We start from the raw sequence: 55,770 nt of genomic DNA, 5'->3' as shown, positions 1-55,770 counted from the left end.
CCCGACGTGGCCGAACAGGTCAAAGCCGTGGCGCAACTGCGGATGCAGATGATGCCGTACTGGTACACCGCGTTTGCCAACTACCATTTTGAAGGCACTCCGCCGTTCCGGGCGCTAAACCTGGAAGACGGTTTTGTGGAAAAAGTGGAAAAACAGCAAACCGTAACGAATTTGGGCGAAAACCCGTACCAGGAAGCCATCACGAAGGAAATCAAGGATCAGTACATGGCGGGGGACTACCTGCTCGTGGCACCATTGTTTACGGGGCAAACGTCGCGGAACGTGATTCTGCCGAAGGGGAGATGGTACGACTTTTACACGGGCCGGTTGGTGGGCGATGGTGAGGTGATAACCGTCACGCCGGGGCTTGACAAGATTCCGGTTTTTGTGAAAGACGGCGGGATTATTCCGATGATGCCCCCGCTGCTCCACGCGCCCAAACCGGGGCAGAAAGTGGACCTGGAAATCCGGCATTACGGCGAAAAACCGGCCCAATACCGGCTCTACGACGACGATGGCGAAACCTACGACTACGAGAAAGGTCAGTTTAGCTGGCGGCTCATCGAGGTAGAACGGCAAAAAAACGGGACGCTGAAAGGCCGGATGTCGGTGGCTGATAAGGGAAAACCGGATACCGTCGGGAAGGTGACGTGGCGGTTTATGACTCAAAATTGACGGAAAAACCGGCATTTCTCAAAAGTGTCAGCGATTGACCCATTTGTGACAGGGATTTCGGGTGTTTCGCGGGACCTTTGTTTCATCCAAACAGGACAACAACAAAGAACTCTTTTAAACACAAAACGCCATGAAAACGCTCGTAAATACCTTGTTCGTCGCTTTTGCATTGACTTTCGCCAGCTTCACGGTTTCACAGGCCGACATCAACTCACCGGCGGGTCGTCCCAAAAAAGTAGCCGCTTTTCAAACCGGCATGTATACCACGACCGAAGGAAAACTGCATGTTGCTTTGCAAAAAGAAGCCGGTGGATCGGTGGTGGTTCGGCTGACCAACCAGAAAGGGGATGCGCTGTTTGTTCAGGAGTACGGAAAACGCGAGCAAGCGGCCCGTCTCCGCCTGGATGTGAGCGACTTGCCCGATGGGGTCTACCAGTTATCGATTACCAATGGCGTCGAGACGACTACCAAAACCGTTACCTTGGCCAGTGAAAAATCCAACGCCCCGGCCCGGTTTATTACGCTGAAGTAACCGCTGACCAACGGACCGGTTTTTGAATACAACTGGAAAGGCCGACTCGCTCCGGGTCGGCCTTTTCGTGTCGGTTTGCCGGGGTCACGTAGGCGGATGCCCATCCTTTTTGTACCTTACGGTTTTTACGCCGTTGATGGAATGAAGACTAAAATACTGCTGGTAGACGACGAAGCCGATCTGGAAGACCTATTCCGACAACGCTTTCGCCGGGCCATTCAACAAGGAACCTACGAGTTTGTGTTTGCCCGCGACGGTCGGCAGGCGTTGGAGGTGCTGGAAGAACAACCCGACATCGACCTGGTGCTGACCGACAGCAACATGCCCGGCATGGACGGACTAACGCTGCTCGACCGGCTTTCGCAGGCCGAAGCCAGCGTTCCCACGGTGATGCTGACGGCCTACAGCGACATGACCACCATCCGGACCGCCATGAACCGGGGCGCTTTCGACTTTCTGACCAAACCGATTGACTTCGAGGATCTGGAAGCGACCATTGAGAAAAGTCGACGGTATGTGCAGCAGTTGCGCGAAAACCAGGAAACGAAGGCCATCGACGCAATGAAAACCCGGTTTTTTACCAACATCACGCACGAACTTCGGATTCCGCTGTCGCTGATCATGGGACCGGTAGACAAGTTGCTGGAAACTGATGAGGTGCCCGAGCCGCTCCAGCAGCCGCTGATGACCGTTCGCCGGAACGCCCGGCAGATTCTGCAATTGCTCAACCAGTTGATGGCAATCAACCAGCTTGAAACCCGGCAGGTCGAACTGGTCGAACAGGTGGGCGATCTAGCCGGTTTTGTGGGGCAAGTCGTGGACCTGTTCCGGCCGTCGACCGACCTGAAAAACCTTTCGCTGGTGTATGAAACCGATTTGACCGCCGAGAATTACCGGTTCGATGCGGGGAAATGGGAAACGATTCTTTTTCATTTGCTGACGAACGCCATCCGGTTTACACCATCGGGAGCGATCACGGTGTCGTTGCATCAGACGCCGACCGGGGTGCGGCTGGCCGTTCGGGATACCGGGATTGGCATCAGCGCCCACAAACTGCCGCACGTCTTCGACCGATTTTATCAGGGTGATAATCAGCGCATTCGAGCTAACGATACAACCGGAATCAGCCTGGCGCTGGTGCGTGAACTGACGCTTCGGCTGGGCGGAACCATCCGGGTCGAGAGCCGGATTGGTGACGACGGCGGAGAATCGGGCACCGTTTTTACGCTCGAACTGCCCCTCCAGTTTGCCAAAGGGGAGGAGATGGTGGCATCGGCTCCGACGCCGTCGGTGGAGGTGGACTTGCCGCTCCCGGCCGCCGACTCGTCGGGGAAAGCGTCGGCGAATGGTACTGAACAACCTCCGCTGATCGTGGTGGTGGAAGACAACCCCGAACTGCGGGAGTTTATGGTCGCTGAACTGGCGACGACTTACCGGGTTCGGTCGGCGGTCGATGGCTACGAAGGCTGGGTGCTGGCGAAGGAGGAGCTTCCTGCCATTATCGTGACGGATCTGATGATGCCGCGACTGGATGGCCACGGGCTGATTGAACGCCTGAAGAGTGATCCGGCCACCGATCACATTGCCATCATGTTATTGTCGGCCAGTGCGGGCGAGGATCACCGGCTGCGGGCACTGGCGCTGGGGGCCAACGACTACCTGACCAAACCGTTTCACCTGGGCGAACTGCGGCTGCGGCTGCGGAACCTGCTGCGGCACCAGCAACGGTTGCAGGAACATTACCGCCAGCAACTGGCCCAACCCGACAGCACCACACCCCTGCTGAGTGTCGGCGATCAGTTTCTGCGGAAGATCTACACGCTGATTGACCAACACCTGGATGATCCGACGCTGAGCGTGGAATGGCTAGCCGACGAATTGGCGATGAGTCGAAAGGCGCTGTACCTGAAAGTGCATAACCTGACCAATCTGTCGCCCGTCGAGTTGATTCGGCAATACCGGCTCCGCAAGGCCATCGATCTGCTGCGGTTGGGCCACAGTGCCGCCGAAACGGCCTATCTGGTCGGTTTTGAAAGCCCGTCGTACTTTACCAAAGTGTTTCGGGAGTTTTATAAGCAAACGCCCAGTGCGTATCGGAAGGGATAAAACCGGTTTTCCCAAAACTACCAGCGATTGACTCATTTGTGACAGGGATTTCGGGCGTTTCGTGAGACCTTTGTTTCATCCAAACAGGACAACAACAAAGAACTCTTTAAACACAAAATGCCATGAAAACGCTCGTAAATACCTTGTTCGTCGCTTTCGTTCTGACTTTCGCCAGCTTCACGGTTTCAAACGCCGACATCCACAAACCGGCGGGTCGCCCCAAAAAAGTAGCTGCTTTTCAAACCGGCATGTATCCCACCACCAGCGGGAAGTTGCAAATAATGGTCGAGAAGCAGGCCGGTGGCCCTGTCGAGGTTCGGCTGACCAACCCGGCGGGCGACGTGCTGTTTGTTCAAAAAGTGGGCAAACGCCAGCAGTCGGTGCGGTTGAGCCTGGATGTTCGTAACCTGCCCGACGGGGTTTATCAGGTGGCAATCACGAACGGTGATGAAACCAAAACGCAAAACGTGAGCTTGTCGACGCAACAGCCCAGCGCCCCGATTCGCTCGGTTGTTCTGAAGTAACCGGCCGGTTTTCGCCAAAAAAGGCTGCCTCGTGTGGGGCAGCCTTTTTGCTTAGAGGATGGTATCACGCACAACCTCGAAAAACCGTATGACCAGGACTTAATACACGGCCATCTCCGGCTGAACATCCCGCGCCCAGCTATTGATACCGCCCTGCAGGTTCATGATGTTCGTAAAACCGAATTCTTTCTGGAGGTAATCCACCACGTACTGGCTGCGGATACCGTGGTGGCAGTAGACGACCACCGGTCGGTCGGTCGGAATGCGTTTGACATTATTGGCGATGATGTTGACCGGAATCAGCACCGCGTTTTCGAGGTGGCAGATGTTGTATTCGGGCCGTTCGCGGACGTCGAGCAGGAAAATGTCTTCCTCCTGCGCCAGCCGATCAGCCAGTTCCAGCGCCGTAATGCTTTTGGGGACTTCAGTTTTGGCCGAAACGCGCTGGCCTTCTTCCCAGCCGTTCTGCGCGGCCGCTTCGGCATCGAGCCGCCGACGCACCCGAATTTTCTGGAACGACATCGCCAGCAGATCCACCATCAGCAATTCTTCGTTCAGCACGTGACCGATGCCGGTAATCAGTTTGATCACTTCCGTGGCCTGGTACGTCCCGATAACGCCCGGCAAAACGCCGATAACGCCGGTTTCGGCGCAGTTCGGAATTTCCATCTGGTTCGGAAACTCCGGGAACAGGCAGCGGTAGGTCGGTCCGCGCCGGATTTCTTCGGGTTGCAACTCTGAAGCCGCCAGCCGGGCGTTCAAAACCGCTACCTGGCCTTCAAACCGGTGAATGGCCCCGTAGACAAACGGTTTTTCCTGCATCACACACACATCGTTGACCAGATACCGAACCGTAAAGTTGTCGGTGCAGTCGACCACCAGATCGTATTCGTCAATCAGCGTGCGGGCATTCGACCGATCGAGGGCGTAGGCATAGGCGTTGAAGCTGATTTCAGGATTAATTTTTTTGAGTGAATTTACGGCCACCGTCGCCTTGGGCTTCCCAACTTGTTCGGTGGTGTATAATACCTGTCGTTGCAGGTTGCTGATGGCAACCGTATCCGGGTCGATCACGCCGATGGTTCCGACGCCCGCTGCCGTCAGGTAGAGCAAAACCGGGCATCCCAACCCGCCCGCACCCACCACCAGTACGCGGGCTTGCTTCAGTTTCAGTTGACCTTCCACGCCGATTTCGGGCAGGTTCAGGTGTTTTTCGTAACGGTTATATTCGGCAGGTCGCAGCATAACTAGGATTTGTTGTTGAGATACGGCACTACATTTTAAACGAAAAAGCGATTCAATTTACATTTCCATTTTGAATTTTATTTTGTGACACGACTTTGAGTAGAAATCCGGTTTTTGGGCTTGGAAAGCTGCCGGGGAGGTTTAACTTTGGTTCTCAAACCATTAGCTTTTCGTCATGAAACAGAAATCCGGATTTACGGTTTTAACCCTGCTGCTGTGGGTTGCCTTCAGCAACTTTTCGACCCGCCCGGCCACCGTGAGCCAAATGACCACGGAATGGCAACGCGCGAAAGAGTACACCAAAGAATACCTTGATGCGATGCCCGAAGAAGGGGTCAGCTTCAAGCCGACGCCCGACATCCGGAGCTTTGCCGAACAGATGCTGCACCTGGCCAACGCCAACTACAATTTTGCGTCGGCAGCCACCGGCAAGGCCAACCCCATGCAGGGTAAAAAGATGGAAACGATGGAGGAGTTCAAGACCAAAGCCGGTCTGAGCAAAGCCGTTCTGGACAGCTACGATTTTGTGCTGGAGGGCATCAAGGGAATGAGCGATGCGCAGCTGGGCGAAGAAGTGTCGATGGGGCCGCGCAAGCTCTCCCGCGAAATGGTGTTTGCCAAAGCCTTCGAGCACCAAACCCACCACCGGGGCCAGACCACGATTTACATTCGGATGAAGGGCATTAAACCGCCAAATGAGAAGTTGTTTTAAGAAGTTAAGAATTAAGAGTTAAGAATTATGAGTTGGCTGACGCATACTAATCCTGCGGAGCCAACTCATAATTCTTAACTCATAATTCTTAACTCTTTTTCACCGTTGCGATTTGTAGCTCATCGAGTTGCGCCTGGGCAATGGTGGAGGGGGAGTCAATCATGACGTCGCGGCCCGAGTTGTTTTTCGGGAAGGCGATGAAGTCGCGGATGGAGTCGGCCCCGCCGAAAATCGAGCAAAGCCGGTCGAAACCGAATGCAATCCCGCCGTGGGGCGGTGCGCCAAATTCGAAAGCTTCCAGCAAAAAACCGAACTGCGCCCGGGCTTCTTCGGGCGTAAAACCCAGTAAATCAAACATCTTCGATTGTAATTCGCGCTGGAAAATCCGGATGGAACCCCCGCCGACTTCGGTGCCGTTGATCACCATGTCGTAGGCATTGGCCCGCACCGTACCGGGGTCGGTTTCCAGCAGCGGAATGTCTTCCGGTTTGGGCGAGGTAAACGGGTGGTGCATGGCAAACCAGCGGTTTTCTTCTTCGCCCCATTCGAGCAGCGGGAAGTCGAGCACCCACAAGGCGCTGAACTGGTTCGGATCGCGCAGACCCAGGCGTGCGCCCATTTCGAGCCGCAACTCGCTCAGTTGCTTCCGGGCTTTATTGGTATCGCCCGCCATGATCAAAAGCAGGTCGCCGGGTTCGGCCTGGAACTGAATGACCCAGTGTTTCAGATCGTCTTCCGAATAGAACTTATCGACCGACGACTTAAGCGTACCGTCGGAATTGTACCGAACGTAAATCAGCCCTTTCGCGCCAATCTGTGGGCGTTTCACCCACTCGGTCAGTTCGTCAAGCTGTTTGCGGGTGTAGTCGGCACAACCTTTGGCGTTGATGCCGACAACCAGTTCGGCCGAATCAAACACCACAAAGTTTTTGCCCGAGGTCAGATCAACAGTATCGAACGCGCCCTTCAGTTCAACAAACGGCATGCCAAAACGGGTATCCGGTTTGTCGGAACCGTAGAGCCGCATGGCTTCGGCGTAGGTCATCCGGGGCACGGCGGCCAGGTCGATGCCTTTGACGGTTTTGAACAAATGCCGCACCAGCCCTTCGAACATTTGCAGAATGTCTTCCTGCTCGATAAACGACATTTCACAGTCGATCTGCGTAAACTCCGGCTGGCGGTCAGCGCGCAGGTCTTCGTCGCGGAAACACTTGACAATCTGGTAGTAGCGGTCAAAACCGGATACCATCAGCAATTGCTTGAACGTCTGGGGCGACTGCGGCAGGGCGTAAAACTCGCCGGGGTTCATGCGGCTCGGCACCACAAAATCGCGGGCCCCTTCCGGGGTCGATTTAATCAAAACCGGCGTTTCGACTTCGATAAACTGCTGACCGTCCATGTAAATCCGCGTCTGCTGGGCCATTTTGTGCCGCAGTTCGAGGTTTTTCCGGACCGGATTCCGGCGCAGGTCCAGGTAGCGGTATTTCATCCGCAGGTCGTCACCACCGTCGGTTTCGTCTTCGATCAAAAACGGGGGCAGCTTGGCCGGATTCAGAATGGTCAGCTTTTCGAGCCGAATTTCAATGTCGCCGGTGGGCAGGTTGGGGTTTTTGGATTTGCGCTCGACAACGGTTCCGGTAGCCTGCACCACAAACTCGCGGCCCAGCGAACGGGCTGTCGCCACAACGGCGGGGTCGGTTTGGCCTTCTTCGAGCAGCAACTGGGTCAGGCCGTAGCGGTCGCGCAGGTCGATCCAGACCAGACCACCCTTGTCGCGGATACGCTGCACCCATCCGCAGAGGATAACTTGTGTATTAACGTGTTCGATGCGGATTTCTCCGCAGCTATGAGTCCGAAGCATACGCCTGTTAGGTTCAATAAGGCGCAAAGGTAGCCAAAGTAAATCCGGCTTTCAAGCCGAAGCCGAATTCGGTGCAGGAGGAGGGCAATTTTTGGAGAGGTGGGGGCGTTTGGGAGCAATCAAATTAATAATGAATATCGAATGTTGAATAGCGAATAACGAAGTTATGGGGTTGCCAGGCTTTGGTACAACTCCCAATACTGCCGGGCGGCCTGCTCCCAGCTAAAGCGGGTGGCTTGCTGGCGGAGTCGGGTGGCCCGGAACGGATTGGCCCTGAAATCGTTAAGCCCATCGAACACGGTTTCGGCCATCGCTTCCGGTTCGAACGATTCGAAATAATAGGCATCTTTTCCGCCAATTTCGGGCAGGCTCGTCAGCCTTGACAGAAAAACCGGTTTGCCGCAACTCATCGCTTCGACCACCGGCAAGCCAAATCCCTCAGACAGCGACGGAAACAGAAAGGCATCGCAGTGCTGATACAGGCCGGTTTTGGTCGCTTCGTCGACGGCCCCGGGCAGGATCAGCCGGTCGCCGATGCCCAGGTTTTGCGCCTGTTGGCGGAGGTGACCGGCATACGGGTGAGCATCCGGCCCGGCCAGCACGAGTTGCCATTCGGGGAAGGCTTCGAGCAACGGCAACAGCGTGTGCAGGTTTTTTTTGGGATGAATTACCCCCACGAACAGGAAATACGGATTGGGAAGATTCGGCGATTGCGCGATGGCCTGATCGAGCGAATTGCCGTTGTAAATAACCGTTAGCGGTTTTTCAGAAATCGTCAGCCGGTCGCGGACGACGGAAGCCGTGTATTCCGAAATGGTCACCAGGGCCGAGGAACGATCAACTTTCCGCTGGAGAGCGGCCAATTTTCCGGCTTTTTTGGCATCATTGTAGTCCGACCGTTCCAGAAAGTTCAGGTCGTGAATGGTTAAAACCGTCCGGGTGCGGGTTGACGCGGGCCAGAAACGGGAATCTTGGTGGGTGCAATGCCAGACATCGTAGGCTCCCGGATTGAACCAGTTGCGCCACCAGGTCGCGGTTTGGTACGACACCTCGGGGCCAAAAATGCCCCGGTGTTTTTCCGGAACCAGAAAGGTGAGTTCGGCCGATGCCGGGCGTTGCTGCACCAGTTCGCGGCCAAGCCGGAAGCAAAACTGCCCCAAACCACTGTTCAGGTCCCGAAGCCGTTCGGTATCGATGAAAATCTTCATTTTTAAAACAGTTTACCCCAGCGCACCTTTCGGACAAAGCGGGCCAGTGAGTCGGTGCCACGAATGTCCAGCCGCTGGAGTTCGTACCGGTTTTGGATCGGGAAGCGGTTCAGGCGGTTTCCGATCCGAAACGCTACCCGAATTCCGGCTTCGGTCATGGCCTGTTGCATGGCCTGTTTGATGGCCGGATCGTTGGGCCGACCGCCGTACGGATAGGCAAACGCCCGGACGTAAGGAAGATTCAGGGCGTCGAACGCGTTCAGGTTCTGCTGAAGGTCGGTCCGGATTTCGTCGGCCGACCGGTTTTTGTAATTCAGGTGCTGGTGGGAGTGGAGGGCCAGTTCGAACGTGGGCAGCAGTTGGCGCAGTTGCTCCGGATTCATCAAAGGCTCGGTGCAGCCGTCCCATTGGTTACACTGGCCGACGAACGCCGTCGGCACAAACACCACGGCCTGCCTGCCGAAGCGCTGCAAAACCGGGAGGGCATAAGTCAGGTTGTTAACGTATCCGTCATCAAATGTCAGCAAAACCGAGCGTGGGGGCAGGGGGCGGTTTTGGTCGATGGCCGTCATGACATCCCGGAGCGTGACGATTTGGTAGCGATGTGTTTGTAGCCACGCCAGTTGTTGCTCCAGTTGTCTGACCGAAACCGTTAGCGAATCCTGCCGTTCGGGGTCGATTTTGTGGAACATTAACACAGCCAGTGCCTTGGAAGTGCGGAAGAAATACCACACTGCTCCGCCGACTAGTACCAGGACACTCAGTCCGATCATAAATATTTTACGGCTAATTCGGACCAAAAATGCGTACAAAAACCGTTATATAGCAAATTACTGCCCAATTGACAGTTTATTTTCGGTGTATCAGTCTTTGCCAGCCATTCTGTCGCTAAAAATGGCCTGTTTACGTTAGGTACGTAATTTGTTTAACAGTAACTATACAACCAACAAGTACGACTATGAAACCGATAGAAAATACGCTGCAAGGCATGGGTGGACAATTCGATTTGTTGAACACCTTATACGGCGGTTCGAGCATGACGCGAATGGAAACCGAACAGGAATTCGATCGCCTGATTATCAAATTATCCGCTCCGGGCGTCGAGCCGGAAGCATTCAACGTGTTGATCGACGGCAAGAAGCTGGTTTTATATACATTGCTGCAACAAAAAAACGCTCTGGAAGGGCAGTCCCTGGCCGTACCGATGTTTTTGCGGGTGCTCGACATTCCGGAATTTGTGGATGCCGAGCACATCGAAGCCGTTCAGGACCATGGGCAGGTATTGATCAATCTGCCGTTCAAGGATGGGCAGCACTTTCAGCGCCGGGTAGAAATTAAGAATTTGTTCTAATCCAAAAAACCTGCAAGACGATCGTTCTTACAGGTTTTTTTAGGCCGAATTGCGAATGAAATCTTCGAGGGCGTTCAAATGGTCGGTGAAAGCCTGACGCCCTTCCGGGGTAGCGGTGTAGGTCGTGTTGGGTTTTCGGCCGACGAACTGCTTTTTCACCAGGACATAGCCCTGCTCCTCCAGCGCCCGCAGGTGCGTCGCCAGATTCCCGTCGGTCAGGTCCAGCAGTTCTTTCAATGAATTGAAACTCAGGGTTTCGTTCACAATCAGAACGGACATGATGCCGAGCCGGGCTTTACTCTCAAACGCTTTATTAAATCCGATCAGGAATTCTCGCATCAGCGCTTTTGTTCGTCTCGTTCGTATTTGAGATACATGACGGTGCCGTACACAATGTGCAGCACCCCAAAGCCGACCGCCCAGGTCAGCAGCGAATACCCGGTCCAGAACAGGGCCAGCAAGCCCAGCATAATTTCCGATAAACCGAGGTATTCGACATCACGGACGGTGTATTTACTGCCGCTACAAAGCGCCAGGCCATAAAAAATCAGGGTGGTCGGAAAGGTCAGCCAGATCAGGTTAAACCGGATCAGGGCCAGACAGAAGATGCCGCCCGTCACCAGCGGAACCGCCAACGACCACAGCAAGCGTTTCGAGATGGTATTCCAGACGCTCAGGCCCTGTCGTCGGGCCTGCCGAATGGTGAAAAAAATGCCGAGAAGCAGGGCGGCTATCAGAACAAGAAATCCGTCGAGCAAAATAAAATCGACCATTTCCCGGCGTTCCGGACCATTCAGTTCGCTGACGCGCTCGTAGTTGAGGCTCAGGTTATTTTTCTGAAGCCGAATGTACGCGGCCGCAGCCCCCGCCAGTGCCACGAGTCCCGCCGATACGCCCGACAACCCACTCAACGAAAGAAACTTCGACGAGCGTTCCATCAGGCTCCGGATTTCGGTCAGAGTTTGTAAATGTTCGCGCGATTCGGACATGGAATGAAGGGTTAACGATCGTTTTAAGGGTTTAAACGGTTAAAGAGGGTTGGATGGTTGAAGGCTTGGATGGTTACACCGTTCCAAAAACCGTTACTTAGTTATCCATCAAGCCATGTCCAGCCATTCAATCAGTTTCGTGCCAAAAATTAAAATCCCGACCACAACCGCCAGGATGACGACCAGCAATACAGCGCCTGCCGATAAATCCTTGACGGCCTTGATCTGCGGATGCCGCTCGGGCGACACCACATCGGCAAGTTTCTCGATCGCCGTGTTGAACGCTTCGGCCGCCAGCACCAGTGCGACCTGCGTCAGCACCAGCGCCCATTCGATCCGGTCGAGTTGCAGCCAAAAACCGGCGGCAACGACGAAAATAGCCGCTAGTAAGTGAATTTTAGCGTTATTTTCAAACCGGAATAGCGCCCAAATTCCCTCCGTGGCAAACCGAAAACTGCGTAAACTCTTCCGAACGTCAATCCAGCGACTCATGCGTACGGCGTTGTACGAACTGGGTGAAACCCGTGTAGAGGGTCACCAGGGCAAAAGTATACGAAAGTGTGAGCTTTAAAGCAAACGGATTCAGCAGGCTCTGACCGATCAGATGGGCTAAATCCAGCGGATTCGTAAATAAATCCCAACTGTTGAGCCGAATGTAACGCCCGAGATAGACCCCGAAACTGGTCAGCAGCAGACAGCCCACCATGACGGCCCAGGTCGGCATCGCGCCCAGGCGCTGGCTGAGCATCCGGTGAACCAGCAACTGCGAATACAGCCCCGCCAGCAGGCCGGTGAGGGCGCACATGAAAATCATCATGGTGTCGAACCAGACGGTTTCTTCGCCCACGTGCCGGACGTGAAACAGGTCGGTGATAATGTACGGCGAATTCGGCAAAAACAGCAGCCAGAAAGCCAGCCCCGGCCAGAGAATCCAGCGGGGCAACTGGCGGTTTTCGAGTCCTTCGCGCAGGAACAGGACGGCCAGGAGCGGAATCCAGGCCAGAAACAGGTTCCAGGTCAGCATCTTAAAAAACCAGGGATTGAAGCGAACCACCACCATCGCAATACTCATGACCGACAGCAGCACCAGCATCCGCAGCCCTTCGCCGGAGCGGTAAACGGCAAGTAATTTGTTCAACATCGGATAAAAGAACTTTGGTTTACAAAGTAGCAGATTGAAATGCTTCGGAGCAAGGAAATGGGCGAAAAAAGTTAGGGATTGTTTCAGGCAGTCAATTTACTTTTCAGGGCTGACTTGATGAATTCGCTTTCCGGGCAGGCTGAAAACCGTAACTTTGTCAAAAACACCCCGATGAATACCGACCTGAAGCAACGACTGGAAACCATGCCCGCCCGGCGGCAGGAGCAACTGCTGGCCTTCGACCGGCTGCTGACCATCATGGACGAACTGCGCGAACAGTGCCCCTGGGACCGCAAGCAGACGATGGACAGCCTGCGCCACCTGACCATCGAGGAAACCTACGAACTGTCGGACGCCATTCTGGAGAAGGATTTGCCCGAAATTCGCAAAGAACTGGGCGATGTGATGCTGCACCTGGTTTTCTACGCCCGCATTGCGTCGGAACCGGCTTCGGGAGCCAACTTCGACATGGCCGATGTGCTGAACGGCGTGTGCGACAAGCTGATTGCCCGCCATCCGCACATTTACGGCGACGTGGTGGCCGACACCGAGGAAAAAGTCAAGCAGAACTGGGAGCAGTTGAAGCTGAAAGAAGGCAACAAATCGGTGCTGGCCGGAGTGCCAGGCTCATTACCGGCACTGGTGAAAGCGATGCGGATTCAGGAGAAAGCGCGGGGAGCCGGTTTCGACTGGGAGGAAAAACAGCAGGTTTGGGAGAAGGTGGAGGAAGAAATGCAGGAGTTCAAAGCCGAATTCAACGCCGAAACCGACGCTGTGATTGATCCGGAACGGGCCGAGAAGGAATTCGGCGATGTGCTGTTTTCGCTCGTCAATTACGCCCGGTTTATCGACATCAACCCCGAAACCGCCCTCGAACGGACCAATAAAAAGTTTATCAAACGTTTTCAATACCTGGAAGAACAGGCCCGTAAACACGGCCAGCAGTTGAAGGATATGACGCTGGACGAGATGGAAGTGTACTGGCAGGAAGCCAAGCAGTTTACGTGAAATCCGTGTAACCGAAACAAATAAATTGAAAATTTATAAAATTTTTCCAAGATAATGTGAGACTTTAATAAGGATTGCTCCGTCTAAGTAGAGAATATTGTATTGGTGTTCACCGCTAAACTTTCTGCTTGATGAAGTATCTTTATTTACTCTCTGCGGCACTAGTAGCATTAATCTGTCCGGAACCCGGTTTTGCGCAGGATCTGGATTTCAACACCACCGCTCCGCTGTATCCGGATGGTGCCCGTTCCCACTCCTACACCAGCATCGGAACCCCGGCGGTCAACGTCGATATTAGCGTCGACGGTCCCGGGCAGTTTTCAAATTTATCCCCAGGGCCAGCCAGTACCGGGCTTTACACACCCAGTGTAGATTTCAATACGTCGGGCGAAACGCAAAATTACAGTTTCACTTTTGGCGATCCTGTAACGGGCTTAGAATTTTCAATCATTGCGCTTCAGTACAAAACTGATTTCACCAATCCACAAAGTTATTATCAGGATAAGGTAATCATTGTGGCTACGGACGAATTCGGCAACGCCGTAATGCCTGTGATTCCGGCCGGAGCCGGATATACTGTCAATGGCAATGAAATTCTGGCAACTGATACTATTCGGACGACGGTCGACAAGGTTCGTTTCCTAACGAAAGTTAAAAACGTGACTATTCTTTTCGGAAATGGCCCTCTCGCGGGTTCAAACCCCAGACCGCAGGGCTTTACCATCGGCGACATGGACTGGTCGGGTGTGGTGCTGCCGGTCGAACTAGCTTTTTTCCGGGGAAAAGCCATCGGCAGTATCGTGCAGTTAACCTGGGAAACCGTTTCGGAGCAAAATGCCGACTATTTTGTGGTTGAACACGGGCTTGATCTCAGCCATTTTCGACCGATTGGCCGGGTGAAAGCCGCCGGGGAATCGACGCGCCGACAGTCCTATGCGTTTGCCGACGAACAGGCGCACCGGATCACCAATTATTACCGCCTGGTGCAGGTAGACAGAGACGGAACGAAGCGACATTCCAAAATTATCGGGGTTCGGCACGATCGGTTTTTGCGGGCCCTGACGGTCTACCCCAATCCGTCCGACGGACGAAGCATCCACCTGCAAGCCAACGACATTGAGTCTGCCTCGCTCCGGCTCTCGGACCTAAGCGGCCGAACCCTTCCCGCCCGGTTGAGTACGATAGCGTCGGGGCAAACCGTACTGGAACCGGAAACACCTTTACCCGCCGGGATTTACCTGCTGCGGGCGGATGGGATCGACGCCGTTCGGGTGCTGGTTCAGCCCAATTAATATCCCCAACACTTTCTTTTTCACTAAAAAACCGTATCCATGCACCATTTTCTACGATTCCTCAGCAGCGCGCTGTTGCTTATTTTGCTCAACCACGCGGCTGTGGCCCAAATCATTTATTCCGAAAACTTCTCGTCCGGGCTCAACGGCTGGACCGTCAGTAGCACGACGGCAATCGTGTCCAGTACGGTTTCGCCAAGTTCCGGTTACACGACACCCGTCGCGGCTTCGGGCGGAAATAATATGTCATTCGGAGAATGTGCTGGCCCAGCGGAGCAAACCGCCACCTCACCCGTCATCAATACCGTCGGGCAGACGAATGTTGCCATCAGTTTTGGCATCCGAAAAACGGCCGCGTTTGGCCCTCAAGTTGTTTTGCTGGAGTTTAGTACGGACGGAGGGAGTAGTTGGACGACAATCTCGGCGGATGTATCCAGTTCTGGTACGACTACCTGGGCTGTCTCGATGTTTACTCTACCGGGTTCCGCCGAAAACCAGGCCAGCCTCACATTTCGATTCCGTTATACCCCACCGAGTGGCTCGGGCTGTGCAACGTCCTTCCGGGTCGACGATTTTGTGGTGAGCGCCACCAACGCTTTGCCGGTCGAATTAGCTACCTTTCGGGCCACCGCCGAGCGGGACAGAAACCAACTCGTTTGGGAAACCGCCTGGGAGCGGAAAGCCAGCCATTTCGTTATCGAACGCAGCACCGACGCCGTTGCTTTTACCTCTATCGGGCAGGTGGAGGCCGTGGGAGAAACCGCCAACCGCCAACGCTACACGTTTACCGATGGCGAACCATTGCCCGGCATCAGTTATTACCGTCTTCGTCAGGTCGATCGGGATGGGGCCATGCAGGTCTCCAAATGGGTTTCAGTTAGTCGCGGGGAGGAGCCCGTGGTGCTGGTTGAAAACCCGGTTTTGGGGGGCGACATCCGTCTCCGGGCGCGTGAACTGGCTCCCAACCGTGTGCAGTTGCTCACAATGACCGGACAAATACTATTGTTCGGCCTGAGGCAGAAAACGGAAACCGAGTGGCTCCTTCAACCCTTATATCCTTTAAAACCGGGTTTGTATCTGATTCGAGTTGGGCTGTTCAACCAGTGGTATGTTCTGCGATTGTTGGTCCGGTAGCGAGTGGCTTGGCCCGAGCGGTAAATACAGACAGGATAGCGGAAGAAGGGCATTGGTCAGGCCGGTTTTTGTTTTTCATACTCGCTTTTCTTGTTACTTTGCAGTATGAGTGAAAAACGCTGGATATACCGGCCGATTCCGGAGTCACCCGGGGAGCTACTGGCGGTTGAACAGTTGACCCGAGATCTGAAAGTAAATCCGTTCATGGCTATGCTGCTCGTGCAACGGGGGGTGTACAACTTTGACCAGGCCCGAACCTATTTCCGCCCCGAACTCACTCATCTTCACGACCCTTATCTTATGAAAGACATGGATAAGGCCGTGTTGCGGCTGCAAATGGCGATGCTGCGGGGCGAAAAAGTCCTGGTTTACGGTGATTATGATGTAGACGGAACCACCTCGGTGGCGCTGTTCTACGGGTTTATGAAAACCCTCTACGACAACCTGGATTATTACATACCCGATCGGTATAAGGAAGGCTATGGCGTTTCCGCTCAGGGAATCGAATGGGCCGCCGAAAACGGCTTTACGCTGATCGTCAGTCTCGACTGTGGGATCAAATCCATCGACCGCGTGGCCGAAGCCTGGGAAAAAGGGATTGATTTTATCATTTGCGATCACCACCGCCCCGGCTCCGAACTCCCCAGGGCTGCGGCTGTGCTGGACCCCAAACGTTCGGACTGCGATTATCCCTGCAAGGATCTGACGGGCTGTGGGGTCGGTTTTAAGCTGTTGCACGCCCTTTGCCTCCTGCGCGACATTCCCCTTGAACAGTTATTTGAGTTTCTGGATTTACTGGCCATCAGCATTGCGTCGGACATTGTGCCTATTACGGGCGAAAACCGGGTCCTGGCGTATTACGGACTGAAAAAATTAAACTCCTCGCCCGGCTTTGGCGTACAGGCCCTGATCAAGGTGGCCGGTTTTAGTTCGGCGCTGGACATTACGAATGTTGTTTTCGGCCTGGGTCCCCGGATCAATGCCGCCGGGCGGATCAAGCACGCCAAAGCCGCTGTGCAATTGCTGCTGGCCCAAACCGAAGAAGAAGCGACTGAATTTGCCTTCGAGATCAATGAACACAACAACAGCCGCCGGCAATACGACACGAGCATTACCGAACAGGCCCTGGCCATGATTCAGGGTGATGAATGGCTGCTGAAGGCCAAAAGCACCGTGCTGTTCAATAATACCTGGCACAAAGGCGTGATTGGGATTGTGGCCTCTCGCTGCATCGAGAAATTTCACCGACCGACCATTATCCTGACCGAGTCGCACAACCGGGCGGCTGGCTCGGCGCGGTCGGTGCCGGGTTTCGATGTGTACGAAGCGATTGAAGAATGCGCCGATCTGCTCGAGCAATTTGGCGGGCACACCTTTGCGGCCGGGCTGACGCTTAAGCTGGAAAACATCAAGGCGTTTCAGCAGAAATTCGAAGAGGTCGTCACCCGGCGGATTCAGGAAGAGCAATTGATTCCGATGATCGAAATCGATCTGCCGCTCGATTTGGATGCGATCGACCAGAAATTCTACAACGTGCTGAAACAGATGGCCCCGTTCGGTCCGCACAACATGGCACCGGTTTTTTCAACGCACGAGGTCTACTTGGTCGGCGAACCGTACATCATGAAGGAAAAGCACCTGAAAATGACGGTTCAGCAGGCCGGATCATACCAGCGGTTTACGGCAATAGGGTTTAACATGGCGCATCATGCGTTGTTCCTCCGGCGCGACCAGCCATTTGCCATTTGTTACCAGATCGAAGAGAATAATTATAACGGGAATAGATCGTTGCAGTTATATTTGAAAGACATCAAAGTCGCTGCGGGCACTGAACAGTAACACGGCCGGTTGCCAGCGGCTCACGTACCATCCGAACCGGTTTAGCAACAACCGCCGGAGTGACCAACACCATGATTCTTCGAACCGAAAATTTAGTTAAGAAATACGGCTCCCGGCTGGTCAACGACAATGTGTCGTACCAGGTCGAACAGGGCGAAATTGTCGGTTTGCTCGGACCGAATGGCGCGGGTAAAACCACGTCCTTTTACATGGCGGTCGGGCTGATTAAACCCAATAGCGGCAAGGTTTACATTGATAACCAGGATATTACTGCTTTGCCGATGTATAAACGAGCCAGGTTGGGTGTCGGTTATCTGGCCCAGGAAGCCTCGGTTTTTCGGGATCTGACGGTCGAGGAAAACGTGCTGGCTGTGCTCGAACTGACCAGCCTGTCGCGGCAGGAGCAGAAGGCCAAAGTGGAGCAGTTGCTGGAGGAGTTCAGCCTGACGCACGTTCGGAAAAACAAAGGCAAGGTGTTGTCGGGTGGCGAGCGCCGTCGGACCGAAATAGCCCGTTGTCTGGCGGTCGACCCGAAATTCATCCTGCTGGACGAGCCGTTTGCCGGTGTCGATCCAATCGCCGTTGAGGATATTCAGAGCATTGTGGCTCAGCTCAAATTCCGGAACATCGGTATTCTGATCACCGACCACAATGTCAACGAAACGCTTTCCATCACCGACCGGGCGTACCTGCTGTTCGAAGGGAAAATTCTGAAACAGGGAACTGCCGAAGACCTGGCCAACGACGAACAGGTTCGTCGTGTGTACCTGGGGCAAAATTTCGAGCTGAAACGGAAAAAATTTGAACGCTGAAAACGGAAGGAATTGCGAATAAGCTCCCAAGCCAGACTAGGTTAGCTAATCTGGCTTTTGGGATCATTTATTCCTCAGTTAGCGGTTCTGGAGGTAAAGGCAATGGCTTGTCGGCGGGGTGTTTGGCTGCTCGTTATGCTTTTTCGGCCGCGAAACCACCAGATCAGAAAGCCGGTCACGGGCAAACTGGCTCCGATCAGACTGACAAAAAAAGCCAAAATTCGGGTCGGTAAGCCTAGAATCTGGCCGACATGAATATCGAAATTCATGCGATACAGTTTCTCACCCGCCGATAGCTCTTCATACCGACGCGATTCTTCGGACGGCAGTTCCTTTAGCGTGTACTGGTCAAAAAAGCGTTCATAGGTCTTGTAAATGGTTCCTTCTTCCGGATTGATGGCTACTTCGTACGGGTCTTTGGCTGCTTTGGGAAACGAAATACTTAGCCGCCCCGGCGCTCCCGGATGTTCCCGGCGAATGCGGTGCCAGAGCTGATCTTCCGGTTTATCATACAGTCGGGCCGTACGGGTCGTGTCGGAGAAGGGATGGTCGTCGTGATGACCGTTTGGGTGGGTCTGCGGTCTACCCGTCAGAAGCCAGTGGTAGGCACTATCGAACCACCGGAAACTGTATACGATGCCGGAAATCGTCAGGGCCAGCACGACCAGGAACGCGTAAAAACCCAGGACGTTGTGCAGGTCCAGGTTGACCCGCTTCCAGTTGGCCCGCCATTTGAGGGTAAAACTTTTGGCCCGGGTCGTTTTGGTCCATTTTTTCGGATACCACCAGATCAACCCGGTAATCAGGGTGATGACAAAAATCAGACAGCCTGTTCCCACGATAGGACTGCCAATTTTGGGCGGTAGCCAGAAAAACCGATGCCCGGCCCGGACGAATATAAAAAAAGATTCGGCGGTCGAAGGGCCTTTTTTGTGATGAATGATTGCGCCGGTGTAGGGATTGAGAAACACCTGATGGATCTTTTCTTTCGACGGTTTGTAGAGAACAAAGGCCGATTTGTGCGGACTCCCGTACGTAATACCCGTGAAGGTGACGGTTTTCCCCTCCGTTTGCCGAACGAATGCTCCGGCTTTTTGGAGCAAAACCGATGGGGCCAGAAAAGGGCGGTTTTGGGCCGGAACCCGTTGATAGGATTCGGTGAAATACCAGACTTCGTACCGAAATACCCAGAAACAGGCGGTCAGGCAGACCACAAAGACGACGATCCCCGAAAAAAGCCCCAGCCACAAGTGAAGCCATTCGTTGATTCGCCGGAAAAGAGAACGTTTGGAGGAATAGATCGGTTGCCGGGCCATTGTTTAAAAAAGAGGAAAGATTCCCGGGCATTGTTCAGTGCCCGGGAACCGGTTAAAATTTGAACGTTAGGGAGCCTGATAGCTGGCGGAGCGGTTGCGGCAGGCCCCAGTTGGAGTAATAGGTTTCGTTGGTCAGGTTGTTGCCTTTGAGCGTAACCCGCCACTTCGGCTGATCGAAGAAAACCGACGCATTGAGCAGCGTGTACTCCGGAATGGTAATCCGGTTGGCCGCATCGAAGTAACAATCCGACACATAGTTGCCACCAAAACCCAGCCCGAGGTTATGCAGGGCTTTTCCGGAGAATTTGTACGTCACCCAGAAATTGGCAAAATCCGTCGGGGTCTGGGCCACAAAATTGCCGACATAGTCGGCCGCTTTCACCACTTTATTCTCATTTTTGGCGTAACCCGCAACGATATTCAGCCCCGTGACCGGGTTGGCAATCAGTTCAACTTCGTAGCCCTTGCTTTTTTGGGAGCCGTCCTGAAGCGTAAAGTTATTCTCGACGCGGGTCGCATTCCGGATGGCAATGTCGTAGTAACTGAGGCTGCCACTCAGTTTCCGGTTGAAGGCGTCGGCTTTGACCCCCACTTCCCACTGGTTGGCATTCAGCGGTTTGAAAACCGAGGTGGTTCCGTCGGGCTGCACCACCGGAGCCACGTTCTGGAAGCCATTCATGTAATTACCGAAAACGGATACCTGATCCGGCAGAAGCTGATACACAAAGCCGAGTTTGGGCGAAACCGCCGTTTGCCGGTAATCGTTTTTCCCGGCAACGCCGTTGGTAACGGTCGGATTATTGACAAAGCGATCGATTCGCAAGCTCAGCATGACGATCAGTCGCGAACCGAGATTCAATACATCAGAAGCATAGGCGCTGTAGGTGCTTAGTTTTGTCTGGTTATTCGAGTTGGTTTTGGTCGCAATGATTGCATTTACTTTTTCCAGGTTAATCCCGGGAATAGGCCGCTTCGTGTTGACGACATCGTACGTGCCGACGTCGGTAAACCGGAGCTGACTCGTATAGGTATATAGGTCGATACCCACCAGCAGACGGTTTCGAAGGCGGCCGAACTGAAAATCACCCACGAAGTTTTGTTGGGCATTGATGGAATTGAAAATGCGGGGACCGTAGTTGGAAATGTTGCGGTTAAAGGTGGTATCGCTGGTCCAGTTGGGGTAAATCTGGTTGCTGTGTTCAATCCGGTTATTGCCAAAGGCGACGTTGGTTTGCGAGGTCCACTGCGGACTGAGCACGTAGCGCGCTCCGGCCGAATAATTCAGGGCGGTCAGATCGGCGTCGATATTTTCCCCGCCCAGCGAAGTCCGGATGTCGATAGGAATGTCCCGGAAACTGCGGAACGTGGTTCGGTTCAGGTTCTGGTGGTAGGCGACTGTCGAGCGGTTGGTCCTGTTCAGCTCGGCGTCGAACAGGAACGACAGCCGGTCGTCGACCTTGTAAGACAGGCTGGGCGTGACGGTATAGCGCCGGTTGTGACCGAAATTCTGAAATGACCCTTCCGAGTGGGCGGCCGCATTGACCCGCAGCAAAACCGTTTTGTCGGCCGTCACGGGGGTATTTACATCCACCGTAAACCGACTCAGTTCGTAGCTGCCCGCCGTGTAGGAAACCTCGCCTTTGAACGTTTCAAACGGTTTTTTAGTCACCTGGTTGATCAAACCGCCAAAACTGATCAGGCTGGAGCCGAACAGGGTACCCGAAGGGCCTTTGATCACCTCCACCCGCTCGAGATTGATTACGTCGGACTGGTAAATCTGGACGGCCATTCCGTTCCGGATGGTGGTGTTGGACGTAAAACCGCGCATGGTTGCACCGGTTCCGCCCGCCGGATTGTTCAGCGGAGCTACACCCGGCACATTTCGCAGGGCATCCTTGAAATCGGTAACGACCTGATCGCTGATGAGATCTTTTGTAACGGCGGAGTACACCTGCGGATTCTCCAGATTTTTGAGCGGCAGACGGGCTACAAAATCGGATTCTTTATTGGCAAATTTGTTCACATTGCCCCGCACCCAGACCTCCTGCAAAACCGTTGAACTCTCGTTGAGGTGGACGAGGGGAACCGTACTGGTTTCGTTCGCGGCAATCACGACGTTCAGTTCCACCGGAGCATACCCGATGAGCTGGATAACCACCGTCTGCGGTCCTTCCGGAATGTTTCGGATCTGGTACTCACCCCGTTCGTTCGTCAATGTTCCCTTGGCCAGACCTTTCAGGGCTACGTTTACAAATCCGGCGGGTTTGCCGTCGGCCGTTTGAACCAACCCTTTCAGGTTCCCTTTGCCTGCGGATCGGCTCTGTTGCTGAGCCAATAAGCTTGGTGAGAGCTGTGTAAGGAGTAAAAAAACACCCATCAAGAGAGTTCTGACCGGGTATCTAAAATGTTTCATACTTTTGCTCACTCTGTTAATTGTTCTGGTGAATGAATTGACGGAGGCCCGGTGTAACGTTTGGCGACAGCGCACCGGGTTTATTTATTTAGACTTAATAAAAATAATGAAACAAACATACAATGGAATAGAAGGGAACGCAACAGAAACGAGCAAATAGTTTACGGCCAATGCCCTAAAATAGCTTTCAGACAATATAATCCGGCCGAAATCCTGTAAACCAAAGGCTGGCTAATTGGACCTGAATTCCTCAAACGAAGCCTGACGGAAGCCCAATGCTGGAACTAACAGGGATTGAAAAGATCAACTGAGCACTTCCCGCAAAACCGCCAGCGATTTGATCTCGCCCAGGCTATCGATGTGAATCCGGTAGAAAGCGACCACGGCATCGAGTAGTTCGGCGCGGGTCTGGCGGGAAATTTTGACGGGGGTTCCCAGCCGTTGGCGAAGGAAGCTGTTGAGGGCTTTTTCAGCCGTTTCGTCGGGTAGGAACGGGTACTTTTGCTCCTGCAACTGGCTTTCAAATTCACGCGCATTGCTCGGGCCGAAGCCCAGAAAAAAGGCGAGTTTGAGTAAAAACGTAATGTGAAAGTTCTCGTAATCAGCTTCCGATTCTTCCAGAAACTGCACGCTTTCTTCCAAAAAGTGATACAACGATGGGTTGCTAGCTTCCTCTTTCAGGGTTTTCGTGAGCATTTCACTCACAAACAACGCCATGCTTGACTTGGCAATATCGAACGGAAGGTGTTGAAACGGGTAATTGATCTTGACTTCCGAAAGCCGGTGCAGGTCTTTGTCGGGCTTATAATACACCACCATGTCGAGCAGCGTCAGCGGTTGAAAAAAGGCAATCCGGTTGGTTTTGCTTTTGGCCGACCGCACGCCGTTGACGAGGTAACTCTGGAGGCCAAACTCCTCGGTGTAAACACGGACGATGATAGAAGTTTCGCGATACCGAAAATAACTTAAGACGATTCCCCGGGTTTTATGAAGCATTTTATCAAGTAACAAACTCCGGTTGGCGCAAACCGCCCGGAGAGAAAGAAGCACAGGTGGCCCGCGTTAGAAGCGGTTACGAGCCGTTCACGAATTTACCAATTTTGGCGCGGTTTTCCGATCAGAAGTGCGGTAAAGTTATCGTCGTCCGAGCTTCTGTATAGCCTGGCTACCCGGTGACTCGGCTCTGTGCGCCCTGTCTGTGGCCCCGGCCCGGGCGTTTGCTTACTCCTCCAACACCTTGGCAATGAGCGCCTGCAACGCGTGGTTTTCGTGCGAGTGTTCCAGCTTGCCCAGCCGGTTGTTGAAGTCTTTCAGCAGTTTTTTTGAGTCATCACTCCCAATTGCCGCAATTCGCTGCACGGTGTAGGGCAGATGCTTCGGCATTTTCGATTTCTGGGCCATTTCCAGCGCCCGCTTCATGTCGAGAGCGGCCAGCGGTTCGGAAGCGTACCACAACATGAGTGGCAGGTTATGGTCGTCTTTGTCTTCGGCTTTCTGCGTCAGAGCTTCCAGCACATCCCAGCGCTGGCCGGGTTCCAGTCGGGTCATGGCCGAGGCCAGGTACAGCCGGACCAGCGCCGAGTTGTCGGTTTGGGCCAGGGCCACCAGCCGCTTCAGCGTTTCCGGCTCCACGGTTTTATCCTCGGCCAGCAGTTGGATCGCCCAACTCCGGACGTATTCGCTTTCATTGGATAACAAATCGGCCAGTTCCTTTTCCGTGAGTCCTTTCGTCACGTGTAAGGCCCAGAGTGCCCGAAGTTTGCGCGTCGCGTCGGGGTTGGTCGCCAGCATTTCTTTCAATGCTTTATGAACCTTCTTGTTCGGCCCCCGCTCCTGAAGCAGCAACCGGGCCTGCCGGACGTACCAGTCGTTGGCATGAAGCTGGTAATTGACCAGTTCCTTGTCCGTCGCCTTCGACAGATCGACCTGCACCCACTTGTCGTTTTCGTGCGAAATCTTGAAAATCCGGCCCATCGTTTTGTCGTGTACGTCCGGATTCGAGCTGTGGCACTGGTTTTTGTCGTACCAGTCGATGGCCCAAACCGAGCCGCTGGCGTCGTACTTCATATTCAGCCACTGCGACCACGAATCGTTCATCGGCATGAAATCGGGGCGGTGCGCGACGTTGTACCCCGATCCGGCCCGCACCGGGTGATCGCGGTTTAGCCGTGCGCCGTTGATGTTGTTCATGAAAATATCGTTGCGGTAGTCCTGCGGCCAGGTATTGCCGAGGTAAATCATGGCTCCGGCGTGGGCGTGACCACCCCCGGCTGAGGCCGACCGGAAATTCCCGGCATGGGGGCCGCGCTCGCCCACCCAGTGGACGTGATCGGCGTGGGTTTTGATGTCATCGTACGTATACGGATTGAAGTGCTTTCCGGCCTGCCGCTGGTAGCGCCCGCCCTGAATCATGTGGTACATGTGCGGAATCACGCAGGCCGTGATGAAAGCATGGCCGTAGTCGTTAAAATCCAGGCCCCAGGGATTGCTGGTGCCTTCAGCAAACACCTCAAACTGCTGAGTGGTCGGGTGATAGCGCCAGACGCCCGCATTGATTTTCGTCCGCTCAGAATCCGGGGCACCCGGTTTTCCGACGTTCGAGTGCGTAAACACACCGTGCGTGCCATACAGCCAGCCGTCAGGGCCGAAGCGCAGGCTGTTCAGGGTTTCGTGTGTATCGTGCGTACCCCAGCCGTCGAGGAGTTTCTGAACCGGACCCGCCGGTTTGTCATTCTTGAAATCCGCCGGAATGAACAACAAATAAGGCGCAGCACCGAGCCAGACGCCCCCCATGCCAACCTCAATCCCGCTGACCAGATTTAGCCCTTCAGCAAAGACTTTTTTCTTGTCCAGGGTGCCGTCGCCGTTGGTATCTTCAAAGATGAAGATGCGGTCGCGCCCTTGCCCTTCTGGCGCCGGAACGGGATAGGTGTGTGATTCGACGACCCAAAGTCGGCCGCGCCAGTCGATGGTAAAGCAAATCGGTTTGACGATCTCCGGTTCGGAAGCGGCCAGCGTAATCTTAAAGCCTTTGGGCGGGGTCATGGCTTTGGCGGCTTCGATCCCGGAAAGCCCCGCGTTCAGGACAGGGTCGAGGGGCGGCAGAATAATGATGTCGCTCTGTTTCAGTTCGTTCGGGAACACCGGACGGGTCGGGTAGAACAGAAATTCATCGAAATTGATGTGCGCCCACTTGTCGTGCGGAATATAGGGAATCTGCGAAATCCCGGTTTCGTTGTCGATGATTCGAACGAAAATGTCTTGATTCAGATACGGTTGCAGGTCGACCACCACCGGCTGAAGCGTCGCGCGACCCTGTCCGGTGCTGTGAAAAATGACCTTGTTGGTGCTGGCCTGCACAAGTTCGACGCGGGTGTCCTGCAATGCCCCGCCCGAAATCCGGAAAGCTGCAAAAGGATGCGTGACCGGAAAGGGAACGGAGGTTAGCGTTCCGGTCAGTTTGGCGTTCACCGTGCCGCCACTGCTCAGAAAGTGCTTCCCGGCAAACCCGATGGTCATGTCTTTTTCGTGCAGGGGCGACGGCTCCTGGCCAACGAGCGGATTGGCGAAGGCTTCGCCGGTGGCTGTCCAGTCTTTCAAGGTGCCGGTTTCAAAGTTCAGGTTGAGCGGCTGCCCGTTTTTCATCGGGAGTTGCCCGGCCACGGTGGCGTTGGTGATCGTTCCTTCAACCACTTCAAAACTTCCCACCATGCCGGCATTGCGGTGTCCCGGAACGGTACAGTAATACGTATCACTTTTGTCGGCCCGGAACGTGATACTGGCCTTCGCTCCCTTGTCCTGGATGGTTTTGCTTTTAATTCCGAGCTTTTCCAGCGCAATGTCGTGCGTCATGACCTCGCCGTTCGTGATCGTAATCCGAACGCGGTCGCCTTTGTTGGCTTTCAGAATTGGGTTACGGGCGCCATCTTTGGCAAAAAAACCGAGCATGGTGGCTTCCAACGCATATTCCCGATCTACTTTGCTGGTATCGGAAGTGACTTTTGCTTTGGACGGCTGTGCCTGACCGAACGGTTGAACAAGGCTGGTAAGGGCAACTGTTAGCAGGGCAAGCCAACGGAATCGAGACATACGAAAAAGACGTTAAATGACTTGAGGATATTCACGAATTGATCCTAGTAATAACGAACGGTTGACAGATCAGCGAGGGCCAGGTCTCCGTCTTGCCCTATACGGTCCGGTAAAACCGTTGACCCGGTTTTGCGACGGATCCGCCGAAAAAAGGCAACTAATGAATCTGGACATCTAGTTTCATTTCCACCGTTAAGTCCGGGTAATTTCTGTTTAATCTTACTTTAGTACTACAAATGTACGCAGAAATTTGGCAATAGACGTGGCTTTATTTGCCTTATTCTGACTGTATATTAATTGAGAACGAAATGGATAGTTATTATAATAAGTTTACAGGAACAACCGGTAATCTTGTGTTCCGCAATTCGTCCGCGAGCGGTTTAAACGATCTGGATGGGGTAGTAATTTGGCCGTCTGCCAAAGTTCGCTACCCGGACTGTTGGACGCAGCCCCGGATCGTGTGCTTTTTTGATAAGAAGGTTGTAGTATTTGTTAAAAAACGGGCTGAAATCCTGCCCAAAATTCCCCAAATTTGTCGGTCTATAGTCAACCCTCAATTCCTCGATCTTTCATGAAACTATACCGCACCCGTCAGGGTATCGTTGTCGAGCACCAAAACCAGTTTCACCGGGCACCCAGCGACGACTGGGATTACCTCGTCAACCAGGACGACCTCTACCAGTTTCTTTTGCAGGAAGTTCCGTCGACGGCAGCTTCCGATGAGTTCCGGGCCTGGACCGAAACCGACTTGTTGCCGCCCATCAGCCAGCAGGAAATCTGGGCGTCGGGGGTAACCTATCTCAAAAGCCGCAACGCCCGGATGGAAGAGTCGAAAGATGCCGGGGGCGGGGATTTCTACGAAAGGGTCTATGATGCCGAGCGGCCCGAATTGTTCTTCAAGTCGACAGCGGCCCGCGCGGTCGGTTCTGGTGATGCCGTGCGGATTCGGAAAGATTCGACCTGGAACGTGCCGGAGCCGGAACTGACGCTGTTCATCACTTCCAACGGAAAAATTGTCGGCTACACCGTCGGCAACGACATGAGTTCGCGGAGCATCGAGGGCGAAAACCCGCTGTATCTGCCGCAGGCCAAAACCTACGACGGAGCCGCTGCGGTGGGGCCGTGTCTGTATATTCCGGGAACGCCCATCTCGTCCGACACCCAAATACGGCTCGAAATACGGCGCGACGACGCGACGGTTTTTGACGAAAGCATTGCCATCAACCGCATGAAACGGCGGCACGACGAACTGGTTTCGTTTTTGTTCCGGGAAACTAGTTTTCCCCACGGTTGTTATTTGATGACCGGCACCGGCATCGTGCCGCCCGACGGTTTTACGCTGGCCGGGGGCGATGAGGTGCGCATTACCATCGACGGAATCGGTACGTTAGTCAATTCTGTACAACACTAAACGAATGAGTTTTCAAGCCATTAACCCCGCCACCGGCGAAGTCCTGGACGGTATTTTCAACGAATCGACCCGCGAAGAAGTCGATCAGGCCTGCCAGCGGGCGGCCGCTGCTTTTCCCGTTTACCGCAAATTATCCGGCGAAGCGAAAGCGCAGTTCTTGGAACGCATTGCCGACGAAATCATGGCGCTCGGCCCCGAACTGCTTGAACGGGCCAACCTCGAAACCGCTCTCCCGCTGCCCCGGCTCACCGGTGAACGCGGCCGGACGACGGGCCAGTTGCGGCTTTTTGCCCAATACCTGCGCGAAGGCTCCTGGGTGGATGCCCGCATCGACACGGCTCTGCCCGACCGACAACCGCTACCCCGCCCGGATTTACGGCAAATGTTGATTCCGCTCGGCCCGGTCGGGATTTTCGGCGCGAGTAACTTCCCGCTCGCGTTTTCGGTGGCCGGGGGCGATACCGCTTCGGCCCTGGCGGCTGGCTGTCCGGTGGTCGTCAAAGCGCATCCGGCTCATCCTGGTACCTCTGAGTTGGTTGGTCAGGCGATTCGTAAAGCCGTTGAAGCAAGTGGGTTGCCCGAAGGTGTTTTCCAGATGGTGCAGGGAACGGGGGTAGCCGTTGGGATGGCGATTGTGGAACATCCGGCCATCAAAGCTATCGGTTTTACCGGCTCGTTCCGGGGCGGAAAAGCCATTTACGATGCAGCCGTTCGTCGACCGGAGCCGATTCCGGTGTATTCCGAAATGGGCAGCACAAACCCGGTTTTCTTCCTGCCCGCCATTCTGAAACAGAAAGGGTTGGATTTGGCGAAAGCCTACGTCGATTCCGTGACGCTGGGCGTGGGACAGTTCTGCACCAATCCGGGTCTGGCGATTGTCAAACAGTCGGACGGGGGCGATGCTTTTATCAGTCAAGCCCGGTTAGCGATGACGCAGACGCAGCCGACGCCGATGCTCACGAAGGGCATTTACCAGGCATACACCAGTGGCATTGAAAAATTGAACGAAAATTCGCAGGTGCTGGTCGCCAGCAAATCGGATTCTGCCGCCGACGGTTTTGCCACGGCCCAACCAACGCTGCTGTCCACCACGGCCGATGTCCTGCTCGAACACCCGGAGCTGACCGAAGAAGTCTTCGGCCCGAGCAGTCTGCTGGTGACTGCCGATACCAAAGAAGAGATGATGGCTGTCGCCAACGGACTGGAAGGTCACCTGACGGCCACCGTGTACGGGACACCTGAGGAGTTGGCGGACTACGCGGATTTGCTCGAAATTCTCGAACAGAAAGTTGGGCGGCTACTCATCAACGGTTTTCCGACGGGCGTTGAAGTAAGCCACGCCATGAACCACGGCGGACCGTATCCGGCCACCACCGATGTGCGGTCGACCTCGGTAGGAACCAACGCCATTCGGCGGTTTGCGCGGCCCATCTGCTACCAGAACTTCCCGGATGCGCTGCTGCCCGATGCCCTGAAAGCCGCCAACCCGCTGGGAATCTTCCGGTTGGTGGATGGCGAGTGGAAAAAATAGGGTTATTACACAGGGTTAATCAGGGAACATCAGAGGGAATCAGAGAAAAACTCTGACCTACCGCCGGGCGGCCCCGCCTGATAATCTCTGATTAACCCTGATGTCCTCCGATAACCCTGTGTAACAACTCACACAAAGCTCAACGTCTCAAATTTCCGCCCCAAAACCGCTACATCATCGACCTTCAGCCAGTCGCGGAGGAGCGTCGCGTAGATGCTCCGGAAATCGACAGTATGCTTTAAATCCCCTTCGTCGAGGTTTGTCAGGTTCGGTGCCTCGTTGAAAACCCGGCCCGGTGTCAGTCCCCCGCCGATCAGGAACAGGTTGTTGGCCGTGCCGTGGTCGGTGCCGTTGCTGGCGTTCTGCCGGACCCGGCGGCCAAATTCCGAGAAAGTCATCAGCAAGACCTCGTTCAGTTTTCCATTTGCTTTCAGATCGTTGGTAAAAGCCGCCACGGCTTCGGCGTACTGGCGCAACAGCCGTTCCTGTTGCCCCGGCTGGTTGATGTGCGTGTCGAATCCGGAAATGGAAATGTAAAACACATTCGTGTTGACCCCCGCCAAAATCAGTTCCGAGACGGTTTTTAGCCGGTTGCCCAGTTCGCTATTCGGATAGGGAAATTGACGGTGGCTGGCTTTCGATTTGTCGTAGATGTAATCGGCCGAGGATGCGGTTTCGGCCAGTGTTTTATACAGATACGCAACGTTCGAGTGCTCGTCGGCCGGTTTGGGTTTTGCCAAATCCCTGACCAAACCGCTGCGGGTCTGGTTGTGCAGTTTCTTCGGATCGAGCAGCGCCAAACCGTTCAGATGTTGTCCTTTCAAGGCTAAGCTGAGCGTATCGTCCACTTCGATGGCCCGGTGCGCCAGGCAATCGTGGCCGACGCAGTTGGCATCCAGATACCGCCCGAGCCAGCCCGTGCTTAGGTACTGGTCGGCGTCGCTGGCCGTTTGCCAGATGTCCATCGAGCGGAAGTGAGAGCGGTCGGGATTCGGATAGCCCACATTGTTGACGACGGTCACCAGACCGTCGTCGTACAGTCCTTTCAGGGCTTTCAGGGCGGGGTTAAAACCGATCTCATCGTTTAGCTTCAACACCTTGTCGGGAGCAATCGCCAGGGTCGGTCGTTCGCGGTAATAGATGTCGTTGCGGAAGGGCACGACCGTATTCAAGCCGTCATTGCCACCCGACAACTGAACGATGACCAGCGTTTTAGCGGTTTTCGGACTTGTGCCAAGATGTCTGGTTTCGTAGGCTTTCAGGAAGTGGGGAATCAGCATTGTTCCCACGGTGGCAAAAGCCGAATTTTTGAAGAATGCCCGACGATGCATACAATGAATGGTTAAAGGGTTTAAAATTGCTGGTATAGTTTGATGGCTAAATGGTTAAATAGCCATTCAAGCCATTTCAATCAGGCCAACCGGTCAGCAAAGTTGATATTCCGGAAATGACAGAATGGCTGTCGCGAGCGTTCGGATCTTTTCGCTGCGGGGGCTTGCCGGTTTTACCTGCGAAGCGAGCAGTTTTCGTTGCGTCTCGTTCAGCGGCAGTTGCAAAAAATACAGCGCCAGGTCATCCGGCAAACGTTCATCCTTGCTTTTATCAAACGCTTTTTCAAACGTCGGCCAGTCGATAGTGGCGGAAAAAAGTCGGTTTATTTTTCGGGAAAGCAATTCGGTATTCACGTCGCCGTCGTCTTTCGGTTTGATGGTTACTTCCCCGGCTTTCAGGACCAGTTCCGGCAACTTCATCCGAAATAACAGGCTTGAACTGTCGATCCAGTTGCGCCCACCCGGCCAGCCTGCTACGTTCGGCGGATACAGCAACACCTGCCCCAACGTCCGCTGAACGTACAAAACCGGCTGTTTTTGTTCAAATTGAATGCCCAGGCTGTGTTGCATTCCGGCCAATAACTCGACCGGCGACTTGATGTGTGTTCCGATGTACTTCGGGTTGTAGAACCAGTCGCTGGTGAAAATCGTCTCCAGCAACCCGGCGATGTCGTAGCCGCTCCGGTAAAACTGATCGGCTAACTGCGCAATCCGTTGCTGCTCGACAGCGTCGCCGAAAAGCTCGTCGCTGACCAGAAACCGGTACAGTTTGGTCGTGACGAAGAGGGCGGTTTCCCGGCGTTCCAGCAGCAACCGGATCATGTCTTCGCCCCCAAAAGTTCCGGTTTGACCCAATACGGTTTTGTCGCCGTCGTCGTGTACATTCCGGCGGAATACAAACTCGCCCTGCGCGTTAAAACCCCAGCCGGTAAAGGCCCTGGCGGCTTCCCGGATGTCGTTTTCGGTGTACTGGCCCCGGCCTAGTGTAAACAACTCCATTACCTCGCGGGCGAAGTTTTCGTTGGGGGCATGTTTACGGTTTTGCTGGTTGTTCAAAAACTGGAGCATCGCCGGTGACTTCGACACCGCCATCAGCAAGTCGCTGAAGTTGCCAAGCGCATGTTCGCGGAGAATGTTCGTATACTGTTCCACCATCCGGACGTTGTTCTGGTTGCGGCAGGCAAAATGGGAGTGCCAGAACAGGGCCATCTTTTCGCGCAAGGCCCCCCGGCCCGACGCCATCTGCGCCACCCAGGCTACGTTCAGATCGCGAATCGCTTCCCGGTTTTCGCGAATGCGGTTTTTTAACGAGTCCCGGTCCAATTTCCCTTCTCTGAACAAACTCTTCAGTTCTTTTTTAGCGGGTTGATCACCCCCGGCAACCGTCAGGGGAATGAAGGATTGGCTGTCTTTGAACAACGCTCGGACCACCTTCCGAACCGACTGATGCTCTGCCTCGCGAAGTTGGTGCGGACTTGCCCCGAAGCCCGCCCGCCAAAAGAGATGCTGTGTATGAATCCGCTCCTTCATAAGTTGGGATGTTTCTAGTTAGACAAGGAGTTCATATATAAGGTTTAATTTAACTCAAATTGGTTACTTATGAGTTGCAACCGGTATTTATCAATTAAAAGCGACTCAATGTTGATTCGGGCTGTGCGGGCAGCGGTAACCAAGCTACTTTTGTGCTGTTCTTGTAAATGCCTCATAACCGGGTTTATAGAAACGTCAGCACATGAATTGGTCGTACCTGTTCGGGAAGATACAGTTGTCTTTAATGTGTAAATAGGGATAAGTAATGTGTATTCGGTAATGGTTAAAAATCCCCGCCTAAGCGGGGATTTTTTTTCGGAGCAGGTGGGAAGTAACCACGTATTTCTACCAGTTATTGCCAAAAAACGACCGGATATTTAGTGACTCTTTCAAAAGTACCCGATTACCGTTACTTTAGGAGAGCTAATCCAAAAACCGCTCTGTGCGGTTCCAAATCAATAAAACGTGTCGAAAAATGGGAAACATACGCAGCATGATCAGGACAGAAAGGCGTTAGAAGAAGAGCTTGAAACCGAACGGGCTATCAACTTTTTTGCGATTTCGCTCATTGATCAAACGACCGTCGAGGAGGTTTTGTGGGACGTTGCCAAAAATTGCATCGCCCGACTCAACTTTGTCGATTGCGTGGTTTATATGCTCGATGAAAGCCGGAATGTGTTGATTCAGAAAGCTGCGCACGGCCCTAAGAATCCGCGTTCGTACGAAATCTTTCAACCAATTGAAATTCCCGTTGGAAAAGGCATTGTGGGTTCGGTGGCGCAGACGGGCCAGCCCGAATTGATCGCCGACACTTCGCAGGACGCGCGGTATATCCGGGACGACGACATGCGGTATTCCGAAATTACGGTTCCGATTGTGCTGGAAGGCGAGGTGGTTGGGATTATTGATGCGGAACATCCTGAAAAGAATTTTTTTAAACCCCGCCACCTGCACATCCTGACGAGCATCGCCCGGCTCTGTGCCCAGAAAATCCGGCGCGTACAGATCGAACAGGCGTACCGGCAAACTGAGCGGCAATTGCTGGAAAACAACAAGCGGATCGCCGAAGCCAAGCTCATGGCCCTGCGGATGCAGATGAATCCGCACTTTGTGTTCAACAGCCTGAACGCGATCAACAAATTTGTGCTGCAGAACGATGTCGATGAAGCTTCGCTTTACCTGAACAAGTTTTCGCGGCTGATGCGGCAGATTATCGTCAACACCCAGACCGAGTGGGTACCATTGCGACACGAACTGAAAGCGATTGAAACCTACGTGGAACTCGAACGGCTGCGGAGCGATAACTCGTTCGACTTTACACTGACGGTGGGCCGGACGCTGAGCCAGGATACTGTGCAGGTGCCGCCCTTGCTGATTCACCCCTACGTTGAGAATGCGATCTGGCACGGATTGTTGCCTCAAAAAGCCGAAAAACCGCATTTGCAGATCGACTGCCAGCAGGTAGCCGGTTTTCTGGTCATTTCCATCGCCGACAACGGGGTGGGGCGGGAAGCTTCGAAACGGGCACAGGCCAATAGCCTGACGGCTCATAAGTCGCACGGGAGCCGGATTGCCGAAGAGCGGTTGCAGATAGTGAACAAAATATATGGGGTGGATGCCCGGATCGATGTGGCCGACCTGGTCGATTCGGCGGGTGTGCCGGCCGGAACCTGTGTTACATTTACCATGAAACTCAAATAACCATGACTGCCATTCTTGTCGATGACGAAAAACACTGCCGCGACGTGCTGGGTCTGCTTTTGCAGCGGTATTGCCCCCAGGTGCAACTGCTGGCGTCCTGCTCCGACGGAACAGAGGGCTACCGGGCCATCGAAATGCACCAGCCCGACCTGGTTTTTCTGGACATCGAAATGCCCGGCATGAGCGGTTTCGACATGCTCGAAGCCTGCCGTTTTACGCGCTTCGATGTGATCTTCACGACGGCCTACAACGAATACGCCATTAAGGCCATTCGGCACAACGCGCTGGACTACATCCTGAAACCGATCGATAAAGACGAGCTGGTGCAGGCGGTGCAAAAAGCGGAGCAGGAACGGCTGACCCGGGCGACGCCCAAAGTAGAAGGTTTTATCGAGTACCTACACCGCCAGAAAACCGGTGACCGGATTGCCCTGCCGACGATGGAAGGGCTGCAAATCATCAATAGCGAAGAGATTTATTACTGTGAATCGGACGGCGGGTATACCCGGTTTTTCCTGACGAACGGCAAGATCGTGCTGATTTCGAAAACGCTGAAAGAAGTGGAAGACGTCCTGGAAACCAAAGGCTTCTGCCGGGTTCACCACGGTTATCTAATCAACCTGCGCTACGTGCAGCGCTACATCCGGGGCGATGGGGGCGAGGTGATCATGGAAAACAACAAAAACATTCCGGTTTCGCGGAACAAAAAGCAGGAGTTTCTGAATCTGCTGGAGAAAATCTAACCGTACCCACGGACTTTAGTCCGTGTTTTTGACCCTGCCCAATCCCATTGGTTAGGAAGCTCACACGGACTAAAGTCCGTGGGTACGTTAAACTTCCCGTTCTACGGCAATAAAGTGCGTCAGTTCACCCTGGCGGTTTTGGATAGGATCGATTTCGATTTCACAGAAATACGGGGTGCCGCCTTTCCGGTAGTTGATCAGTTGCTGCCGGATCGGCTGGGGGCGCTTTTCGAAGCGGGCGCGCATGAGGTCCTCGGCCAGTTGCCGAAGCTTGATCCGGTCGGTACCGGGGCCTTGCAGAAACCGGGGCGTCCGACCGACGACTTCGGCTGGCTTATAGCCGGTCATCGCCAGAAAACCGTGGCTTGCCCAAAGGATCGACTGCGCCATGTTCGAAACGATGAGTGTATAGCCCTCATACAGCGCTTTTTCATAGTCGCGGGTTAGCCGCCAATTATGAGCCTCAGCCAGTTGCTGAAGCCGCTCGACTTCGCGCCGGTGGTGCCGCTCCTGTGCCCGGTCAAGCAGAAAGATTTCCAGCGAAGCCACCGGAAAAGGCCGGGTAGCCACCGAATTTTGTTGTAGATAGTCCGTATAGGCGTGATTTGTTTCCATAAGCTGACTTGTTTTCAACCCCGCGTATAGTGTGGATGAGTTCATAAAAGTTGAAAAAATAACCGGTTTTTGCGGGTATACCAAGCAAATGCCATTTTATTTCACTTCCAGCACCAGCCCCGTTGTCCACCGAAAATCGTTGTTCTTGCGGCCCACGGCCACGACGCTTTCATAGGAATTTTGCACCATTGTCCGTATACTAACAAGGGCCGTCAGCCGCATCTGAAACGATAGACTGCCGTTCCAGCGAAAGTTCGGCTGGTTCAGAGCTGGTTGCAAAAAAACCGTTTGATTAATCGAATACCGTCCGTCGTCCCACTGGAATTCGCCCAGCAAGCGGGTCGAATTCCGCAGGACATTGACATCCGGGACTTCGGCCGTATTGGTAATAAAATCCGTGTATTCATACAGCAGCACATTGGTAACCGACAGATAGGCATTTTTTCGGCTGACGAGTTTGTAGCCAACCCCCGCGCCACCGGTGAGCCGATTCCGGATTTTGCGGAGGTTGCTGACCTCGGTAGCTCCGAAGCCCAGGTAATAAAACCGCCGTTCGTGAAAGAGCGTTGCGCGAAAATCGGCCAGGAATTCCCGTTCATTGAGCTGGCCGTTCTGCTGGCCGTAGGCAAAGGTTGGGCTGCTGGCAAAGCGAAATAGCCGACTTACGGCCCAGTCGAACGAACCGCCGACCTGAATTAGGGCCCGATTGACGTTTCCGGCCGTTACGGTACCATCGGCGGTGATTTTGTAATGAAAACCGGAGGGATCGCTCGATGCGACCGGTGCCGCTTTGGCGGCTTCTTCTTTTTTTAAGCGGGCAATTGAATCGGTTTTGGCACTGCTGTCAGCGGTAACAACGATTTTTGCCGTATCAGGTGGAACCGTTTGGGCAAGGCTGTAAAAAGGGACTAACAGACAAAAAATCAGATAGATTTTGGCGTTGAGCATCGGCAAAAATCGGATGGTTTCTTGTCTATAACGCCCGATGCCGTACATTTGACCTGGAATTATGCTAAAATGATTCAACAGCGCTTCGGCATGTAAAACCAATTGTTATGAACAGGAAATTATTGACCTTTTCCGTACTAAGTCTTTGCTGTCAATCGTGGGCAATGGCCCAGGCCTGGGAGCCGGTTGTGACGAAAAATGAGTGCGAAAAACGCCACGAAAACGCGGCTGCGCTGGTCGGCGACAGCCTGTACGCCATCGGCGGCCGTGGCATGAAACCGCTCGAAGCGCTGAACCTGAAGACCTTGCTCTGGAAAAAACTGCCGACGCCACCAGTCGAAATGAATCATTTTCAGGCGATCAATTACAAGGGTGAAATCTACGTGATGGGCGCTTTTGAAGGCAAGTATCCGCACGAAACGCCGATTCCGAACATTTATATTTACAGTCCCAAAACCGGCAACTGGCGGAAAGGCCCCGAAATTCCGAAAGATCAACTCCGGGGTTCGGCGGGGGTTGTCGTCTATAAAGACAAAATTTACATGGTTTGTGGCATCATCGACGGCCACTACGACGGGCACGTATCGCGCCTGGATGAGTACGATCCGAAAACCAACACCTGGAAGCAACTGGCCGATGCGCCCCGCTCGCGCGACCATATTGCGGCTGCGGTCGTCGGCGACAAGCTTTACCTGGCGGGCGGTCGCCGGTCGTCGGCCAAAACCGGGCACGTCATCGATACGACCTTGCCGGAAGTCGATGTGTACGATTTCAAAACCGGGAAGTGGGAAACCCTGCCGCCGGAAAGCAACTTCCCAACCCTGCGGGCGGGCAGTACGGCGGTGACGAAGGATAACAAAGTGTGGGTGATCGGTGGGGAAAGCGAGCAGTTAAAGTCGCACAGCGAAACCGAAATTCTCGATCCGAAAACCAACCGCTGGACTTCCGGCCCCAAATTGAAGGAAGGGCGGCACGGGACACAGGCTGCGGTATACAAGAACAATATTTATATTCTGGCCGGATCGGCCAACCACGGCGGAGGACCGGAATTGAATACCGTCGAAGTTTTGAAATAATGGCACTCGACGGACTGGAAAACCGGCACCGTCAAGGATTAATACGAATGAATCAACCAACTGACCGCTATGCCCAACGGGGCGTTTCGGCTTCGAAAGAAGACGTACACAAGGCCATTGCCAACCTGGACAAAGGGCTGTTTCCCAAGGCGTTTTGTAAAATTGTGCCGGACGCGCTGGCCGGTGACCCGGACTACTGCACCATCATGCACGCCGACGGGGCCGGAACCAAATCGTCGCTGGCGTACCTGTATTGGAAAGAAACCGGCGACCTGTCGGTCTGGCGGGGCATTGCGCAGGACGCCATTGTGATGAATACCGACGATTTGATTTGCGTCGGTTCGGTGGGGCCGATGCTGCTGTCGTCGACCATTGGTCGCAACAAGAACCTGATTCCCGGCGAGGTCATTGCCGAAATCATCGACGGGACCGAGGAAGTGTTGGCGATGCTGCGGGAACACGGCATCGACATTGCCAGCACCGGGGGTGAAACCGCCGACGTGGGCGACCTGGTCCGGACGGTGATTGTCGATAGCACGGTGGTGGCCCGGATGCGCCGGGACGAGGTGATTAGCAACGATCGGATTCAGGCCGGGGATGTGATTGTCGGACTGGCATCGTTCGGCCAGGCGACCTACGAGAAGACCTACAACGGCGGCATGGGCAGCAATGGCCTGACCTCCGCCCGGCACGATGTGCTGGGGCATTACCTGGCCGACAAATACGCCGAAAGCTTCGACCCCGCCGTGGACCGCAGCCTGGTGTACAGCGGCTCCAAACGGCTGACGGACCCGGTCGATAAGACCGGTTTGAACGTCGGGCAGTTGATTCTGTCGCCTACCCGAACCTACGCACCCGTGGCGAAAGTGCTGCTTGATGCGTTACGGAGCCAGATTCACGGCCTGGTGCATTGCAGCGGAGGGGCACAAACGAAAGTGCTGCATTTTATTGATAACCTGCACGTTGTGAAAGATAACCTCTTTCCAATTCCACCATTGTTTGCGCTGATTCAACAGGAAAGCGGCACCGACTGGCAAGAAATGTACAAGGTATTCAACATGGGTCACCGGCTTGAAATCTACCTGTCCGAAACCCACGCCCAGCGCGTGATCGACATCGCGGCTCACTTCGGGATTGACGGCCGGGTAATCGGGCGCGTCGAAGCGTTCGAGGGCAAGCGGGTGACGGTGCAGAGCGAGGCCGGTACATTTGTCTATTAAACGGCTTCTCTTGTCTACGGTCTTTATGCTTTTGTCTGTCGCATGAGCCAGGTGAAAATTTACGGGCTGAAAGAACCGCTGCGGGCGATCCGGGAGCAATTGTCGGACGCCATTCATGCTTGTGTGGTCGAAGCTTTGCAATTCCCGGTGAACAAACGGGCGCACCGGTTTTTGTACCTTGAGCCGGAGGATTTTTTCATGCCCGAAGGCCGCTCCGAGAACTACATCATTAGAACTACATCATTATTGAGTTGCTGATGATTGAAGGACGAACGGTTGAGACGAAGAAGAAACTGATCAACCTGCTGTTTGAGCGCATTCACCAGCAAGCGGGCCTGTCAATGAACGACATCGAAATCTGCATCCTGGAAAGCCCCGCCCACAATTGGGGTTTTCGCGGAAAAACCGGCGACGCAGTGGCGCTATCGTACAAAATTGATGTGTGACCGGTTTTCGGTATACAGTAAGAAGTTGCCACAGTGGATGCCTACCTGATTGCTCTGTCGCTGTAAACCGAAAACCGGGCAGGTTTAGGTTATTTGCTTACCTTCGAGTCGTATGACACCCCTGGTTTCCATCATCACGGCCACCTACAACCGCAGTAACGTGCTGCAGTATACCATCCGAAGTGTGCTGGATCAGACGTTTTCGAACTGGGAAATGCTGATAGTGGGCGATGGCTGCACCGACGATACAGAACAGGTCGTCGCTGCTTTTCAGGATTCGCGCATTCGGTTCATTAAGTTACCTGAAAACATCGGCGAGCAGTCAGGCCCTAACAACGAAGGCTTGAAACAGGCCCGGGGCGAATTCGTCGCTATGCTGAACCATGATGATTTGTGGTTCCCGGATCATCTGCAACGGGGTTTGGATGCCCTTCGGCAACCGAAAACCGATGTGGTCATTGGCATGGGCGTGGTGGTCAATCCCGATTCCAGTTTTCAGCTTTACGGCGTTTTTCCCGATAATCGCTACCGGCCCGTCGATTTTGTTCCGGCGTCGGGCTGGCTGTTCAGGAAATCCCTTCTGGAAGAAGTCGGCTATTGGCGTTCGTTTCGCCATCTCTGGATTTATCCGTCTCAAGACTGGCTGATCCGGGCCTATAAGGCTGGAAAGCACCTTGTTCCGACCCATCACCTGACGTGGCTGGCCGTTCCCTCGGGTGTTCGCAAAAATGTGTACCTGGATCGTGAAGAATTCGAAAACCGGCAGTATTATTACCATATTAGCACAAATCCATCCTTCCGTGAACAGATTCTGACGGCGGTTGCCGTGGCTACCGAGACGCAGAACCGGCGGTTTCCGGTCGGGTCCCTGTGGCGGCAAGGCGTTAAGAATCTGATCATCCGTCAATTAATTAACCTTGGGTTGCTGCCGGTACAGGTACGGTTTATGGTGCGGTATTGGCGCAGGGGTGGGGCATTGAATGCATTGCGTAAAATGAGAGGACTTTCTAAAATCTGATGCATGATGAACAACTGGCTTCTGAAAGATTCCCAAAAAGATGCCCAAAGCATTACCGCCGACTGGAACCAGCACCAGCAGCGCCTAATCGACGGGGTTCAGGTTCGCGAAGTGAAAAACATCATCAAGAACAACGGCTACCTGACTGAGATTTACCGTCGGGAGTGGCTGGGTCCCGACGATGAAGTCGATCAGATTTTTCAGGTTGTGCTGCAACCAGGTGGGATTTCGGCCTGGCATTCGCACGAAGTAACCACCGACCGGCTATTTGTGCAGACAGGCACGATCAAGATTGTGTTGTATGATGGTCGGCAGGAGTCGGCCACGTATGGTCTGGTGAACGAATTCCGGGGAAGTCTGCTGCGCCCGCAGTTGATTGTAGTACCACCGAAAGTCTGGCACGGCGTGCAGAATATTGGCCCGGAAACCGCTGTTTTGCTCAATATTGTAGACAAAGCCTATCAATACGAAGATCCGGATCACTGGCGCATCGCCAGCAATACCGCCGAAATTCCGTACCGGTTTTAACGCCAGTTACCGGGGTAACGACCCATCGAAAACCGTATACTGAAAACCGGCATGATCCTGCACCTGAAAGTGAAACCCGGCAGCAAGGTGGATAAGCTGTTTTTCGATGCCGCCGGGCAGTTGAACGCCAAAATCAAAGCACCCGCGCAGGACGGCAAGGCCAACGCGTACCTGGTAGATTACCTGGCGAAGCAGTTCGGTGTTTCCAGGTCGGCGGTCGAAATCGTGTCCGGTTTTACAAACCCGCACAAGCGGTTGGAGATCAGGGCGGAAGAAGCTGCGATCCGGCGGGTGCTGGCTGGTTTGGAGACACATTCGTAAGCCAATTAAAAAAATACCGGGCCGCGTGTGACATTTTCCCGTTTGGGGCAACTAATCTCCCTGAATCCATTCGTTGTCATTCCGTGGACAAGGCATCTTCCCAGCAAGCGTTTGTGCAGCTCATTGCACGCCATCAAAAGCTGATTCACAGCCTTTGCAGCCTGTATTACCCCTTGCCCGAAGACCGGAAGGACCTCTTTCAGGAAATCGTGTTGCAACTCTGGAAATCGTATCCGTCTTTTTCGTACCAATCGAAAGAATCCACCTGGTTGTACCGGGTTGCAATCAATACGGTTTTTCTCCGCATTCGCCGGGAAAAAGTACGACCGCGCAGTGAGCCGCTGTCGGACGACGCTTTACGCATTCCGGAGCAGGAACCGGACGACGCGACGCAGGAATTGTACCGGGCCATCGCTCAATTAGCCGATGTGGATAAAGCTTTGATTATGCTTTACCTGGAAGAACACAGCCAGGAGGAAATGGCCGGTATGCTGGGCCTGAGTCGAACTAACATCAGTACGAAACTAAACCGGATCAAAAACCGGCTGAGCCAATTGCTAAAGACAGAACGGGTATGAAAACTGATGACTTGAAACCGCTGTGGAATGCCTACAAAGAACGGGTCGGGGTGCAGGCGTCGTGGACGGAAGAAGAACTGTTGGCGCTCGTGCAAACCCAAACGCGGGTCGCGTCCTGGTACCGGTTTTCGCAGCGGGCCTGGGTGAATGCCTGCGTGAGCTTTCTGCTCCTCGGCCTGACGTCCGGCTGTTAACTTACTGCTGATCCGATGCTTTCCCAACGACTGCTTTACATCATCTGGGATTTTGATCCTCAGATTGTTATGCTGGATTTTTTCGGTATTTCGTGGCCCATTACCTGGTACGGATTGCTGTTTGCGGGCGGTTTTCTGGGCGGGCAGCGGTTGCTGACGCATCTCTACATCCGGGACGATAAACCGGTGGCGGATGCGGACCTGCTGACGTTGTACGGTGTCGTCGGAACCATCGTGGGCGCGCGACTGGGGCACTACCTGTTTTACGAATGGGAATTGCTCCTCAACGCCCCCGGCCGCTGGCTTCGGTCGATGCTGAGTCTGCCGTTTCAGGGCCTGGCCAGCCACGGTGCCACCATCGCCATTCTTCTGGCGCTGTACCTGTACAGCCGCCGACGAAGCGACCAGCCTTTTCTGTGGGTGACGGACCGGGCGGCTGTTGTCGCCGGTTTTTGCGGGGCGCTGATTCGGTTCGGGAACCTGGTCAACTCCGAGATTTACGGCCAGCCGACGACCGTGCCCTGGGGCTTTGTCTTCGTGCGGGAAACCGACCCGGCCCTGTTGCCGCTCGTTCCGCGCCACCCGACGCAGTTGTACGAAGCCCTGTTTTGCCTGCTGCTGTCGGCGCTTTGCTTTTGGTTATGGAAGAAAAAACGGCACCTTTTGCCGAACGGTTTTATCACCGGCCTTTTTCTGACGCTGCTGTTTTCGTTTCGTTTTGGAGTCGAATTTTTAAAAGTCAATCAGGAAGCATTTGAGAATAATATGGCCCTGAACATGGGCCAACTGCTGAGCCTTCCGGCCATCCTGACCGGTTTTTACCTGCTTTTCAGAAACCGCCGGGTCGTTCCAGGATGAACTACGGTTTCCATTGCCGAGGCAGGCCAAGCTGGCGGGCGTAGAGACCCGGCCCGTGCTGATGAATGAACTCCAGCGCCTGATTCACGTCGGTTTCAAACTCGATGTAATAATCCGGGTCAATTTTTTGGAGCTTTTTCAGAATCGCATCGGCTTTTTTGGCGACAAACGCGCACAGATTCTGGTTATGGTGGTTGAGGTAGGCAAAATGGCTCGGCTGCACGTTGAAAAAAGCCGTCAGGATGTACAGGTTCAGTTCGACCTCGCCGTACTTGTCTTTCGTGATCTTGACGTGGTGCGCAATGGCCGACGTGAGCGTGCGAACCGCTTTCAGCAGCCAGCCGTCGGGGTGGTTGTAGTGGCCGTTGGCGGTTTCGGCAATTTTCTCTTTCAACTCATGCCGCCGTTCCTCGGTGGTAGTTTCGCCCTCGATCAGGACAAAATGCAGCCGCTCGACGAGGTCTTTGTCTTTGGCAATCAGCCGCAGCAGCAACTTGTCTTTCTCGTTCGCCGGGAGTTTAAGAATCTCTTTTTTGAGGTCTTTGTCGATGGCTGGCATGGAGTCTCTTAACGGGTTAGGTGTTTTTTCAAAATGTGGTCAAATTGCGAATGACGCACAAATCGTTGCTCTTTTCGGTTTACATATATTTTTTCCAGAAAACTCATGTCGACCAGTTGCTGTAAATCGTTCCGAGCGGTTTGATTTGCGACGCCAAACCGGGTTTCTATCTCTTTTACTGTAAGAATAGTATCCGGGTCTTCCTGCATTAATTTGATGATTTGTGCCTGTCGCAACGAGATGCCTTCAATGCGTTGTAAAGACACCAGTTGTTTCTTTTCCGTATTTTTCCGGTCGATGTATTTCTTCAGTTCTTCATACGCCTGCTGCAAGGTTCTGACCTGATACATAACAAAATACGTCAAATCATTTTCGTCTGCTTCGGTATATTGAAAGGCCCGGTAATACTGCATCCGGGATTTTAAAATTACCCGCGAGATGGATAAATACTCCGTTAACCAGTACCCTTTGCGTAACAAATACCAGTAAAATAATGCCCTTGCCGTCCGGCCATTCCCATCGGTAAAGGGGTGAAAGTAGCCAATTAAAAAGTGAATAATGCTGGCTTTTACAATCGGATGGATAAAGAAGGTGGGCGTTTCATCATTGAAAAACCGGCACAAATCATCGATAAACGAAGGTAAGGTAGCGTAACCGGGAGGGGTGTGAATGACTTCGCCATCGATGGCATCGACAACATGAATATCGTCGTGCTGTCGGAATTGCCCGGCTTCTTCCGCTTTTTCCATCGTATCGGCCGTTATCAACCGATGGATTTCCAACAAGGCTTCTGATGTTAGTGACTGATTTTTTATTTCAAGGATATGCTGAATCGTAAGGTAGTTATTCAGAATCATTTGTTCCGACTTATTACGGGGAGGGCGGTTTTTCCGCAGCATATCTTTGGCAACAACCCGCGACGTTACCGCTCCTTCAATTTGGCTGGAAGCAATGGATTCTTCCATGATGGAACCGATCAGATATTGGTGTTTATCGGATTCAGAAAGTTCTGACTGACCGCCTAATGAGCCACCTAGATTTAGGTCAAATAAATGAAACGTACTGTAAAGTGTATCAGTGTTTGTATAATAGAACCTATTGTTTGCGAATGCGAGCCCTTTTTGATTTGTATATCTTGCACGTTTAACCAATGTCCATAACTCTTCTTCAGAAACATCTTTTTTTAATTCAGCAGGAACCTTATATTTTACTTTATCCCAATAAAGATACTCGCTATTGATTTTTTCAATCACATGACCGACCTCTAGTTTCGATAAGATCTGTAATTCTGTGGTGTAAAATTTTGATACAATTTTTTGGAAGTTTGTATCTGTCGGTGGTTGCTCCAGTTTTTTCACACGATTCCCTAATATTTCCCAATTTTGCCAAAATTAGGAAATATTAGGGAATAACTAAATCGAATATATTGATAATGAAGCCTTTTCAGTTTACACCCGATAAAAAGCCACAATGGCGTTGTGCCCGCCAAAGCCGAAGGTGTTGCTCATGACCACGTCCACCGGTTTCTGAACGGCTACGTTGGGCGTCAGGTTCAGGTTGGGGCTGATGCGTTCATCCCGGTTTTGGAAGTTGATCGTCGGCGGAATGGTGTTGTGCTGCATCGCCAGAATGCCGGCCACGGCTTCGATAGCTCCGGCGGCTCCGAGCAAATGGCCCGTCATCGACTTGGTGGCGCTCAGGTGCAGCCGCTCCGGATTTTCACCAAAGACTTTCTGAATGGCTTGCGACTCACTCAAGTCGCCGATGGGCGTAGAGGTCGCGTGAACATTCAGGTAATCAACCTCTTCCGGTTTTAGATTGGCTTCGCGCAGGGCCTCGGTCATCGCCAGCGTTGCGCCCAGCCCTTCCGGATGCGTGGCCGTCATGTGGTAAGCGTCGGCCGTGGCCCCGGTGCCGACCAACTCGGCGTAAATCTTGGCACCCCGGGCTTTGGCGTGTTCGTATTCTTCCAGGATGATGGCAGCCGCGCCTTCGCCCAGCACAAAACCGTCGCGGTCGGCATCGAACGGGCGGGAGGCCGTGGCCGGGTCGTCGTTGCGTTCCGACAAGGCTTTCATGGCGTTAAAACCGCCGACGGCCACCTCCGTCACCACGGCTTCCGAACCCCCGGCGATGATGGCGTCGGCTTTGCCCAGCCGGATGTAGTTGAAGGCGTCGATTAGGGCGTGGGTCGCCGAGGCACAGGCCGAAACCGGCGCGAAGTTGACGCCCCGAAAACCGTATTTGATCGAAATCAGGCCCGACGCCATGTTGGCGATCATCTTCGTGATAAAAAACGGGTTGAAACGCGGATGACGGCCACCGGCTCCGTAGGCAATCACCTCTTCCTGAAAACTGTACATCCCGCCGATACCCGACGCCCAGATGACGCCCACGCGGTTCGGGTCGATTTTGTCGTCCAGCAAACCGGCGTCCCGCACGGCTTCGTCGGCCACGACCAGCGCATACTGGCTGTATTCGTCCATTTTCCGGGCTTCTTTTTTGTCAAAAAACTGGAGCGGATCGAAGCCTTTGACCTCACAGGCAAACTTGGTTTTGAAGTGGGTGGTGTCAAACTTGGTGATCAGCGCGGCACCGCTGCGGCCCTGCACCAGTCCGTTCCAGTATTCCTCGACGGTATTTCCGATGGGTGTCAGCGCACCCAATCCCGTTACAACAACTCGTTTCATCGGTTTGGACGGTCTTCAAAACCGTCTTTTTGAGCTAAGATTGATTTTAAAGTAGATGTTCAGAAAAAGGTATCTGCTTGATTTACAACGTCGTCACTTGTCTGACTTCTTTCTTCTTATGGCTAAGGAGATAATCGTTCCAGAATCCGGTTTCGGCAATCGGTCAAAAGCTGCTCGTCGCCGAACAGTTTGACCAGCAGCAGCGATCCCTGAATCTCGGCGGTGGCCTGCTGCGCCAGTTGTTGCGCTTGTTCGGCCGGATGACGCATCTGGTACAGATGGGCCAAGGCCGTCATGGCGTAGTTGAAATGCGCCCGCAGCGGTTCTTTGAATTCTTGGTTGGTGAGGGCGGTTTCCAGCACCGTGTTTCCCATCAAACAACCGCCTTCGGTGCGCTGAACGCCCTCGAACAAGGTATCCAGAACGCGTTCCAGCCGCTGTCGGGGCGGTTTGGTTTCGTCGTAAGCCAATGAAAAAACGTGCTGCTGGTTAAACTCCGCAGCGTACCATAGCACTTCCTGCATCAGTACTTCCTTGCTACGAAAGTAGTGGTAAAAACTGCCTTTCAGCAAGCCACACGCCCGCGCCAGATCGTCCATCGTGGTCCGGTGGTAGCCCTGCCGTTTAAAAACCTGCAGGGCTTTCTGCAAAATCTCCTCCCGTGTCACTTTCTGAACTGGCATAGCGCAAAGGTAACCGACGGGTTTGATTTTACCAAACGTTTGTTTGATAAAACGTACCCACGGACTTCAGTCTATGAGGGGTATAACGTAATATTAAGAGTAATGTATTTATTTTTTGCCTTTTTCATTGATTATCAGGTATTTATATTTTTTGCCCGAAATAACCAAACATTAAGAAGTTAGATAATGCTTTGTGGCAAGTTCGAATTCTTGAGAAAAAGGCAGCGAATAGAGGGGGTAAAGTTGAACCGCCTTGTATTTATAAGCGGCTTTTGACCGAGGGAAGCGGTGATAATGGGCCATTCGAGCTTCTAATGCCCATTTCATAGCGCAGTAGCAGGTACTGAACCGATTCAGAGCATAAATTCTGATTCGGCATCCCATCGCCGTTGAACCGCTCGGCGGTTTTCATCTTCTTTCTGGCGCTGCTCTGGCGTCAACTTTTCCCGACGTTTGGCCTCCTTCTGTTGTTCCCACTGGAAGAACTCGGCCATCTGACCCAGTTTCGGGCCACCATTCTTGTCAGCGTACGGGTTCGTTGGCATACTACTTTTGCGTATCTTGGTTACAATGATAACAATTATCTGAGCGAAAAAGCGCGATTTTATGACGTTATCGACTTAAATGATTGTTAAATAGCGTTTATACGGTATTTAAGCATTGAACCAACCCAGTCAATTTATGAAGTCTTCTTCCTAGCGAAATCCCCACCCTAATCTTGATGTTTGGTATTAGAGCGGGGATTAGTGTGGGGATTAGAGTGGGGTAATCTCTTCAAATTGTTCAAATACGTTGATTCTACTTGTCTTTCAGCATTTTTTCGTACAGTTCAATGGTCATTCTCAGGGTGGCGATAAGTTGGTCTTTATCCTGGATAATTGCCCGGCATGTCTCCAATTGACTCGTGAGGGCAGCTATTTGCTCATGATCAGACTGGCCGATGACTACGCTTTGGGAATTGTTCCCGGCTTTTCTGCCTGCCTTTTGAGTGATCTTGTAGTTATGCTCCAAGTCTGTACAGGTTAGGTGAGATTGTTCCTCCAAAATGTGTACCTAATCTTAATGTTTCGTTTTATATGTGCGAAAAGATGTGCATTAAGATTTATAGGCCAGGTTAGAAGTACGTAAAACCATTAAATGTGTACCTAATCTTAATATTTCGTTTTAGATACACATTTAGATACACATTTAGATACACATGGGCTAAAGGAAAAATCCTACTTAGTGTTCACCATCTTTTCGTATAAATCAATTGTTCTTTGCATTGCTGCAATGGTCTCATCTTTTGCCTTCAATAATTTCTCAAAATCCTGCTCAATAATTGAATTTCTATAGCCTTTTGCTATGGAGACTCGCTGACTCAAATTCTCGCCTGTTTGCTTTTGAGTAGTATTTATTCCTCCAATTGTCACATCACCCTTCCCTCTGAATAGGTACTCGGCACTAACGAATTCATATTTTTGAAGAATCCATTCAATAAGTTGGGTACTAGGCTTTGTTTTCCCTTGGCGAATATTTGATACGGTGGATTCTGCTATGCCACTCTCTTTGGCTAATTGAGCGCCATTTAGACCAATTTGGTCTAATACTTTTATAAATCTCTCATTAATATCTTCCATAAAAGAGACTTTAAAATTTTGAATATTCATAATTATGAATTATAATTGCAATGTGACCGAACGAAAACAAAGAAAATGCAGACGCCCGACGAAATCAAACCTCATTTACGCAATGGCGATTATTCGAAGATAGCCCAGATGGTTGGTGTGAGTCGTCATTACGCTATTGTGCTTATGGGAAGGCCGGGTGCTGCTAAGCATAAAGAGGTGCTGTTCGCTGCAAGAAAAGTAGCAAAGTCCAATTTGAAATTAGGCTTAGTACCTAAAAAGTAGCCCATCGTGATACAGGTAGCAGAAATATGGTATGTATCGTTCGATCAACTAGTTGAGTTGTGCGGTATATATCCACAAACGATTTTGAACGGCATTCAAAGAGGGTCTGCTCATTGGAAAGCGATAGCTGATCCTAAAGACCGCCGTAAACGTCTGATCTGCTACGATACAATGGCCGAAAAGTATAAAGCTGTTGTGCGCCAAGTACTTTGTGAGGGGCGGGAACCTTGGGAAATCGCAGCCAAAAAAGAGGTTCAACTTTTGAGTGAACGGTCATTGCCTGAGTTACTGGAAGACGCGGTTTTAATGGAGTATAAGCGGTTTTTGCATCTGTATCACATCGAAAACCGCCAACCCAGAGAGCAGGAAAAACGTAAAAAAGCCCTTGCTAGAGCCGCTGCCGTGGTCATGACATTAGGACAATACATCATCGATCATGGTGCGGATTGGAAATCGTATACCCCTTACCGTGAGGCACTGGAATGGATTAAACAGCATCAGGAAGACTATTGGCCCGAAGGTTGCCGGGATATTCCCACTCACGAAATTACCCTCAAAAAGGCCGTTATGGCGGTATTTGTGGGCGCAAAAGGGTTTGGGAAAGAGCCGATTGAGCAGGTAATTAAATTGCCCAGGGTCAATAACTCGAATCGGGACCGCTTCAAATCAGACCCGGAAATCTTAGCCTGGGCGTTTCAGGCCCGGAAAAGTGGGCAAAACTGGACAGATCGCCATGTTTCCCGCTATGTCAATGAGGTTTGCGAACTCTACGGTAAAAAGGCTCCTTCGGGTAGCTGGTGGAGTAAGTTCTTTAGCCGCCCGGATGTCAAACAGTTGACGGCACTAGGCCGCTACGGGGCCGGGACCAAAAAGGCCAATTTCTACCAGCATTATAAGCCCATACAACGGGCCATGTTTGCGGGTGATTGCTGGATGATGGACGGTACGCGGGTGAACATGATCGAGCATCGGGCCGATTCTTCGGGTAAAAAAGAGTTTCAGTTTCTGTATATTCTGGTCGTGCGCGATGTGTACTCCGGTGATATTCTGGGCGTTCATTTCGACACCCGTGAGGACCATTTAGGCTACATCAATGCGCTGAAAATTGCGGTTAAATCCACCGGTTATTTACCTCATACGCTCGTTTTTGACCGTTTTCCGGGCCATAATAAAGAAGCTTTTGGCTACCAGGAGGGGGGCAAATTACTGACTGGACTCTGTAAAAAGCTGGATGAAAAAGGGGTGGAGTTGGTCGTAACGTCCCAGGCTCAGGGTAAAGCCTCGCTCGAACGCTGGTTTGATACGCTGCAAACCGTGTTTTTAGCCCAATCCCGCTACTACTACGGGCAAGGGATTATGTCTTCCCGCTCTTTTGCCCATCGTAGCCCGGAGTATCTGGCAGAAGCCCGGAAACAGGCGCAACGAACGGGATGGGACTTCGATCAGGCATGGCAGGAAGCCTGGAAACGCATTGAAGAATACCGCAATACGCCGTTAAGCCACTATTCCCGCAAACACGCCAAGCTGGATTTAACTCCGGCCCAATTGCATCAGCAATCGGAGAAGCCGCACGTAATCGAAGCCGACCCGTTGGTGCAAACCTCGCTGTTCTGGCTGGAAAAGACGCTCAAAATTCAGCGCAATGCTATCCGCATGACGGTCGATCATCAGGAGTACACGTACTCGATTTATGACCACCGGCTTACAGGGACGTATAAAGAAGTCTTGGTGCGATTTGACCAAACCGATATGAGTTCAATCCTGTTGTTCGCGCCGAATCAAAGTACCGACTTTTTTATTACCGAACTCAAACAGGATAAACCCGTCGTTCTCTATGGCCCAGATGCTGATTTAGAAGGCTTAGCGAAGCGTCAGGCGAAAGAAAAGCGGTTTGAACAGGCCAAAAAGCAGGAATTGGAAACCATCATTGCCGGTGCGCCGGATGTGACGGTATTACTGGGTGCCAAAGTGCCCAAATACGAACAGGAATCGGCACAAAGCGTCCTGCTCTATGAGCAGATGGGCGTATTGAGAGCGACCAAACAAGCGGTAGTTGGTACCAACTACCCGACAGCGGCCCCGCCCAAAAAAGGCCGTTCGCTGCCCCTGGCAACGGATGACGACCTGGACCCCAACCTACACGTAAGCTATTGACTTTTCAAGTATTCTTTAAACGCACTTTAAATCATCTTTAAACGCAATGATTACTCCCTCTCAAAAGCAGGAGATTGCCCGACTGCTCACCCAGGAGCGTAACGCGCTGGGCAGTTGGCACAAGGTTGCTACCAAGGTGGGCGTCAATGTCGCTACCGTCAGCCTGAATATGCAGCATGAAGCGCATCACGAACGGGTCAGCGACAATATGTGGGTCAAAGTAGCCGCCCGACTCGGCTACAAACTGACCGATACGCTTTGGACGCTGGTGGAAACGACCAACACCCGCTACATGACCAAGTACCTGGCCGATGCCCAACAGCAAAGTATGTTTCTGGCCGTTTCTCACAAGGCCGGACAAGGCAAATCGGCATCGATTGAACTTTACCGGGCCAGCGACGAAACCGGGGCAGTCTTTACGCTGGAATGCGAAGAATCGTGGAGCCACAAGCTGTTTCTGAGCAAGTTGTGCCAGACTTTGGGCGTTGATGCGTCCGGTTGTAGCACATCCGCCATGACGGACATGATTGTTGAGTTCTTCAAACGCAAGGCAACCGAAAGCCAACCTTTGCTGATTCTGGATGAAGCCAATAAACTCAAACCCGCGTCGCTCCGGCTGATTATTCCGCTGTACAACAAGCTGAAAGGAGACATTGGTTTGGTGATTGTCGGGGCCGACGACCTGGAAAAGCACATCAAAGCCGGGGTTCGCCGGAATGTGCGCGGCTACGATGAGTTAGACAGCCGGTTAGGGCGCAAGTTTATGCATCTGATTGGGGCCACTGAAAAGGACGTTCGGGCCATTTGTGCGGCCAACGGCATCACTGACGAAGCCGTGCAGGAAGAATTGTGGTTGGCAATGAATCCCCATCAGGTGTTAGTCGGTAAAACGTATATGCCCCTGGTGCAGGAGGATTTACGCCGGTTGGAGCGGTTGATTCTGGATCGTCGGTTAAAAACAGCGAGGGCTTAAGTCATGCAAACACCACCCAGACCCATTGGCAACCTGCCGGAAATGGCCGAAGCAAACCCGGTGATTGCTCCCATCTGTCAGGAATTGATCCGGTTGTTGCAGCAGTTCAATGCCCAACGCGATGCCCTAGCTCAGCAAGCCGGATTGGATTTGCGCCTGGTCAAACACATGGACACCGGGCATTATGAGGTCTATTTGCAGCCTATGGTTCAACAGACTCCGAATGTAGCTCTACCGGAAAGCCCCAATGGTTTGCGATTCGTTGCGCTAAATCCTCAAAAAATGGAAGCGTGGAAGCCGGAGCCTGTCGCTCAGCTTCAAACTCAAACGTGTACCGGTACAAATCCGGTTCGTCCAGCGCATTGATATAACGACCCAATTCCCGCTCCAAAGACGGTTTGCTAAAATCGTGGTACAGCAGAACCGTGGTCAGGTCGTCAAATAGTTTCTGCTCGAAATCAAGACAATAGGAGCGGTCGCCGGTTACATCGGCACAAACCCGAATGGTAAGCCAGATGGAATCGTCAGGCGGCATTTAACAGAGGAATTTCCACCCGCAATTAACACAAAACTAATGAATCGTACCAACACATCCGCCCCGCGCACGAACGCGCAGAATGCCCGTTTTCACGTGCTGTTGACCCAACGCAAGTTTGATCGGGAGGAAAAAGCCGAACTGGTTAAGTTCTATACGAACGGCCGCTCCACATCAAGTTCAGAAATGACCATACGGGAAATGCAGGAAGCTATTGAGCATTTGGAAGGCTTGGAACTGGCATCGATCAAACGGATGCGTAGCAAGGTCATTCACATTGCCAAAGACATCTTTGGGGTGACGGAAATGCACCAGGAAGATTGGGACAATCTCAATACGTTCCTGCTAAAAACCTTCAAAAAGAAGCTCAACGAACTGGATTACCGGCAACTGCAAAACGCCGTAACTGCTATTGAACGGTGGCGCGATAGCGAAACCCGAAAGATGGTCAAGCGGCTATTGTAGCCTTAAGCAAACTCGAATCATCACCTTAAAACCCATATTCTATTCAGACAAATCGTACTGCTATGCAATTTCGAAAACCCCAGATATGCCCGGAATTAACAGTCGGCCCCATCCTGCTGAGTGAAGCCCGGCACAATCTCTTACGTAAACTTGAACGGGCGACTCGTTCCCGATCTGCCATCCAGGTTGTCACGCAAGAGGAAATACACGGGCTAACCCGGCGCTCAGAACTTTACCGGATTTTAGAAGTCATTCACCCTTTAAATCGTTTAAACTGATGGTACGCTACGAAAAAGACACGTTAATTATTGAGATTCCGCACTGTGACCCCGAAGGAGTTCATTTCCGTTTGCTGTCGGCTCTGCTGAGCATAACCACGCACCTATGTGACAAGCCTGTTGCGGATGATTACATCCTGCACTCTCTGGCTACACTCTCGCATCATATCGGTGAGCCGCTGAGTCGGCCCAGCCAGAGCATTGAGAAGGCGCTACGGGAGTCTTACGAAGATGATCAGCGGATAAGCCATCAGCCATTTGGTGCAAGTCAGATGAATGAAAGTGTCGCTTAATTGGAATGCTCAACTACCCACAAAAGCAGGATAACTTCCTGCTTTTTGTTTTTATTCGAGTGTTTATTCCTGCATTTTAGTGATATTCGTAATGGGCAGTCGCTCCTAATCGTTATGTATACGACTGTTGATGAACTCACAAGGCGGTACTTTCAGCGATTTTAAAGCGGCCAAATCGCCCCCGGCAATTAACCCACCGTACCCCATATGTCACTTGATTCTACCCGTTCGGCTAGGCGCGATTCTCGTAACCAAAAGATTCGTCAACGGTATGCCGCCCTGTATGCCAAAGGACAACGCTCCGAAGTTGTCGTTCGAAATCTTTCTCAGGAATTCTTTTTGAGTGAGGGCACCATCCTGGCGATTGTCTTTCAATGGGGGCATTACCGGGGGGAAGAACCGGCTATGGATAGTAGTGGATAGCGGGAGCGTGTTTAAATGCCGTTTAAGTTCGTCCAGGATCGACGCAAATGTCAAAAGGCGACAAAGGTATCGGCAGTAGGTTTTTATTTCTCACATCGCCCATTTTTCAAACTTAACTTCTACTGACGTGATAACCCAACACAAAGAACAGCTTCGTAAACTCTTTCAGCGTTCCCCAGTCTGGGCCATACCGGCTACGGTCAATTCCATTGAGGGTAATACCTGCACTGTTACTTTTCTGAATTCGACCCTGACGGTTTCAGGTGTATCAATATACCCAGACAGCCCTCAGGATGAAACCGGCACCTTCTCGGCACTTCCTGCCATTGGCTCTTTTGTCACCGTAACAGCTTTGGCGGGAAAACTGGATGAACTGTTTTTAGGGGGTATCATGGCTTTTACTTCGCTGAGTTTAGGCAAAAACTTTCAACTCCATAAGGATGGTAGCGACCTGTATTTAATTCATCCGGACGGAAGGCGCGTTAGCCTGATAATCGAGCAGCTTAATCAGTTGTTTTTATAAATACTTATAAACCATCGTAACTGTATGTTCAATTATAGTTTCACCTTCCAAATCTTTGACCGGGTATCACCGGTGCTGATGCGAATCAGTCAGCAGTACAGCGGAACCGTCTCCCTGATGGACCGGCTCACTACGCGGTTTCAATCGGGCTTTAGCCGGGTAGCCCAAACGGTTGAGCAGTTAAAACGAAAAATGGGGTTTGCCAAAGAAGGGCAATCCATTGATTCGCTCCGGCAGAAACTCGACGCCCTGACGAAAAAGCGTGACCTGATGGTGGGAACTTCTGAGATTCGCCGGGCCAACCGCGAAATTGATCTACTTGAACGGCGCATGGATCGAATGCAGCGGTTGGGCCGAAGTAGCGGTTCGGGCGGGGGCGGCTCCGGTGGTTTGTTTAGCGGCCTGAAAGGGATGCTGATGGGCGGGGCACTCATTGCCGGGATTGGGCAGTTTGCCAAGGCCGGGATGGACCGCGAGCAAACCCAAATGGCTTTTCAGCAGATACTCAAAACCCCGGAAGCCACCAAACAGGTATTTGATCAGCTTAACAAGTTTGCCGACAAAACCCCCTACACCAATGAGCAGGTGTACGGCGCGGGCCGTTCCTTGCTGGTAGCGGGTCTAACGAAAGACCAGATGATGCCCAAAATGAATACGCTGGGCAACGTAGCTGCCGGGGTGCAAACCGATTTCGGGGAACTGGTGGACATATACGGCAAAAGCAAGCAAAAGGGCTTTGCCGATACGAGTGACATTTGGCAGTACACTGACCGGAAGATACCTATTCTTGCTGCCCTGCAAAAAGTAACCGGTAAAGACAATGCCACCATTTTAAAAATGGCCGAACAGCGGAAAATCACCTCGGACTTGATTGACAAGGCATTTGAAGCGATGGGCGGCAAAGGGGGGCAGTACGACGGAATGCTCGAAACGCTCTCGAACTCAGCCGGGGGCAAACTCTCGACCTTCCTGGGTACGATGAGCAACAAAATTGCGGAATGGTCGGCCACTCAGAACAGCAAACTAGGGAGCCTGTTTGACTTCGGAACCCAACTGATTACCAACCTAGGCCCGGTGGAGGAAGCCTTTGGGCGGCTCATCGATGCGTTTAATCCGCTGTGGGAATCGTTTCGGGGACTGCTGGAAATGTTGGGATTGGTCGGTAAAGAAGGCAGCGCGGCAAGTCTGGTGATCGATGTGCTGGCCGGAACGCTGAACGCCCTGGCTTACGTGGTGTCGGCTCTGACAACTCCTTTTGGACAAATTTTGCTCGCCCTGGCGGGTGTATTCAAAGTTATCATGCTTGTGCAAACCGGTCTAACCATCCTTCGGACTGCGGGCATCACCTCGCTAATGACAGCCATGAAAGCCTTGTGGGGCGTGATGCTTGCAAACCCGATTACGGCCATTCTGATTGGTATAACAGCGTTGGCCGTGGGCGTCAAATGGGCGTATGATAATTTGGACTGGTTCCGCTATGGCCTGATCCGGGTTTGGGAGGTCGGCAAGTCGGTTTTTGGTAGCCTGGGCAAAGCCTGGGATGCTTTCAAAAAAGGCGACTTTAGAGGGGTCGGCAAAGCCTTTGCCAACGGCTGGAATGAAGGGCTTGAGAATGCCGAAAAAGCCATTGCCGCCGACAAATTGGCCCGACAACTCGAAGCCCAGCAAGGCAAGGGCAAGAAAAAGGTGTCAACGCCTGGCTTATCCGCCAACGGCACCGCACCCGGCGCGGGTGTCAGTCCGGCGAAAGACCTGGACAAGGCGGCTGGCGTGTCGGCAACCGTGGGCGGCTCCAAATCCACGACCATCACCATCAATGTGAATAAGCTGATTGAAAAATCAGAAATCCACGTCAATCACTTTAAGGAGGGCATCAACGAACTGGAAGAAACAATCCAGGATGCCATTTTACGTGCCCTGAATAGTGCCAACTCTGTTGCGACGCCGTAACAATTTGTTGTAGGAGTCAGGCCGAATAAGGTTATTCGGCCTGACTCCTTACTCTG

58 protein-coding genes (2 of these 58 running past the window's edge) are annotated in these 55,770 nt (G+C 52.9%); 33 read left to right on the top strand and 25 right to left on the bottom strand.

Annotated elements, in window-relative coordinates; all coding sequences use genetic code 11:
* The 4 genes from ACO2Q8_RS04325 to ACO2Q8_RS04310 form a co-directional block, all read left to right on the top strand.
* On the top strand, window positions 1-675 hold the 3' portion of the coding sequence (locus ACO2Q8_RS04325; RefSeq protein WP_423343553.1) for a glycoside hydrolase family 31 protein. 1,494 nt of this gene lie to the left of the window's left edge; the window shows 675 of its 2,169 coding nt (coding positions 1,495-2,169); its start codon lies off the left edge, out of view; the stop codon is at window positions 673-675.
* A 130-nt stretch (window positions 676-805) separates the two neighbouring features.
* Window positions 806-1,207 carry a T9SS type A sorting domain-containing protein gene (locus tag ACO2Q8_RS04320; protein WP_423343552.1) on the top strand — a complete coding sequence of 134 codons (402 nt, stop codon included), beginning with the start codon at window positions 806-808 and terminating at the stop codon, window positions 1,205-1,207.
* Window positions 1,208-1,348: 141 nt separating this feature from the next.
* Window positions 1,349-3,313 (top strand): response regulator, encoded by a 1,965-nt coding sequence (locus ACO2Q8_RS04315; RefSeq protein WP_423343551.1) that lies wholly within the window; start codon window positions 1,349-1,351, stop codon window positions 3,311-3,313.
* Window positions 3,314-3,435: 122 nt separating this feature from the next.
* Window positions 3,436-3,837, top strand: a complete 402-nt coding sequence (locus tag ACO2Q8_RS04310; RefSeq protein WP_423343550.1) for a T9SS type A sorting domain-containing protein — start codon at window positions 3,436-3,438, stop codon at window positions 3,835-3,837.
* Window positions 3,838-3,936: 99 nt separating this feature from the next.
* On the opposite strand, the gene moeB is transcribed toward ACO2Q8_RS04310, so the two are convergent.
* The gene (gene moeB, locus ACO2Q8_RS04305; RefSeq protein WP_423343549.1) at window positions 3,937-5,082 is read right to left on the bottom strand and encodes a molybdopterin-synthase adenylyltransferase MoeB; all 1,146 of its coding nucleotides are present in this window, start codon (window positions 5,080-5,082) and stop codon (window positions 3,937-3,939) included.
* A gap of 175 nt (window positions 5,083-5,257) precedes the next feature.
* Here moeB and ACO2Q8_RS04300 point away from each other — a divergent pair, with 175 nt between their 5' ends.
* Entirely contained in the window at window positions 5,258-5,794 is a 537-nt protein-coding gene (locus tag ACO2Q8_RS04300; protein ID WP_423343548.1) for a DinB family protein, read from the top strand.
* An 88-nt stretch (window positions 5,795-5,882) separates the two neighbouring features.
* Here ACO2Q8_RS04300 and aspS read toward each other — a convergent pair whose 3' ends face one another.
* The 3 genes from aspS to ACO2Q8_RS04285 all read right to left on the bottom strand — a co-directional run bounded on the left by aspS (window position 5,883) and on the right by ACO2Q8_RS04285 (window position 9,636).
* On the bottom strand, window positions 5,883-7,655 hold the full coding sequence (gene aspS, locus ACO2Q8_RS04295) for an aspartate--tRNA ligase (RefSeq protein WP_423343547.1): 1,773 nt from the start codon (window positions 7,653-7,655) through the stop codon (window positions 5,883-5,885).
* A 164-nt stretch (window positions 7,656-7,819) separates the two neighbouring features.
* The gene (locus ACO2Q8_RS04290; protein ID WP_423343546.1) at window positions 7,820-8,863 is read right to left on the bottom strand and encodes a glycosyltransferase family 4 protein; all 1,044 of its coding nucleotides are present in this window, start codon (window positions 8,861-8,863) and stop codon (window positions 7,820-7,822) included.
* Between the two features lie 2 nt (window positions 8,864-8,865).
* The gene (locus ACO2Q8_RS04285) at window positions 8,866-9,636 is read right to left on the bottom strand and encodes a polysaccharide deacetylase family protein (RefSeq protein WP_423343545.1); all 771 of its coding nucleotides are present in this window, start codon (window positions 9,634-9,636) and stop codon (window positions 8,866-8,868) included.
* 185 nt (window positions 9,637-9,821) lie between these two features.
* On the opposite strand from ACO2Q8_RS04285, the gene ACO2Q8_RS04280 reads away from it, so the two are divergent.
* The gene (locus ACO2Q8_RS04280; RefSeq protein ID WP_423343544.1) at window positions 9,822-10,214 is read left to right on the top strand and encodes a hypothetical protein; all 393 of its coding nucleotides are present in this window, start codon (window positions 9,822-9,824) and stop codon (window positions 10,212-10,214) included.
* Between the two features lie 39 nt (window positions 10,215-10,253).
* On the opposite strand, the gene ACO2Q8_RS04275 is transcribed toward ACO2Q8_RS04280, so the two are convergent.
* The 4 genes from ACO2Q8_RS04275 to ACO2Q8_RS04260 form a co-directional block, all read right to left on the bottom strand.
* On the bottom strand, window positions 10,254-10,553 hold the full coding sequence (locus ACO2Q8_RS04275) for a winged helix-turn-helix domain-containing protein (RefSeq protein WP_423343543.1): 300 nt from the start codon (window positions 10,551-10,553) through the stop codon (window positions 10,254-10,256).
* Window positions 10,553-11,203 carry a hypothetical protein gene (locus tag ACO2Q8_RS04270; protein WP_423343542.1) on the bottom strand — a complete coding sequence of 217 codons (651 nt, stop codon included), beginning with the start codon at window positions 11,201-11,203 and terminating at the stop codon, window positions 10,553-10,555. Before ACO2Q8_RS04270 ends, ACO2Q8_RS04275 begins: the two co-directional genes overlap by 1 nt.
* A gap of 108 nt (window positions 11,204-11,311) precedes the next feature.
* Window positions 11,312-11,695 (bottom strand): diacylglycerol kinase family protein, encoded by a 384-nt coding sequence (locus ACO2Q8_RS04265; RefSeq protein ID WP_423343541.1) that lies wholly within the window; start codon window positions 11,693-11,695, stop codon window positions 11,312-11,314.
* Window positions 11,679-12,344, bottom strand: a complete 666-nt coding sequence (locus ACO2Q8_RS04260; protein ID WP_423343540.1) for a DUF1361 domain-containing protein — start codon at window positions 12,342-12,344, stop codon at window positions 11,679-11,681. The genes ACO2Q8_RS04265 and ACO2Q8_RS04260 overlap by 17 nt, the downstream gene beginning before the upstream one ends.
* A gap of 204 nt (window positions 12,345-12,548) precedes the next feature.
* Between ACO2Q8_RS04260 and mazG the strand changes: the two genes are divergently transcribed.
* The 5 genes from mazG to lptB all read left to right on the top strand — a co-directional run bounded on the left by mazG (window position 12,549) and on the right by lptB (window position 18,429).
* A complete protein-coding gene (gene mazG / locus ACO2Q8_RS04255) occupies window positions 12,549-13,352 on the top strand; it encodes a nucleoside triphosphate pyrophosphohydrolase (protein WP_423343705.1) in 804 nt (267 codons plus the stop codon).
* A 131-nt stretch (window positions 13,353-13,483) separates the two neighbouring features.
* Window positions 13,484-14,644, top strand: coding sequence for a T9SS type A sorting domain-containing protein (locus tag ACO2Q8_RS04250; protein ID WP_423343539.1), 1,161 nt, complete (start codon window positions 13,484-13,486; stop codon window positions 14,642-14,644).
* A 39-nt stretch (window positions 14,645-14,683) separates the two neighbouring features.
* On the top strand, window positions 14,684-15,778 hold the full coding sequence (locus ACO2Q8_RS04245; RefSeq protein WP_423343538.1) for a hypothetical protein: 1,095 nt from the start codon (window positions 14,684-14,686) through the stop codon (window positions 15,776-15,778).
* A gap of 105 nt (window positions 15,779-15,883) precedes the next feature.
* Window positions 15,884-17,617, top strand: a complete 1,734-nt coding sequence (gene recJ, locus ACO2Q8_RS04240) for a single-stranded-DNA-specific exonuclease RecJ (protein ID WP_423343537.1) — start codon at window positions 15,884-15,886, stop codon at window positions 17,615-17,617.
* 71 nt (window positions 17,618-17,688) lie between these two features.
* Window positions 17,689-18,429: an LPS export ABC transporter ATP-binding protein gene (lptB, locus tag ACO2Q8_RS04235; RefSeq protein ID WP_423343536.1), complete on the top strand. Its 741-nt coding sequence runs from the start codon at window positions 17,689-17,691 to the stop codon at window positions 18,427-18,429.
* Window positions 18,430-18,503: 74 nt separating this feature from the next.
* Here the strand turns inward: lptB and ACO2Q8_RS04230 are convergent, their stop codons facing one another.
* The 4 genes from ACO2Q8_RS04230 to ACO2Q8_RS04215 form a co-directional block, all read right to left on the bottom strand.
* The gene (locus tag ACO2Q8_RS04230; protein WP_423343535.1) at window positions 18,504-19,745 is read right to left on the bottom strand and encodes a PepSY-associated TM helix domain-containing protein; all 1,242 of its coding nucleotides are present in this window, start codon (window positions 19,743-19,745) and stop codon (window positions 18,504-18,506) included.
* 52 nt (window positions 19,746-19,797) lie between these two features.
* The gene (locus tag ACO2Q8_RS04225; RefSeq protein ID WP_423343534.1) at window positions 19,798-22,080 is read right to left on the bottom strand and encodes a TonB-dependent siderophore receptor; all 2,283 of its coding nucleotides are present in this window, start codon (window positions 22,078-22,080) and stop codon (window positions 19,798-19,800) included.
* A gap of 381 nt (window positions 22,081-22,461) precedes the next feature.
* A complete protein-coding gene (gene recO, locus ACO2Q8_RS04220; RefSeq protein WP_423343704.1) occupies window positions 22,462-23,154 on the bottom strand; it encodes a DNA repair protein RecO in 693 nt (230 codons plus the stop codon).
* Between the two features lie 225 nt (window positions 23,155-23,379).
* Window positions 23,380-26,247 (bottom strand): PVC-type heme-binding CxxCH protein, encoded by a 2,868-nt coding sequence (locus tag ACO2Q8_RS04215; RefSeq protein ID WP_423343533.1) that lies wholly within the window; start codon window positions 26,245-26,247, stop codon window positions 23,380-23,382.
* Between the two features lie 571 nt (window positions 26,248-26,818).
* Between ACO2Q8_RS04215 and ACO2Q8_RS04210 the strand changes: the two genes are divergently transcribed.
* Both ACO2Q8_RS04210 and ACO2Q8_RS04205 read left to right on the top strand, forming a co-directional pair.
* Window positions 26,819-27,658, top strand: a complete 840-nt coding sequence (locus ACO2Q8_RS04210) for a fumarylacetoacetate hydrolase family protein (RefSeq protein WP_423343532.1) — start codon at window positions 26,819-26,821, stop codon at window positions 27,656-27,658.
* A 4-nt stretch (window positions 27,659-27,662) separates the two neighbouring features.
* Window positions 27,663-29,189, top strand: coding sequence for an aldehyde dehydrogenase (NADP(+)) (locus tag ACO2Q8_RS04205; RefSeq protein WP_423343531.1), 1,527 nt, complete (start codon window positions 27,663-27,665; stop codon window positions 29,187-29,189).
* A gap of 128 nt (window positions 29,190-29,317) precedes the next feature.
* Here the strand turns inward: ACO2Q8_RS04205 and ACO2Q8_RS04200 are convergent, their stop codons facing one another.
* Window positions 29,318-30,520 carry a DUF1501 domain-containing protein gene (locus ACO2Q8_RS04200; RefSeq protein ID WP_423343530.1) on the bottom strand — a complete coding sequence of 401 codons (1,203 nt, stop codon included), beginning with the start codon at window positions 30,518-30,520 and terminating at the stop codon, window positions 29,318-29,320.
* 93 nt (window positions 30,521-30,613) lie between these two features.
* A complete protein-coding gene (locus tag ACO2Q8_RS04195; RefSeq protein WP_423343529.1) occupies window positions 30,614-32,050 on the bottom strand; it encodes a DUF1800 domain-containing protein in 1,437 nt (478 codons plus the stop codon).
* Window positions 32,051-32,515: 465 nt separating this feature from the next.
* Here ACO2Q8_RS04195 and ACO2Q8_RS04190 point away from each other — a divergent pair, with 465 nt between their 5' ends.
* Window positions 32,516-33,751, top strand: a complete 1,236-nt coding sequence (locus ACO2Q8_RS04190) for a histidine kinase (RefSeq protein ID WP_423343528.1) — start codon at window positions 32,516-32,518, stop codon at window positions 33,749-33,751.
* A gap of 2 nt (window positions 33,752-33,753) precedes the next feature.
* Window positions 33,754-34,494 (top strand): LytR/AlgR family response regulator transcription factor, encoded by a 741-nt coding sequence (locus ACO2Q8_RS04185; RefSeq protein ID WP_423343527.1) that lies wholly within the window; start codon window positions 33,754-33,756, stop codon window positions 34,492-34,494.
* 87 nt (window positions 34,495-34,581) lie between these two features.
* Here the strand turns inward: ACO2Q8_RS04185 and ACO2Q8_RS04180 are convergent, their stop codons facing one another.
* The gene (locus ACO2Q8_RS04180) at window positions 34,582-35,109 is read right to left on the bottom strand and encodes a PAS domain-containing protein (RefSeq protein WP_423343526.1); all 528 of its coding nucleotides are present in this window, start codon (window positions 35,107-35,109) and stop codon (window positions 34,582-34,584) included.
* Window positions 35,110-35,205: 96 nt separating this feature from the next.
* Window positions 35,206-36,057 (bottom strand): DUF481 domain-containing protein, encoded by an 852-nt coding sequence (locus tag ACO2Q8_RS04175; RefSeq protein WP_423343525.1) that lies wholly within the window; start codon window positions 36,055-36,057, stop codon window positions 35,206-35,208.
* Between the two features lie 107 nt (window positions 36,058-36,164).
* Between ACO2Q8_RS04175 and ACO2Q8_RS04170 the strand changes: the two genes are divergently transcribed.
* The 10 genes from ACO2Q8_RS04170 to lgt all read left to right on the top strand — a co-directional run bounded on the left by ACO2Q8_RS04170 (window position 36,165) and on the right by lgt (window position 42,296).
* On the top strand, window positions 36,165-37,133 hold the full coding sequence (locus tag ACO2Q8_RS04170) for a Kelch repeat-containing protein (protein ID WP_423343524.1): 969 nt from the start codon (window positions 36,165-36,167) through the stop codon (window positions 37,131-37,133).
* Window positions 37,134-37,180: 47 nt separating this feature from the next.
* A complete protein-coding gene (locus tag ACO2Q8_RS04165) occupies window positions 37,181-38,353 on the top strand; it encodes an AIR synthase related protein (RefSeq protein WP_423343523.1) in 1,173 nt (390 codons plus the stop codon).
* Window positions 38,354-38,395: 42 nt separating this feature from the next.
* Window positions 38,396-38,611: a hypothetical protein gene (locus tag ACO2Q8_RS04160; RefSeq protein ID WP_423343522.1), complete on the top strand. Its 216-nt coding sequence runs from the start codon at window positions 38,396-38,398 to the stop codon at window positions 38,609-38,611.
* Window positions 38,611-38,799: a tautomerase family protein gene (locus ACO2Q8_RS04155; protein WP_423343521.1), complete on the top strand. Its 189-nt coding sequence runs from the start codon at window positions 38,611-38,613 to the stop codon at window positions 38,797-38,799. Before ACO2Q8_RS04160 ends, ACO2Q8_RS04155 begins: the two co-directional genes overlap by 1 nt.
* A gap of 112 nt (window positions 38,800-38,911) precedes the next feature.
* Window positions 38,912-39,817, top strand: coding sequence for a glycosyltransferase family 2 protein (locus ACO2Q8_RS04150; protein WP_423343520.1), 906 nt, complete (start codon window positions 38,912-38,914; stop codon window positions 39,815-39,817).
* A 6-nt stretch (window positions 39,818-39,823) separates the two neighbouring features.
* A complete protein-coding gene (locus tag ACO2Q8_RS04145) occupies window positions 39,824-40,345 on the top strand; it encodes a cupin domain-containing protein (RefSeq protein ID WP_423343519.1) in 522 nt (173 codons plus the stop codon).
* A gap of 51 nt (window positions 40,346-40,396) precedes the next feature.
* The gene (locus ACO2Q8_RS04140) at window positions 40,397-40,666 is read left to right on the top strand and encodes a DUF167 domain-containing protein (protein ID WP_423343518.1); all 270 of its coding nucleotides are present in this window, start codon (window positions 40,397-40,399) and stop codon (window positions 40,664-40,666) included.
* Window positions 40,667-40,749: 83 nt separating this feature from the next.
* Complete coding sequence (locus ACO2Q8_RS04135) at window positions 40,750-41,244, top strand: RNA polymerase sigma factor (RefSeq protein ID WP_423343517.1); 495 nt, start codon at window positions 40,750-40,752, stop codon at window positions 41,242-41,244.
* Window positions 41,241-41,438 carry a hypothetical protein gene (locus tag ACO2Q8_RS04130; protein WP_423343516.1) on the top strand — a complete coding sequence of 66 codons (198 nt, stop codon included), beginning with the start codon at window positions 41,241-41,243 and terminating at the stop codon, window positions 41,436-41,438. Before ACO2Q8_RS04135 ends, ACO2Q8_RS04130 begins: the two co-directional genes overlap by 4 nt.
* Window positions 41,439-41,453: 15 nt before the next feature.
* Complete coding sequence (lgt, locus tag ACO2Q8_RS04125; protein ID WP_423343515.1) at window positions 41,454-42,296, top strand: prolipoprotein diacylglyceryl transferase; 843 nt, start codon at window positions 41,454-41,456, stop codon at window positions 42,294-42,296.
* Between the two features lies 1 nt (window position 42,297).
* Here lgt and ACO2Q8_RS04120 read toward each other — a convergent pair whose 3' ends face one another.
* From ACO2Q8_RS04120 to ACO2Q8_RS04090, 7 genes are all read right to left on the bottom strand, one after another.
* Window positions 42,298-42,855: a hypothetical protein gene (locus ACO2Q8_RS04120; RefSeq protein ID WP_423343514.1), complete on the bottom strand. Its 558-nt coding sequence runs from the start codon at window positions 42,853-42,855 to the stop codon at window positions 42,298-42,300.
* 8 nt (window positions 42,856-42,863) lie between these two features.
* A complete protein-coding gene (locus ACO2Q8_RS04115) occupies window positions 42,864-44,213 on the bottom strand; it encodes a Fic family protein (RefSeq protein WP_423343513.1) in 1,350 nt (449 codons plus the stop codon).
* Between the two features lie 90 nt (window positions 44,214-44,303).
* Entirely contained in the window at window positions 44,304-45,545 is a 1,242-nt protein-coding gene (fabF, locus tag ACO2Q8_RS04110; protein WP_423343512.1) for a beta-ketoacyl-ACP synthase II, read from the bottom strand.
* Between the two features lie 122 nt (window positions 45,546-45,667).
* Window positions 45,668-46,228 (bottom strand): TetR/AcrR family transcriptional regulator, encoded by a 561-nt coding sequence (locus tag ACO2Q8_RS04105; protein ID WP_423343511.1) that lies wholly within the window; start codon window positions 46,226-46,228, stop codon window positions 45,668-45,670.
* A gap of 353 nt (window positions 46,229-46,581) precedes the next feature.
* A complete protein-coding gene (locus ACO2Q8_RS04100; RefSeq protein WP_423343510.1) occupies window positions 46,582-46,773 on the bottom strand; it encodes a hypothetical protein in 192 nt (63 codons plus the stop codon).
* Between the two features lie 253 nt (window positions 46,774-47,026).
* Window positions 47,027-47,239, bottom strand: coding sequence for a hypothetical protein (locus ACO2Q8_RS04095; protein ID WP_423343509.1), 213 nt, complete (start codon window positions 47,237-47,239; stop codon window positions 47,027-47,029).
* Window positions 47,240-47,445: 206 nt separating this feature from the next.
* Window positions 47,446-47,877, bottom strand: a complete 432-nt coding sequence (locus ACO2Q8_RS04090) for a helix-turn-helix domain-containing protein (RefSeq protein ID WP_423343508.1) — start codon at window positions 47,875-47,877, stop codon at window positions 47,446-47,448.
* 45 nt (window positions 47,878-47,922) lie between these two features.
* On the opposite strand from ACO2Q8_RS04090, the gene ACO2Q8_RS04085 reads away from it, so the two are divergent.
* The 3 genes from ACO2Q8_RS04085 to ACO2Q8_RS04075 all read left to right on the top strand — a co-directional run bounded on the left by ACO2Q8_RS04085 (window position 47,923) and on the right by ACO2Q8_RS04075 (window position 51,247).
* Window positions 47,923-48,120: a hypothetical protein gene (locus ACO2Q8_RS04085; protein ID WP_423343507.1), complete on the top strand. Its 198-nt coding sequence runs from the start codon at window positions 47,923-47,925 to the stop codon at window positions 48,118-48,120.
* Between the two features lie 276 nt (window positions 48,121-48,396).
* Entirely contained in the window at window positions 48,397-50,274 is a 1,878-nt protein-coding gene (locus ACO2Q8_RS04080; protein WP_423343506.1) for a hypothetical protein, read from the top strand.
* Between the two features lie 46 nt (window positions 50,275-50,320).
* The gene (locus ACO2Q8_RS04075; RefSeq protein WP_423343505.1) at window positions 50,321-51,247 is read left to right on the top strand and encodes an AAA family ATPase; all 927 of its coding nucleotides are present in this window, start codon (window positions 50,321-50,323) and stop codon (window positions 51,245-51,247) included.
* A gap of 202 nt (window positions 51,248-51,449) precedes the next feature.
* Here the strand turns inward: ACO2Q8_RS04075 and ACO2Q8_RS04070 are convergent, their stop codons facing one another.
* Entirely contained in the window at window positions 51,450-51,782 is a 333-nt protein-coding gene (locus ACO2Q8_RS04070; RefSeq protein ID WP_423343504.1) for a hypothetical protein, read from the bottom strand.
* A gap of 39 nt (window positions 51,783-51,821) precedes the next feature.
* Between ACO2Q8_RS04070 and ACO2Q8_RS04065 the strand changes: the two genes are divergently transcribed.
* The 5 genes from ACO2Q8_RS04065 (at window position 51,822) to ACO2Q8_RS04045 (ending at window position 55,714) form a co-directional block, all read left to right on the top strand.
* On the top strand, window positions 51,822-52,247 hold the full coding sequence (locus tag ACO2Q8_RS04065; RefSeq protein WP_423343503.1) for a hypothetical protein: 426 nt from the start codon (window positions 51,822-51,824) through the stop codon (window positions 52,245-52,247).
* Between the two features lie 277 nt (window positions 52,248-52,524).
* The gene (locus ACO2Q8_RS04060; RefSeq protein WP_423343502.1) at window positions 52,525-52,818 is read left to right on the top strand and encodes a hypothetical protein; all 294 of its coding nucleotides are present in this window, start codon (window positions 52,525-52,527) and stop codon (window positions 52,816-52,818) included.
* 207 nt (window positions 52,819-53,025) lie between these two features.
* Window positions 53,026-53,241, top strand: coding sequence for a hypothetical protein (locus ACO2Q8_RS04055; protein ID WP_423343501.1), 216 nt, complete (start codon window positions 53,026-53,028; stop codon window positions 53,239-53,241).
* 127 nt (window positions 53,242-53,368) lie between these two features.
* The gene (locus ACO2Q8_RS04050) at window positions 53,369-53,764 is read left to right on the top strand and encodes a hypothetical protein (RefSeq protein ID WP_423343500.1); all 396 of its coding nucleotides are present in this window, start codon (window positions 53,369-53,371) and stop codon (window positions 53,762-53,764) included.
* Between the two features lie 24 nt (window positions 53,765-53,788).
* Window positions 53,789-55,714, top strand: coding sequence for a tape measure protein (locus ACO2Q8_RS04045; protein ID WP_423343499.1), 1,926 nt, complete (start codon window positions 53,789-53,791; stop codon window positions 55,712-55,714).
* Between the two features lie 48 nt (window positions 55,715-55,762).
* Here ACO2Q8_RS04045 and ACO2Q8_RS04040 read toward each other — a convergent pair whose 3' ends face one another.
* Window positions 55,763-55,770: the 3' portion of a hypothetical protein gene (locus tag ACO2Q8_RS04040; protein ID WP_423343498.1), read on the bottom strand. It continues 199 nt past the right edge of the window; only the last 8 of its 207 coding nucleotides appear in the window; the start codon falls outside the window, past its right edge; the stop codon is at window positions 55,763-55,765.

The sequence above is a fragment of the Larkinella sp. VNQ87 genome, from assembly GCF_049445795.1.
GTDB lineage: Bacteria > Bacteroidota > Bacteroidia > Cytophagales > Spirosomataceae > Larkinella.
This window is presented reverse-complemented; position numbering and strand designations above follow the sequence as displayed.

Excerpts from the sequence above, each read along its gene's own strand:
- ACO2Q8_RS04215 (WP_423343533.1), bottom strand. The coding sequence starts at position 26,247 with ATGTCTCGATTCCGTTGGCTTGCCCTGCTAACAGTTGCCCTTACCAGC.
- ACO2Q8_RS04090 (WP_423343508.1), bottom strand. The coding sequence starts at position 47,877 with ATGAATATTCAAAATTTTAAAGTCTCTTTTATGGAAGATATTAATGAG.
- ACO2Q8_RS04210 (WP_423343532.1), top strand. The coding sequence starts at position 26,819 with ATGAAACTATACCGCACCCGTCAGGGTATCGTTGTCGAGCACCAAAAC.
- ACO2Q8_RS04245 (WP_423343538.1), top strand. The coding sequence starts at position 14,684 with ATGCACCATTTTCTACGATTCCTCAGCAGCGCGCTGTTGCTTATTTTG.
- ACO2Q8_RS04120 (WP_423343514.1), bottom strand. The coding sequence starts at position 42,855 with ATGCCAGCCATCGACAAAGACCTCAAAAAAGAGATTCTTAAACTCCCG.
- ACO2Q8_RS04275 (WP_423343543.1), bottom strand. The coding sequence starts at position 10,553 with ATGCGAGAATTCCTGATCGGATTTAATAAAGCGTTTGAGAGTAAAGCC.
- ACO2Q8_RS04145 (WP_423343519.1), top strand. The coding sequence starts at position 39,824 with ATGAACAACTGGCTTCTGAAAGATTCCCAAAAAGATGCCCAAAGCATT.
- aspS (WP_423343547.1), bottom strand. The coding sequence starts at position 7,655 with ATGCTTCGGACTCATAGCTGCGGAGAAATCCGCATCGAACACGTTAAT.
- ACO2Q8_RS04065 (WP_423343503.1), top strand. The coding sequence starts at position 51,822 with ATGAATCGTACCAACACATCCGCCCCGCGCACGAACGCGCAGAATGCC.
- ACO2Q8_RS04195 (WP_423343529.1), bottom strand. The coding sequence starts at position 32,050 with ATGAAGGAGCGGATTCATACACAGCATCTCTTTTGGCGGGCGGGCTTC.
- ACO2Q8_RS04150 (WP_423343520.1), top strand. The coding sequence starts at position 38,912 with ATGACACCCCTGGTTTCCATCATCACGGCCACCTACAACCGCAGTAAC.
- moeB (WP_423343549.1), bottom strand. The coding sequence starts at position 5,082 with ATGCTGCGACCTGCCGAATATAACCGTTACGAAAAACACCTGAACCTG.
- ACO2Q8_RS04290 (WP_423343546.1), bottom strand. The coding sequence starts at position 8,863 with ATGAAGATTTTCATCGATACCGAACGGCTTCGGGACCTGAACAGTGGT.
- ACO2Q8_RS04055 (WP_423343501.1), top strand. The coding sequence starts at position 53,026 with ATGTCACTTGATTCTACCCGTTCGGCTAGGCGCGATTCTCGTAACCAA.
- ACO2Q8_RS04180 (WP_423343526.1), bottom strand. The coding sequence starts at position 35,109 with ATGGAAACAAATCACGCCTATACGGACTATCTACAACAAAATTCGGTG.
- ACO2Q8_RS04310 (WP_423343550.1), top strand. The coding sequence starts at position 3,436 with ATGAAAACGCTCGTAAATACCTTGTTCGTCGCTTTCGTTCTGACTTTC.
- ACO2Q8_RS04100 (WP_423343510.1), bottom strand. The coding sequence starts at position 46,773 with ATGCCAACGAACCCGTACGCTGACAAGAATGGTGGCCCGAAACTGGGT.
- ACO2Q8_RS04265 (WP_423343541.1), bottom strand. The coding sequence starts at position 11,695 with ATGAGTCGCTGGATTGACGTTCGGAAGAGTTTACGCAGTTTTCGGTTT.
- recJ (WP_423343537.1), top strand. The coding sequence starts at position 15,884 with ATGAGTGAAAAACGCTGGATATACCGGCCGATTCCGGAGTCACCCGGG.
- ACO2Q8_RS04320 (WP_423343552.1), top strand. The coding sequence starts at position 806 with ATGAAAACGCTCGTAAATACCTTGTTCGTCGCTTTTGCATTGACTTTC.
- ACO2Q8_RS04075 (WP_423343505.1), top strand. The coding sequence starts at position 50,321 with ATGATTACTCCCTCTCAAAAGCAGGAGATTGCCCGACTGCTCACCCAG.
- ACO2Q8_RS04230 (WP_423343535.1), bottom strand. The coding sequence starts at position 19,745 with ATGGCCCGGCAACCGATCTATTCCTCCAAACGTTCTCTTTTCCGGCGA.
- ACO2Q8_RS04170 (WP_423343524.1), top strand. The coding sequence starts at position 36,165 with ATGAACAGGAAATTATTGACCTTTTCCGTACTAAGTCTTTGCTGTCAA.
- ACO2Q8_RS04165 (WP_423343523.1), top strand. The coding sequence starts at position 37,181 with ATGAATCAACCAACTGACCGCTATGCCCAACGGGGCGTTTCGGCTTCG.
- ACO2Q8_RS04175 (WP_423343525.1), bottom strand. The coding sequence starts at position 36,057 with ATGCTCAACGCCAAAATCTATCTGATTTTTTGTCTGTTAGTCCCTTTT.
- ACO2Q8_RS04185 (WP_423343527.1), top strand. The coding sequence starts at position 33,754 with ATGACTGCCATTCTTGTCGATGACGAAAAACACTGCCGCGACGTGCTG.
- ACO2Q8_RS04285 (WP_423343545.1), bottom strand. The coding sequence starts at position 9,636 with ATGATCGGACTGAGTGTCCTGGTACTAGTCGGCGGAGCAGTGTGGTAT.
- ACO2Q8_RS04280 (WP_423343544.1), top strand. The coding sequence starts at position 9,822 with ATGAAACCGATAGAAAATACGCTGCAAGGCATGGGTGGACAATTCGAT.
- ACO2Q8_RS04045 (WP_423343499.1), top strand. The coding sequence starts at position 53,789 with ATGTTCAATTATAGTTTCACCTTCCAAATCTTTGACCGGGTATCACCG.
- ACO2Q8_RS04270 (WP_423343542.1), bottom strand. The coding sequence starts at position 11,203 with ATGTCCGAATCGCGCGAACATTTACAAACTCTGACCGAAATCCGGAGC.
- ACO2Q8_RS04315 (WP_423343551.1), top strand. The coding sequence starts at position 1,349 with ATGAAGACTAAAATACTGCTGGTAGACGACGAAGCCGATCTGGAAGAC.
- ACO2Q8_RS04105 (WP_423343511.1), bottom strand. The coding sequence starts at position 46,228 with ATGCCAGTTCAGAAAGTGACACGGGAGGAGATTTTGCAGAAAGCCCTG.
- ACO2Q8_RS04250 (WP_423343539.1), top strand. The coding sequence starts at position 13,484 with ATGAAGTATCTTTATTTACTCTCTGCGGCACTAGTAGCATTAATCTGT.
- ACO2Q8_RS04205 (WP_423343531.1), top strand. The coding sequence starts at position 27,663 with ATGAGTTTTCAAGCCATTAACCCCGCCACCGGCGAAGTCCTGGACGGT.
- ACO2Q8_RS04070 (WP_423343504.1), bottom strand. The coding sequence starts at position 51,782 with ATGCCGCCTGACGATTCCATCTGGCTTACCATTCGGGTTTGTGCCGAT.
- ACO2Q8_RS04200 (WP_423343530.1), bottom strand. The coding sequence starts at position 30,520 with ATGCATCGTCGGGCATTCTTCAAAAATTCGGCTTTTGCCACCGTGGGA.
- fabF (WP_423343512.1), bottom strand. The coding sequence starts at position 45,545 with ATGAAACGAGTTGTTGTAACGGGATTGGGTGCGCTGACACCCATCGGA.
- ACO2Q8_RS04300 (WP_423343548.1), top strand. The coding sequence starts at position 5,258 with ATGAAACAGAAATCCGGATTTACGGTTTTAACCCTGCTGCTGTGGGTT.
- lgt (WP_423343515.1), top strand. The coding sequence starts at position 41,454 with ATGCTTTCCCAACGACTGCTTTACATCATCTGGGATTTTGATCCTCAG.
- mazG (WP_423343705.1), top strand. The coding sequence starts at position 12,549 with ATGCCCGCCCGGCGGCAGGAGCAACTGCTGGCCTTCGACCGGCTGCTG.
- ACO2Q8_RS04155 (WP_423343521.1), top strand. The coding sequence starts at position 38,611 with ATGATTGAAGGACGAACGGTTGAGACGAAGAAGAAACTGATCAACCTG.
- lptB (WP_423343536.1), top strand. The coding sequence starts at position 17,689 with ATGATTCTTCGAACCGAAAATTTAGTTAAGAAATACGGCTCCCGGCTG.
- ACO2Q8_RS04085 (WP_423343507.1), top strand. The coding sequence starts at position 47,923 with ATGCAGACGCCCGACGAAATCAAACCTCATTTACGCAATGGCGATTAT.
- ACO2Q8_RS04140 (WP_423343518.1), top strand. The coding sequence starts at position 40,397 with ATGATCCTGCACCTGAAAGTGAAACCCGGCAGCAAGGTGGATAAGCTG.
- ACO2Q8_RS04130 (WP_423343516.1), top strand. The coding sequence starts at position 41,241 with ATGAAAACTGATGACTTGAAACCGCTGTGGAATGCCTACAAAGAACGG.
- ACO2Q8_RS04260 (WP_423343540.1), bottom strand. The coding sequence starts at position 12,344 with ATGTTGAACAAATTACTTGCCGTTTACCGCTCCGGCGAAGGGCTGCGG.
- recO (WP_423343704.1), bottom strand. The coding sequence starts at position 23,154 with ATGCTTCATAAAACCCGGGGAATCGTCTTAAGTTATTTTCGGTATCGC.
- ACO2Q8_RS04060 (WP_423343502.1), top strand. The coding sequence starts at position 52,525 with ATGGTACGCTACGAAAAAGACACGTTAATTATTGAGATTCCGCACTGT.
- ACO2Q8_RS04160 (WP_423343522.1), top strand. The coding sequence starts at position 38,396 with ATGAGCCAGGTGAAAATTTACGGGCTGAAAGAACCGCTGCGGGCGATC.